The 57,671-nt window shown below is 35.1% G+C and carries 51 protein-coding genes (1 of these 51 running past the window's edge); 27 read left to right on the top strand and 24 right to left on the bottom strand.

From position 1 onward, the window contains the following. The 6 genes from REB14_RS12015 to REB14_RS11990 form a co-directional block, all read left to right on the top strand. A protein-coding gene (locus tag REB14_RS12015) for a hypothetical protein (protein ID WP_079240340.1) crosses the window boundary here: on the top strand, positions 1-375 show its 3' portion. The gene continues 270 nt to the left of window position 1, outside the view; only the last 375 of its 645 coding nucleotides appear in the window; its start codon lies beyond the left edge, outside the window; its stop codon occupies positions 373-375. Continuing rightward, the gene (locus tag REB14_RS12010) at positions 354-1,139 is read left to right on the top strand and encodes a sensor histidine kinase (RefSeq protein WP_079240339.1); all 786 of its coding nucleotides are present in this window, start codon (positions 354-356) and stop codon (positions 1,137-1,139) included. Before REB14_RS12015 ends, REB14_RS12010 begins: the two co-directional genes overlap by 22 nt. Beyond that, a complete protein-coding gene (locus REB14_RS12005) occupies positions 1,136-1,777 on the top strand; it encodes a response regulator transcription factor (protein WP_079240338.1) in 642 nt (213 codons plus the stop codon). Before REB14_RS12010 ends, REB14_RS12005 begins: the two co-directional genes overlap by 4 nt. Before the next feature lie 248 nt (positions 1,778-2,025). Next, positions 2,026-3,030 (top strand): zinc metalloprotease, encoded by a 1,005-nt coding sequence (locus tag REB14_RS12000; protein WP_079240337.1) that lies wholly within the window; start codon positions 2,026-2,028, stop codon positions 3,028-3,030. Positions 3,031-3,470: 440 nt separating this feature from the next. Further along, positions 3,471-4,484 (top strand): zinc metalloprotease, encoded by a 1,014-nt coding sequence (locus REB14_RS11995; RefSeq protein ID WP_309522298.1) that lies wholly within the window; start codon positions 3,471-3,473, stop codon positions 4,482-4,484. A gap of 108 nt (positions 4,485-4,592) precedes the next feature. Continuing rightward, positions 4,593-6,002 (top strand): phosphatase PAP2 family protein, encoded by a 1,410-nt coding sequence (locus REB14_RS11990; protein ID WP_309522297.1) that lies wholly within the window; start codon positions 4,593-4,595, stop codon positions 6,000-6,002. 34 nt (positions 6,003-6,036) lie between these two features. On the opposite strand, the gene REB14_RS11985 is transcribed toward REB14_RS11990, so the two are convergent. After that, positions 6,037-7,902, bottom strand: coding sequence for a M1 family metallopeptidase (locus REB14_RS11985; protein WP_309522296.1), 1,866 nt, complete (start codon positions 7,900-7,902; stop codon positions 6,037-6,039). A gap of 106 nt (positions 7,903-8,008) precedes the next feature. Next, on the bottom strand, positions 8,009-10,378 hold the full coding sequence (locus REB14_RS11980) for an outer membrane beta-barrel protein (protein ID WP_309522295.1): 2,370 nt from the start codon (positions 10,376-10,378) through the stop codon (positions 8,009-8,011). Positions 10,379-10,628: 250 nt separating this feature from the next. On the opposite strand from REB14_RS11980, the gene REB14_RS11975 reads away from it, so the two are divergent. Both REB14_RS11975 and REB14_RS11970 read left to right on the top strand, forming a co-directional pair. Next, a complete protein-coding gene (locus REB14_RS11975) occupies positions 10,629-11,951 on the top strand; it encodes a sensor histidine kinase (protein WP_309522294.1) in 1,323 nt (440 codons plus the stop codon). Next, positions 11,941-12,627 (top strand): response regulator transcription factor, encoded by a 687-nt coding sequence (locus REB14_RS11970; RefSeq protein WP_309522293.1) that lies wholly within the window; start codon positions 11,941-11,943, stop codon positions 12,625-12,627. Before REB14_RS11975 ends, REB14_RS11970 begins: the two co-directional genes overlap by 11 nt. A 5-nt stretch (positions 12,628-12,632) precedes the next feature. Here the strand turns inward: REB14_RS11970 and REB14_RS11965 are convergent, their stop codons facing one another. From REB14_RS11965 to REB14_RS11925, 9 genes are all read right to left on the bottom strand, one after another. Then, positions 12,633-13,460 carry an endonuclease/exonuclease/phosphatase family protein gene (locus tag REB14_RS11965; protein WP_309522292.1) on the bottom strand — a complete coding sequence of 276 codons (828 nt, stop codon included), beginning with the start codon at positions 13,458-13,460 and terminating at the stop codon, positions 12,633-12,635. A 66-nt stretch (positions 13,461-13,526) separates the two neighbouring features. Next, positions 13,527-13,730: a hypothetical protein gene (locus REB14_RS11960; protein WP_079240330.1), complete on the bottom strand. Its 204-nt coding sequence runs from the start codon at positions 13,728-13,730 to the stop codon at positions 13,527-13,529. Then, positions 13,727-14,989, bottom strand: coding sequence for a S8 family peptidase (locus REB14_RS11955; RefSeq protein WP_309522291.1), 1,263 nt, complete (start codon positions 14,987-14,989; stop codon positions 13,727-13,729). Before REB14_RS11955 ends, REB14_RS11960 begins: the two co-directional genes overlap by 4 nt. An 11-nt stretch (positions 14,990-15,000) precedes the next feature. Beyond that, positions 15,001-15,579 carry a hypothetical protein gene (locus REB14_RS11950; RefSeq protein ID WP_079240328.1) on the bottom strand — a complete coding sequence of 193 codons (579 nt, stop codon included), beginning with the start codon at positions 15,577-15,579 and terminating at the stop codon, positions 15,001-15,003. Then, positions 15,579-16,274, bottom strand: a complete 696-nt coding sequence (locus tag REB14_RS11945) for a hypothetical protein (protein WP_079240327.1) — start codon at positions 16,272-16,274, stop codon at positions 15,579-15,581. Before REB14_RS11945 ends, REB14_RS11950 begins: the two co-directional genes overlap by 1 nt. A 15-nt stretch (positions 16,275-16,289) precedes the next feature. Further along, positions 16,290-17,177, bottom strand: a complete 888-nt coding sequence (locus REB14_RS11940) for a DUF2589 domain-containing protein (RefSeq protein ID WP_202971506.1) — start codon at positions 17,175-17,177, stop codon at positions 16,290-16,292. A gap of 164 nt (positions 17,178-17,341) precedes the next feature. Continuing rightward, on the bottom strand, positions 17,342-19,282 hold the full coding sequence (locus REB14_RS11935; RefSeq protein WP_079240326.1) for a M1 family metallopeptidase: 1,941 nt from the start codon (positions 19,280-19,282) through the stop codon (positions 17,342-17,344). A gap of 84 nt (positions 19,283-19,366) precedes the next feature. Then, positions 19,367-20,248, bottom strand: coding sequence for an SDR family oxidoreductase (locus tag REB14_RS11930; protein ID WP_034695744.1), 882 nt, complete (start codon positions 20,246-20,248; stop codon positions 19,367-19,369). A 175-nt stretch (positions 20,249-20,423) separates the two neighbouring features. Further along, positions 20,424-20,834, bottom strand: a complete 411-nt coding sequence (locus tag REB14_RS11925; protein ID WP_079240325.1) for a DUF1573 domain-containing protein — start codon at positions 20,832-20,834, stop codon at positions 20,424-20,426. A 159-nt stretch (positions 20,835-20,993) separates the two neighbouring features. On the opposite strand from REB14_RS11925, the gene REB14_RS11920 reads away from it, so the two are divergent. From REB14_RS11920 to REB14_RS11910, 3 genes are all read left to right on the top strand, one after another. After that, a complete protein-coding gene (locus tag REB14_RS11920) occupies positions 20,994-22,247 on the top strand; it encodes a sensor histidine kinase (RefSeq protein ID WP_079240324.1) in 1,254 nt (417 codons plus the stop codon). 12 nt (positions 22,248-22,259) lie between these two features. After that, positions 22,260-22,943: a response regulator transcription factor gene (locus REB14_RS11915; protein ID WP_079240323.1), complete on the top strand. Its 684-nt coding sequence runs from the start codon at positions 22,260-22,262 to the stop codon at positions 22,941-22,943. A 77-nt stretch (positions 22,944-23,020) separates the two neighbouring features. Continuing rightward, entirely contained in the window at positions 23,021-25,318 is a 2,298-nt protein-coding gene (locus REB14_RS11910) for a GH92 family glycosyl hydrolase (RefSeq protein ID WP_309522290.1), read from the top strand. Between the two features lie 204 nt (positions 25,319-25,522). On the opposite strand, the gene REB14_RS11905 is transcribed toward REB14_RS11910, so the two are convergent. Then, entirely contained in the window at positions 25,523-26,860 is a 1,338-nt protein-coding gene (locus REB14_RS11905; RefSeq protein ID WP_309522289.1) for a dihydroorotase, read from the bottom strand. Between the two features lie 101 nt (positions 26,861-26,961). Between REB14_RS11905 and REB14_RS11900 the strand changes: the two genes are divergently transcribed. From REB14_RS11900 to REB14_RS11860, 9 genes are all read left to right on the top strand, one after another. Continuing rightward, a complete protein-coding gene (locus tag REB14_RS11900) occupies positions 26,962-28,389 on the top strand; it encodes an oligosaccharide flippase family protein (RefSeq protein ID WP_079240319.1) in 1,428 nt (475 codons plus the stop codon). 153 nt (positions 28,390-28,542) lie between these two features. Continuing rightward, on the top strand, positions 28,543-29,559 hold the full coding sequence (locus REB14_RS11895; protein WP_079240318.1) for a sugar phosphate nucleotidyltransferase: 1,017 nt from the start codon (positions 28,543-28,545) through the stop codon (positions 29,557-29,559). 106 nt (positions 29,560-29,665) lie between these two features. Continuing rightward, positions 29,666-30,511 carry a lipoprotein insertase outer membrane protein LolB1 gene (lolB1, locus tag REB14_RS11890; protein WP_079240317.1) on the top strand — a complete coding sequence of 282 codons (846 nt, stop codon included), beginning with the start codon at positions 29,666-29,668 and terminating at the stop codon, positions 30,509-30,511. Beyond that, on the top strand, positions 30,508-32,070 hold the full coding sequence (locus REB14_RS11885) for a peptidoglycan DD-metalloendopeptidase family protein (RefSeq protein WP_309522288.1): 1,563 nt from the start codon (positions 30,508-30,510) through the stop codon (positions 32,068-32,070). Before lolB1 ends, REB14_RS11885 begins: the two co-directional genes overlap by 4 nt. A 31-nt stretch (positions 32,071-32,101) precedes the next feature. Next, a complete protein-coding gene (locus REB14_RS11880; protein ID WP_034695724.1) occupies positions 32,102-32,317 on the top strand; it encodes a twin-arginine translocase TatA/TatE family subunit in 216 nt (71 codons plus the stop codon). 15 nt (positions 32,318-32,332) lie between these two features. Further along, positions 32,333-32,947, top strand: a complete 615-nt coding sequence (locus tag REB14_RS11875; protein WP_034695722.1) for a DUF4254 domain-containing protein — start codon at positions 32,333-32,335, stop codon at positions 32,945-32,947. Beyond that, a complete protein-coding gene (locus tag REB14_RS11870) occupies positions 32,944-33,402 on the top strand; it encodes a hypothetical protein (protein WP_079240316.1) in 459 nt (152 codons plus the stop codon). Before REB14_RS11875 ends, REB14_RS11870 begins: the two co-directional genes overlap by 4 nt. Positions 33,403-33,420: 18 nt before the next feature. Continuing rightward, positions 33,421-34,017 (top strand): GTP cyclohydrolase II, encoded by a 597-nt coding sequence (gene ribA, locus REB14_RS11865; RefSeq protein ID WP_079240315.1) that lies wholly within the window; start codon positions 33,421-33,423, stop codon positions 34,015-34,017. Positions 34,018-34,167: 150 nt separating this feature from the next. Next, positions 34,168-35,121: a hypothetical protein gene (locus REB14_RS11860; protein ID WP_079240314.1), complete on the top strand. Its 954-nt coding sequence runs from the start codon at positions 34,168-34,170 to the stop codon at positions 35,119-35,121. A gap of 87 nt (positions 35,122-35,208) precedes the next feature. On the opposite strand, the gene REB14_RS11855 is transcribed toward REB14_RS11860, so the two are convergent. Next, entirely contained in the window at positions 35,209-35,751 is a 543-nt protein-coding gene (locus REB14_RS11855) for a hypothetical protein (protein WP_309522287.1), read from the bottom strand. Between the two features lie 116 nt (positions 35,752-35,867). Here REB14_RS11855 and REB14_RS11850 point away from each other — a divergent pair, with 116 nt between their 5' ends. Both REB14_RS11850 and bshA read left to right on the top strand, forming a co-directional pair. After that, on the top strand, positions 35,868-37,571 hold the full coding sequence (locus REB14_RS11850) for a glycoside hydrolase family 3 protein (protein WP_309522286.1): 1,704 nt from the start codon (positions 35,868-35,870) through the stop codon (positions 37,569-37,571). Between the two features lie 26 nt (positions 37,572-37,597). After that, a complete protein-coding gene (gene bshA, locus REB14_RS11845) occupies positions 37,598-38,746 on the top strand; it encodes an N-acetyl-alpha-D-glucosaminyl L-malate synthase BshA (RefSeq protein WP_034695707.1) in 1,149 nt (382 codons plus the stop codon). Between the two features lie 158 nt (positions 38,747-38,904). Here bshA and REB14_RS11840 read toward each other — a convergent pair whose 3' ends face one another. After that, the gene (locus REB14_RS11840; RefSeq protein ID WP_079240310.1) at positions 38,905-39,369 is read right to left on the bottom strand and encodes a hypothetical protein; all 465 of its coding nucleotides are present in this window, start codon (positions 39,367-39,369) and stop codon (positions 38,905-38,907) included. 8 nt (positions 39,370-39,377) lie between these two features. Further along, positions 39,378-40,928 carry a hypothetical protein gene (locus tag REB14_RS11835; RefSeq protein ID WP_309522285.1) on the bottom strand — a complete coding sequence of 517 codons (1,551 nt, stop codon included), beginning with the start codon at positions 40,926-40,928 and terminating at the stop codon, positions 39,378-39,380. A 566-nt stretch (positions 40,929-41,494) separates the two neighbouring features. On the opposite strand from REB14_RS11835, the gene REB14_RS11830 reads away from it, so the two are divergent. From REB14_RS11830 to REB14_RS11820, 3 genes are all read left to right on the top strand, one after another. Then, positions 41,495-42,751: a DUF2851 family protein gene (locus REB14_RS11830; protein WP_309522284.1), complete on the top strand. Its 1,257-nt coding sequence runs from the start codon at positions 41,495-41,497 to the stop codon at positions 42,749-42,751. A gap of 94 nt (positions 42,752-42,845) precedes the next feature. Beyond that, positions 42,846-43,067, top strand: a complete 222-nt coding sequence (locus REB14_RS11825; RefSeq protein ID WP_034695702.1) for a PspC family transcriptional regulator — start codon at positions 42,846-42,848, stop codon at positions 43,065-43,067. Between the two features lie 3 nt (positions 43,068-43,070). Continuing rightward, positions 43,071-43,583 carry a GNAT family N-acetyltransferase gene (locus tag REB14_RS11820; RefSeq protein WP_079240307.1) on the top strand — a complete coding sequence of 171 codons (513 nt, stop codon included), beginning with the start codon at positions 43,071-43,073 and terminating at the stop codon, positions 43,581-43,583. Between the two features lie 157 nt (positions 43,584-43,740). On the opposite strand, the gene REB14_RS11815 is transcribed toward REB14_RS11820, so the two are convergent. From REB14_RS11815 to REB14_RS11800, 4 genes are all read right to left on the bottom strand, one after another. Next, positions 43,741-44,475, bottom strand: a complete 735-nt coding sequence (locus REB14_RS11815) for an SIMPL domain-containing protein (protein WP_079240306.1) — start codon at positions 44,473-44,475, stop codon at positions 43,741-43,743. A 79-nt stretch (positions 44,476-44,554) separates the two neighbouring features. After that, on the bottom strand, positions 44,555-45,367 hold the full coding sequence (locus tag REB14_RS11810; protein ID WP_238594348.1) for a carboxypeptidase-like regulatory domain-containing protein: 813 nt from the start codon (positions 45,365-45,367) through the stop codon (positions 44,555-44,557). 15 nt (positions 45,368-45,382) lie between these two features. After that, positions 45,383-46,201, bottom strand: coding sequence for a hypothetical protein (locus REB14_RS11805; protein ID WP_309522283.1), 819 nt, complete (start codon positions 46,199-46,201; stop codon positions 45,383-45,385). Between the two features lies 1 nt (position 46,202). Beyond that, a complete protein-coding gene (locus REB14_RS11800; protein WP_034695688.1) occupies positions 46,203-46,949 on the bottom strand; it encodes a hypothetical protein in 747 nt (248 codons plus the stop codon). A gap of 182 nt (positions 46,950-47,131) precedes the next feature. Between REB14_RS11800 and REB14_RS11795 the strand changes: the two genes are divergently transcribed. Together REB14_RS11795 and REB14_RS11790 are read left to right on the top strand one after the other, a co-directional pair. Beyond that, positions 47,132-50,272 (top strand): UvrD-helicase domain-containing protein, encoded by a 3,141-nt coding sequence (locus REB14_RS11795; protein WP_309522282.1) that lies wholly within the window; start codon positions 47,132-47,134, stop codon positions 50,270-50,272. Positions 50,273-50,414: 142 nt separating this feature from the next. Next, on the top strand, positions 50,415-50,636 hold the full coding sequence (locus REB14_RS11790; RefSeq protein ID WP_145953195.1) for a hypothetical protein: 222 nt from the start codon (positions 50,415-50,417) through the stop codon (positions 50,634-50,636). Between the two features lie 75 nt (positions 50,637-50,711). On the opposite strand, the gene REB14_RS11785 is transcribed toward REB14_RS11790, so the two are convergent. From REB14_RS11785 to REB14_RS11765, 5 genes are all read right to left on the bottom strand, one after another. Continuing rightward, on the bottom strand, positions 50,712-51,221 hold the full coding sequence (locus REB14_RS11785) for a ferritin (protein WP_002981834.1): 510 nt from the start codon (positions 51,219-51,221) through the stop codon (positions 50,712-50,714). A 127-nt stretch (positions 51,222-51,348) separates the two neighbouring features. Beyond that, positions 51,349-51,798, bottom strand: coding sequence for a hypothetical protein (locus REB14_RS11780; RefSeq protein WP_079240303.1), 450 nt, complete (start codon positions 51,796-51,798; stop codon positions 51,349-51,351). Positions 51,799-51,984: 186 nt separating this feature from the next. Continuing rightward, positions 51,985-52,977: a hypothetical protein gene (locus tag REB14_RS11775; RefSeq protein ID WP_079240302.1), complete on the bottom strand. Its 993-nt coding sequence runs from the start codon at positions 52,975-52,977 to the stop codon at positions 51,985-51,987. Positions 52,978-53,116: 139 nt separating this feature from the next. Then, on the bottom strand, positions 53,117-55,768 hold the full coding sequence (locus tag REB14_RS11770; RefSeq protein ID WP_309522281.1) for a 4-alpha-glucanotransferase: 2,652 nt from the start codon (positions 55,766-55,768) through the stop codon (positions 53,117-53,119). Between the two features lie 126 nt (positions 55,769-55,894). After that, positions 55,895-57,061, bottom strand: a complete 1,167-nt coding sequence (locus REB14_RS11765; RefSeq protein WP_309522280.1) for a T9SS type A sorting domain-containing protein — start codon at positions 57,059-57,061, stop codon at positions 55,895-55,897. Positions 57,062-57,671: the final 610 nt, after the last annotated feature.

Genomic DNA, 57,671 nt, shown 5'->3' with positions numbered 1-57,671 from the left:
AAGCTTTTTTACGGATTATCCCTCCTTTATCTTCTTTCATTTATTCCCAATGAATTGTATTTTTCGGGCAATAAAATTGTATTTGCTTTTAACTATACTTTTGGATGCCTTATCTTAATGCTTTTGGTAGTGATGGAATATTACAAACAAATTAACTCCCAGGATATTCTTCACTTTAATAAAAACAGAATGTTTTATATTAATTTAGGTATAACACTTTCTTATATAGGAACACTACCTTTTATGGCATTTTATTCAATTCTGTTGAATTATATGGAGATCTGGGATATTTATTTTAGTTATTTTCTAATGTCAGGCGTGGTCATGTATATTTTATTTGCAAGTTCATTCATATGGGGAAAACAGAGCTCTTAATTGTTATCATTCTATTCAATATACTTTTTGTAATGTTTGTAACGGCAGTATTAATCTATATCAGAAGTTACAAACAACGCAAGAAGGAACATGTGAATGAAATTGAAAGAAAAAATGAACTTCATCAGAGAGAACTCCTGTCTACCCAACTGGAAATACAACAAGCCACCATGCAGCAGATTGGCCGGGAATTGCACGACAATATCGGCCAGAAACTTACCCTCGTAAGTCTTTATGTACAGCAGATGCTTTATGAAAACAAAGTTTCTGAAGCAAGTGAAAGAATTGATCAGGTTTCACAGATTATTAATCAATCTCTGCAGGATCTTAGAAGCTTGTCAAAAACGTTGACAGATGACAATATCAACCAGAAGGAAATTGTAACTTTGATACAGGAAGAAGTGGATAACACCAATTCCTTCAAAAAATGTCATGTAAGTTTTGAACACAATTTCAAACAACTGGATCTGGGCTTTGTTCATAAAAATGTTTTACTCAGAATTACTCAGGAATTTATTCAAAACAGTATAAAACATTCCCATTGTAAAAATATTTTTATAAACCTGAACACTTCAGAAGACACTCTTTGGGAGCTTGATATTCGTGATGATGGAATCGGGTTTGATACTTCACAGATCAAGTCCAACGGAATAGGGCTAACGAATATGAAAAACAGAGCTGAAATTATAGGAGCAAGTTTTTGTATGGAAAGCCAGGAAAATGCGGGAACACAAATCAATATTATCTTAAAAAAACAGTCATGAAAAAATCTATTGTCATTGTTGACGACCATATACTTATTGCAAAAGCTCTGGAAGGAATTATTGGTAATTTCAGTGAATTTGAAGTAATCTATGTAAGTGAAAACGGGAAAGATCTCATCCAGAAATTCGAAGAAGGCAATACCATTCCTGATATTATTCTTTTGGATATCAGCATGCCTATTATGGACGGTTTTGAAACCGCAGTCTGGCTTACAAAAAATCATCCCGATATTAAAATTATGGCGCTCAGTATGCAGGGAGATGACAACAGCGTAATTAAGATGATTAAGAGCGGTGCAAAAGGCTATCTGCTAAAAAACACCCATCCAAGAGATTTGGAAACTGCACTTACCCGCCTCAATAGTGATGGCTTTTTTTATCCGGACTGGGCTTCCAAGATCATATTTTCCAATCTTAATAAAGAAACAGAATCTGAGATCGCAATAAGAATTTCAGACAGAGAAAAAGAGTTCCTGAAATATACAGTAACCGAACTCAGTTATAAGGAAATTGCGGATAGGATGTGCTGTAGCCCAAGAACAGTGGAAAGCTACCGTGATCAACTATGTGAAAAACTGGATTTGAAAACCCGTGTAGGGCTTGCGGTTTTTGCCATTAAAAATGGTTTTGCAAATTAGATTTTACCATGAAAAAATTCTATCAAAAGTAAATTTAAACGAAAAGAATTCATTTAAAATAATTAAAAATTAAGATCACATTAGCATATTTTTTAAAATTGATTAAAATTCAATACATTTTAAAAAACATTAAACTAAAACCAATAATTACCGACAATAATTAACAATTTTACAAAGAAATCAAAAATTTATTTGCATATTAATTTCAAATAATATAATTTCACATCCTCAACCTAAATGATTTTGATATGAAAAAACTATTATTCGGAGCTTGTATGCTCACTGTAATGGCTGCATGTAACAATGACAGCATTACTAATCAAAATGAAAACACAACTGACGAAAATGCAACTACTGCAGGTTTAGCCCAACGAGGCTGTGCTTCTGAGGAAATCAGACAGGAAGCATTGAAAAAAAGTCCTGAACTTCAACAAAGATTCGCGGCATTAGAAAGCAATACAGAAAAATTCGCCAATGATGTGAAATTTGGAAAAGTTCTTGCTGATGGTACTGTAGAAATCCCTGTTATCGTAAATGTTATCTACAAAACGACTGCTGAAAACGTTTCTGATGCAAGAATTGCAGAACAAATTGCAGTATTGAATGCAGACTATACAGCCACGAACAGTGATGTTAATAAAATTCCAACCGAATTCCAGCCCGTAAGTTCTGGTGATACAAAAGTAAAATTCAGACTGGTAAACACCGTTAGAAAATCCACTTCAAAAACAAGCTGGGCAACTAATGATGATATGAAAAAAGCCTCTAAAGGAGGAATTGACGCCACTAACCCTACCAATTATTTAAACTTATGGGTTGTAGGCAAAATGACCAGCCAGGGACGCACCATTCTTGGATATGCCACTTTCCCTGAATCTGCAGGCTTATGGAATGATGGTGTTGTAATTGCCGCTCCATATTTTGGAAAAACCGGAGCTTCTTCTCCTTTCAACCTGGGAAGAACTGCAACGCATGAGGTAGGTCACTATCTGAACTTAAGACATATCTGGGGAGATGCCAATTGTGGAAACGACCAGGTAAGTGATACTCCTACACAGACTACTGCTAATTATGGAAAACCTTCTTACCCGCTATATAATACATGCAGTGGAGTACAAAGATCTGTAATGTTTATGAATTACATGGATTATGTAGATGATGCAGCTATGTTTATGTTCTCTGCAGGACAAAAAACGAGAATGCAGTCTGTAGTAGCTTCTTCTGGAGCAAGATCCGGATTGAGAGTGTATTAAAATTAAAATCTTTTTACCTATTTAAAATCTGTCTCAAGTTTGAGACAGATTTTTTTATTCCATTCTGCTTGCCTTTCAGGAATATAAAGGAAAAACATTGAAATCAAAGCCAGCACTGGAAATGTTAGAACATAATCTGATAAGAAATCAATAGTTTCTGACTTGTTTTTAAAAACCTTCTTAGTTCGATTTATTATAAAAAATATTCTATAAAAAATAGAAAAATGATAAAATTATTTACATTCAAAATACACTTAAATGTGAAATATAAAACAAATAATTGATTTTAACTAAAACTCAACAGAATTCATATTCAATTGATTTTAATTCAAACAAATTAATTAAAATTTAGGTATTTATTAAATATTTACAGAAATAATTTGCATATTAATTTCAAATACTATAATTTCACGCCCTCAACCAAATTATATTATAACGATATGAAAAAATTCCTATTTGGAGCCCTGATTCTGGGCCTTATGTCGGCGTGCAACAACGACAGCTTAACCAACCAAAACGAGACTTCTCCGGATCAGGATAACACTGTTCCGAGTGCTCTTAAAAGAGGTTGCCCATCAGAAGAAATCAGACAAGCAATGCTTCTGAAAAACCCTGCATTAAAACAAAAAATGGCTGATATTGAATTCAGTACTGAAAAATTTGCAGAAAATCTTAAAGTGGGAAAAGTTCTTGCCGATGGAACTGTTGAAATCCCAGTTGTTTTTAACGTAATTTACAACACTTCTGCTCAAAATGTTTCCGACGCAAGAATTGCAGAACAGATTGCAGTCCTTAATGCCGATTATGGGGCAACCAATTCTGATATTAATAAAATTCCTTCTGCATTTCAACCAGCTGCAGCAGGTGATGTAAAAATCCGTTTCAAACTAGTAGCAACCAACCGTAAGCAAAGTACCAAGACAGGCTGGAGATCTGATCTGGAGCAAATGAAAAAAGCCAGTACCGGAGGTATTGATGCTACTGATGTAAATAAAAATATGAACATTTGGGTTGTTAATTCAATTCTTGACGAAAACAACCAACCAGGAACTCTAGGTTATGCTTATTATCCTGAAAATGCAGGGCAATGGTATGATGGTCTTGTAATTGGATATCAATATATCGGAAAAACAGGTGCATCTGCTCCATTTAATTTAGGAAGAACAGTAACGCATGAAGTAGGACACTACCTAAATCTGCCTCACCTTTGGGGATCATCCAATACAGGTTGTCAGACAGATTACTCTAATGACACTCCTACCTCTCCTGGTCCTAACTATGGAAATCCTACTTATCCTTTAAACAGAGTTTGTGGTGGTGTAAGCCGTTCTCAGATGTTCATGAATTACATGGATTATGTAGATGATAAATCTATGGTGATGTTTTCTGCCAATCAAAAAACAAGAATGCAGGCTGTAGTGGCAGCATCCGGACCAAGAGCTGGATTAAGATAACCAACAACCTCAATTAGAATATTATAAAAATATTAAAATAGTCTATCTCAATTTTTGGGATAGATTTTTTTAATATTTTTACGCGATTTAAATTTCAACACCACTAAGATGAAAAAAATAGCATTAGCATCAGGAATACTATTGCATTTATACTGTATTAAAGCTCAGGATACTATCAAAATTAAAACACTGGATACTATCCCATCCAGAAATCTCAAGGAAGATTTAGCCCTCATCAGTTCAGGATATGCTATTCAGGAGAAAACTCCTTTTTTTCAAAAAGAATGGGTGAAAAAATCAGTAGCTCCTGCTCTTCTGTTTACCGCTGCCGCTGCAACATGGGGAGAAAAAGAGAATATTCGTGAGGTAAGAAACCGATACCTTCCCAACTTCAAAGTAAAATATGATGATTATCTACAATACGCTCCAGCTGTAGCTGTTTACGGTTTAAAGCTGGCAGGTGTAAAAGGTAGAAACAATCTCGGGAGAGCTACTTTATCTTATGGTACGAGTTTAGCCATCATGGCCATTTTAGTCAATTCTATTAAATATACAACAAAAGTAGAACGCCCGGATGGATCCAAAAACAACTCTTTTCCATCAGGACATGCGGCAATGGCTTTTACCAACGCCAGTTTTCTGCACAAAGAATATGGTTTGGTAAACCCAGCCTACAGTATTGCAGGATATGGTTCTGCAACTCTTACAGGGCTTGGGCGAAATTTAAACAACAGACATTGGGTTCCGGATATTCTGGCCGGTGCAGGTATCGGAATTATATCTACAGAACTGGGGTATTTTTTTATTGACAAAATTTATAAAAACAAGGGAGATAATTTAAGTCTCTTATCCAGAATACAGGGCAATGATTATCCTTCTTTTCTTGCTCTAAAAATGGGAACCGCATTAGGTACCACCAACTTCCTGAAAGAATCTGAGCTGGATGACAAAAAGCAAATCGGTTTTGAAGGAGGATTGGAAGGTGCTTACTTCTTTTCAAAAAAATGGGGTGTAGGTGCAGATGTATCCTTCAGCAGCTTCCCTATTAAATCCCAAAGAATAACTTTTGATGACGGACAGGATTTTGGTGATCATGAAATTAAAACACAATCTATGGGCTTTCTTTCTGCAGGCATCGGACCTTATTTTTCTCATGAATTATCAGAAAAATGGCAGCTTACTTTAAAGGTAACCGGAGGATATGCTGCAACAGCAAGTGGAAAAGTATTTGTAAAAGGAAACGATATTGATGCTCCCAACCACGAACTTCAGATCGCCAGATACAAGCCCAAACCGGCTTTCCGCTGGAACACCGGTGCTTCCATGACCTACAAGTTCAATCCTGGATTAGGCCTTACATTCTATACAGATTACAATCAGATCAATTCTACAATCCGCTATTACTTCAGCGATGAGATTAAGGATGGTGACGAACTGAATCAGGAACTTAATAACCTGATTACTAAAGAAAAAATCAATTATATTACGCTAGGCTTACGATTAACAGCCTATTTTTAAAACAAAAAGCCTTCAGAATCTGAAGGCTTTTACTTTATAAATTTTTATGGTTGTCATCCGGAGTATAATCCATAAAGATATCTCCGTCCAATTGTACAGATTTTACTTTTTTCTTAATAGGAATTACAAGATCGGTCAGTTTCTGATCTTTTTCCCAAACTGAAGGTGAAAAATGAATTTTCTCCGTAGCTCCGTCATCATAAGACAATATTGCATCAAAAGGAATGGCAAACCCACCTACATTCGTTAGATTTATGGTAAGCATATCATTCATCTGGGATGCTCCTGTTACTTTTAAGTCGATATAATTATTGGTATAAAACCAATTCTGGAAGAACCAGTTCAGATTTTTTCCTGATCCTGTATTCATAGAATTGAAATAATCCCACGGAACCGGATGTTTTCCATTCCAGTTATCCATGTAATGATGTAATGCTTTTTTGAAAAGTTCATCTCCTAAATAATCTTTCAGAGCCAGATAAGACAATGAAGATTTTACATAGGAGTTGTTTCCATATCCGGCACCGCTCACCTGTGTACTCATCGTAATCACCGGTTGATCCTGCTCTGCAGAAGGATCATTGATCCATTTTTTAACACGGAAGTTTTTATAAAATTCCTTAGCAGCAGCCTCTCCGTTTTCGTCAATTCCTATAAGATATTCCAGCGTGGTCGCCCAGCCTTCATCCATAAATGCATATCTTGTTTCATTGATTCCCATATAGAAAGGGAAATAAGTATGGGCAATTTCATGATCTGCTGTCAACCTGGCATCATTAAGATCATCAGGAATACTGGTATCATTGATCATCATAGGATATTCCATATCTGCATACCCTTGGATAGCTGTCATTACGTTGTAAGGATATTCTACTCCCGGCCAGTTTTTTGAAAACCAATCCAGGTTATAGCGCATCCAGTCTACATAATGTTCAAAATCTTTCGCTCCGTTTTTATATCCGGCCTGAACGCTGGCTCTTTTTGTTTTTAACTGAACACTGGCAGCATCCCACACATAGTGGTTGCTCATTGCAAAACAGAAATCTGTAATATGGCTTGCTTTAAACTTCCAGACATTCCATTTATTCTGTCTTGTTACTTTTCCGGACTTCATTTCCTGCTCTGTAGCAATATGCATCAGCTTATCACTTTTCAGAGAAGCTTTATATCTTTTTAAATATTCCGGCTGAAGGACAGCTTCCGGATTCAGAAAATCTCCGGTTGCCCAAACTACATAATTTTTCGGTGCAGTGATAGCAAAACTGTAATCATTGAAATCATTATAAAATTCCTGTCTATCTGAGTGCTGCAGCATATCCCATCCGTTGTAATCATCATACACGGAAATTCTTGGAAAAGAATATGCCACATAGAATGTTTCAGGGTCAATCTGCCCTTCTCTTCCACTCTGCACTGACAATGGATATTCCCACTCTATTTTAATTTCAGCTTTTGATTTAGATTTTAAAGCTGATTTTAATTTTACTTTTTCAACTGTACTCCAATCATCACTGTTGATCTCATATTTTACGTTGTTTACAGTAAAGGATTTAATTTTCAGTCCGGATGAAAGGAAATCTTTGGATACAAATCCTGATCTTGGCGACTGTGGTTTGTGAAGGTTATTCACAAATCGTATAGCCAGTTCGTTCAGATTATCGGGACTGTTGTTGGTATAGACAATGGTTTCTTTTCCGGAAACTATTTTTGTAGCAGCATCTACTTTCACCTCTACATTATACACTCCTTTATTCTGCCAGTAGTTTTTTCCTGGCGCTCCGGAGATATCACGTGTTCCTCTCTCATACGCTTTTTTGATATTCCTCGGCATATACAATTCCTGAGCTGACAATTGCAGTAAAGAAACTGCGATCAGCATTCCGGAAAAAATTTTCTTCATAGCAATCTTTTTAAAGATAGGCATCAAAAATAGCGAAAATACACCATCAGACGACCATTATTTTACGATAATATTTCACTGTAATTAACTTTTGAATTAAAATATTCTACAATCTATCCTGTTCGGCTGTTTTCTTAATGGTTTTTGCATTTTTAACCGATTGATTTCCAAAGTTGAATTTCAATGAAAATGTCACTCCCTGAGTATCGGAATAATCAAGAAAATAGTTATCCTGATTCGCATATTTTGTACTGACCTTCTGCCCTGTAGATCTGAAAATATCGCTAAAAACAAGACTGGCTTCCAGCTTTTTACTAAAGAATTTTCTATTCATTACAAAATAGGCTGACCACAAAGAAGATATTCTGAAAGTTCCTTGTATGCCGGGAGAATAGTAGCGGTGTCCCATTTCCATTTTCCAGTCGCTATTTTTATCCAGCGTAAAACTTGTTGAGATGTTCGAAACCCAGTTCCAGACTTTATTTTTATACAACATTCCATCAATTCCTTTGAAATAATTCTCGTTGTGCTCAAGATTTTCAGAAAGGATAATATTCCACCAGGATTTCACCTGGAAATTTTTATACAAGCTTAACCCGAAAGCTTCACCTTTCTCGATATTGGTAAAATAATAAATCAAACTGTTCGTACTTGGCTCCTGATAGGAAATTTCCATAGAAGGATAAATTTCTTTTCGATAATACAAATCAAGATTCCAGTCTTTCCAGGAATAGGTAAGATTGAGGTTATGGGTAATTGTCGCTTTTAATTTCGGATCACCCTGGTAATAAGAAAACAGATTGTAGTAAGATTTTGCAGGATTCAACCATGAATAGGAAGGTCTGCTGATTCTTTTCCCATAGGAGAACCCAAACTCCTGTTTATTTTCTGTGGTGTACTGTGCATAAAAAGTGGGAAAGAATTTCCAATAGTTACTTTTATTCAATTCATAAGGTTCTGAAACCACACCTTCAAGATTTGTCATTTCCGCACGAAGTCCACCTTTGAAGCTCCATTTCCCTATATTGTAGGCTAATGAAGAATATAGGGCAAAATTGTGTTCTTTATAATCAAAAATACTGCTTTTTTCCGGCCGGTATTGTAATACTCCGTTCTCATTATCGGAGAAATCAAGTTGACTGCTTGTCTTTACAAAACTATATTTCGTACCAGATTCAAGTTCCAGCTTATCCGCTTTCCACAGATAATCGAACTGAGTGGAATACAGCTGAACATCTGCTTTATTCTGAGTAATAAAGTTATCTTCTTTAGGTGGTTGGCTTGCAAAGTTCAGATAGGTGATTACATTCTGGTATTTATCCACATTATTTCCGGTAAAATAATTGATCCATGAAAGACTGCTTTTCTTATTCAGTTTTCTGTCTATCTGAAAACTTACCGAGTTATTGATGGAACGGGAACGGTGATCATTGATCGTGGTATAATCAGATTCCACTATATCCTGCTGGTTATAGATCAACGTAGGGACATTATAAGTCCCGAAGGACTTTGGAGAAAAATACCCTGAGTAGTTAAAGCTTAAATTGGTCAGGCTGTCCAGTTCATATTCCGCATTAAAATTCAGGGTATTCTGGTTATTGTTTTTATCCTTCCTGTTCATCGTACTTACCCATCGGGTTTGGCTTTCCGGATAGTTTACATAATCTGTTCCTTCCCGGTAGTACGTTCCCAGCCCTTTATAATAGCTTCCCATTAAGGAAAGTTTATCTTTTTTATAATATTGAGAAACACCAAAAACGCCTTTTGCATATTGTGTCTGCACATATTTGGATGAAAGAATACCGCGATAACCTTCAATTTTATTCTTTTTCAGAACGATATTCAGTACTGCGCTTCCCGAAGCTTCATATTTTGCAGGCGGATTGGTAATCACCTCCACAGATTTCACTTCATCTCCCTGTGTATTTTCCAGAAGGTTTTTAAGTTCATCCCCTGTCAGCATTACTTTTTTATCATTAATCGTCACCAGAATTCCGGTACTTCCCTTTACACTCAATACACTGTTGTTGATGGTAACACTGGGTGTATTTTTTAAAATTTCCCAGGCATTGAGTGAAGAAATATTACTGTTTTCCACATTAAATTCCAGACGGTCTACCTTTCTTTTCACTAAAGGTTTACGTTTCGTCATTATCACACCTTCTATTTCATGAGCTTCCTTTTTAAGAATGATATTCAGTGGTTCAGGCTCTTTTAAATCCAATTTTTTCTCAAATAAAGAGTATCCCTGATTTTTAATGACCAGCTTTATATTTTCCTCTGAAATATCTTCCAGTACAAATTTCCCATTGTCATCTGTTTTTAATTTTTTGATTAATTTATCCTGAGCATTATACACTTCCACCTTTACAGATGAAAGCTTTTCATTTTCGGTATTTACCACTGTTCCTCCAGCTTTTTGTTGCTGGGCAAGAATCAAAGCTGGAAAACACAGAAAAAAAAGAATCTTATACATGGTTATTTTTTTTTATCCTCTCAAACAAAATCTATTGTTCTGTTCTATGGATACAAAATTCTATATTGGCTGGAACAAATACAGTTAATGGAAGGTTAATGATGGATTAATGTATTTTCTGATATCAACACATCCAGATTCAGGAAGATGGATAAAGCTTTATTTGTGGAGATTCAACACTATGGTTAACGGAAGGTTAATAATAAAATAATCATTTCCGGAAAATGACTAAAGTTTTATCTTTGTTTTAATGATAACCAAGAGTAAAATTCTCATCTCAGTTTTTGCCGCTCTATTCCTGCTTTTATTGGGAATCCAGGTTTATTTTATGTATAAAACCTATCAGGTAAAAGAGAGGGATATCTACAGATCTGTGAATGATGGGCTTACCAATTACACAGACAATCTTGAAGACATCCAGGAGGCTAAAGAAAGAAATGATGATTCTCTTCAGGAAATCATTATACAGTATCATAATAAAGAGATCAACAAAAAAGATTTTCTCCGTTATTTCATAGAAAACAGGAAATCTGCCAGAGAAAGACTGATTCATTATATTGACAGTCGTTATAAAAAAGACGGTTACGAAATCTCCGCAAGAATACGATATCTTTCCATTGTTCATCTTCCGGACAGCTCAAAAGTAATTACCGAACCTATTGTTATTTTTGAAACGCAGGATAAGCTAAAAAATCCACGCATTGCCAGTAACGGAAGTTGGGAAACCTCAACCACCAAAAGAAATGATACAGATAAAGGACATATTGAAAAAAAGAATACTTTTCTTGTTAAAACCCAGACAGATTTTGAGATCAGAAATATAAAAAGTATTGTTTTCAAAGAGCTTACCTTATTGATTATATGCTGCGTTATTCTTCTTTCAGGAGTTCTTCTGCTTTATATTTTCACGATCAGAAATCTTATTCAGCAGCAGAAGCAGGTGGAAGTCCTCCACAACATTGTGGATAACATTTCTCATGAATTTAAAACTCCTATCGCTACTTTAAAAATAGCTTCGAAAGCATTAAAAAAAGAATGGAATCCTGAAACACTTCCTCTTATTGACAGACAAATTTCACGTCTTGAAAGCCTGATGTTTCAGCTTCATAAAGATGAAATTCCTGATGAAATGACCGCTATACAACCTGAGCACTGGAACTTTTTTATTCAGGATCTTTCAGTTACTTATCCCAATACAGATTTTAAGCTTGAAAATACAGTTTCACAAGAGCTGCCTTTTGATAAAAACCTGATGGAAACGGTCATTAAAAACCTTTGTGAAAACAGTGTAAAATATGGAGCATCAGTTATTACAATAGGTGTCAGAAACAGTTCTCAACAATTAGAATTTGAAGTTTCCGATAACGGTAAAGGTATGGAAACAAAAGAGCTGAACAATATTTTCGAAAAATTCTACAGAATACAGAATAATAACATCCACAATAGCAAAGGTCTTGGGCTGGGACTTTATTTCGTAAAAAAAATCATTGCCAGTTATGGTGGTAAAATAGAGGTTTCCAGCCAGCTTCATACCGGCAGTACTTTTAAAATATCAATTCCTTATGAAAACTAAAATCCTTCTGGCAGAAGATGATCCGGATTTCGGAATGATTCTTAAGCAGTATCTTGAATTGGAAGATTTTGAAGTCAGCTGGTTTCAGAATCCGGAAGATATTGTGCCATTGGTTCAGACTGATTTCCCCTTTCAGATAGGAATTCTGGATGTGATGATGCCCAATATAGATGGTTTCTCGCTGGCGAAAATGATTATTAAGGAAAGGAGTAATTTCCCTTTGTTATTTTTAACGGCTAAAAATCAAAAAATTGACCGATTGACAGGATTGAAAATAGGTGCTGACGATTATATTGCGAAACCCTGCGATCCTGAAGAACTTGTTTTACGAATTAAAAATATTCTGAAAAGAACACTTCCTGCTGTTACGGAAAGTCAGATAAAGATCGGAGAATTCTCACTGGATACCACCAAACTTCTGTTGTCACATCCTAACGGGAACAATCGGCTGACCATACGGGAACAGGAACTTCTTCTGTACCTTCTGAAGCACAACCGATCCATCATTACAAGGGACAATATTCTGGATAATATCTGGGAAACCAATGATTATTTTACGGGAAGAAGTCTTGATGTGTTTATCAGCAGACTTCGCAAATATTTCATCAATGATCCTCAAATAAAAATCCAATCCCTGAGAGGAATTGGATTTGAAATTGATTTTCCAACCAATTGATTTTTTTATAGGGAAAGATTCACAATCACTGGAAAATGGTCTGAAGGATACAGCAGATTTTCTCTTCTGTCATTGATATGTCGGTGAGATCTTATTTTAAAACCTTGGGTAAAAATGTAATCGATTCTGTCTTTTGGAACTTCATTCACATTGAAGCCTGTGAAAGTTCCTACCGGACCATAATGTTTCGTTTCAGAGTGATAGAAAGTGTCTTTCATATTTTTGGAAAGAATTTTAATCGGTTGAGAATCATCTGTCAGATTAAAATCTCCACTCAGCGTTACCGGAAGATTCTTTGGATTCAGTTCTTTGATTTTTTTCAGGATCAATTCGGAAGATTTTACTCTTGCTACATTTCCAATATGATCAAAATGAAGATTCATTGCCAGAAATTCTTTCTTCGATTTTTTATCTTTAAATACGGCATAGGTACAGATTCTGTTCAGCGCAGCATCCCAGCCTTTTGAAGGCTTTTCCGGAGTTTCAGATAACCAGAACGTCCCGGATTTTACAATGTCCAGTTTGGTTGTATCATAAAAGATGGCAGAAAATTCTCCTTTTTCTTTACCGTCATCTCTTCCTACTCCGATATAGTCATAATTTTTTAAACCTGCTTTAATATCTTTCATCTGCTCCGGAAGTGCTTCCTGTACTCCGAAATAATCAGGATGATAATAGGTCAATAAATCAGCAACGTCCTGTTTTCTTTTTGGCCAGGCATTGTCTTTATCCGACTCTACATTCAGCCTGATATTAAAACTCATTACGGTAAGGTCTTGTGAGAATCCTAATGCAAAAAACATCAGAAACACCATTGAAAATCTGAAATTCATATGTTATTTTATCATTAAGAGACAAAAATAAAACTTCTCTGTGACAGAAAAGCTTTATTGATGTGATTATATTGTTAAATTATCTTTTTCTTCTTCTATAGATATAAAATAGTCCTGAAAATCGGACTCAGAAATCAGCAATTGGCTTTCAAACCTTATAACTCCTATGGTTTTGTAGTGAGCAGCCAGTTTTATGCCTTTGCTTTTGAGGAGAACTTCAAGCTTTTTTAAATTTATATCTTTCTTTAAAACTGCAAGGTAAGTGATCATAAGTATATCTGTATTAAACCGTTTCCAATATCTCTGTATTTTATACCTTCAACAGGTCTTGCTTTGCTTTCAATCAGTTCCCAGATCTCCTTTGCTGATTTGTTGGGAAACTGTTCCATATACAAAGCGGCAAGTCCGGAAACATGTGGTGCTGCCATACTTGTACCGCTCATACTGTAGTACAAATTACTTTTATTTTTTGCATTTTTAGGATAGGAACTGATAATATCTACTCCGGGAGCACAGACATTGATACTTCCTCCTGTGGATGGGTTGAGACCTGCATTTGAAAATCTGGCGATCTTCATTTGAGCGTCAATAGCTCCTATTGCCATGATCGATTTTGAATTAGCCGGCATTGAAACAGGCTGTGGAATCTGCGGTCTGTTGCTGTCATTTCCAGCCGCTGCTATAATAAGACAGTTATTTTCCAATGCTCTTTCCCCAATGGTTTCAAAAAGAACAGAAGGCTGATCATCTAGCCTCACCGGAGATGCCAGTGAAAGGGATAGTATTCTGAATTTTTTCGTAATCGCCCAGTCTATCGCATCAATGACACTACTGGTTGTTCCTCTTCCATTGTCTGCAAGTACTTTTGCTATTTTCAGATTGCAGTCTCTGGCAATCCCGTAACGCTTTCCGGTATCACTTCTTGTATTTCCTGTAGCTACTCCAGCGCAGTGTGTACCATGTCCGTTGGGGTCTCTGTTCCAGTCTTCAGCGTCTATGAAAGACTTTCCTTCAATTTCTTCATTGGAAAAATCCGGGTGGGAAGTTTCAAGCCCGGTATCGAGAATACAAACATCAATTCCTTTTCCTGTATAGTTGGCATTTTCCAGTCCAATAGCTTTTAATCCCCATTCCATTTCAATGAATGATTTTTGAGGCAAAGGCTTACTGGTGATATATTTTTCAAGTTCTGAAATTTTTTCTGCAAGACCGGCCGACTGTTTTTTAAGTTCACTAATCAGCTGCAACTCATCTGCAGGAAAAAATTCTCTTTCTTTTTCATAGTATACAATAGAATTTGATTCATCTTTTACGGCACTTTTCAATTGATCTTCATCCATATTATCCACCACAAGAACTCCCAGGTTTTTGTAAAGTACACCGTTATCCTGATCAATGATTTCATAAGAACGGTTTTCTTTGGATAACAATTCTGAAGAAGTAATACTCACTTCCAGTTCTCTCTCTATTTTTTTGAGTGCATTTTTCTGCTGATTCTGCAACAGAACAATATATCTTCCCGTTTCCATAATGATCTTTTTTAAATTAATTTCAGAAATACTTTTTCCAGAATAAGAAAAATATCCTCCGGAATAATGGTCAGTCTGAGTTTCTTATTAATTCCGGATATGGCTGTATTCTGCTCAACCAGTGAATTCCAGAAACGTTCAATCTTGGAAACAGAATTCATGTCTTTCAGCTTTGCATCATCCAGGATACCATTCTGATATAATGATACAATGATTCCTGAAATAAGTTCTTCCGCATCCTCAAGTTTTTTGTTTTCCTTAGCGTATATTTCCATAAGAATATCATAAATACTTTCCATTCCATTGAATGAGAATCCTCCGAGAATTTCCCTTCTCCCATTCACTATTTTCTCCATTTTAATGGGATTAAAACCTCTTTTAACGGTGGAAATCATATTCATAATTTTCAAGACTTCAGATTCATGGCTGGTGTTTCCTTTGGTACGGAAATACTCCAGAACTTCGTTGAGAAATGCATCAAACCTGGCATCAAAATCAAATGATTTTGACAGGTATAAAGCCTGAACTTCATTGAACTGTTCCAGCAGTTCTTTGATTTTCTGTACCGTAAAGTGAATAAGTTCCTGCATTACTCAAAAGTTATCTGTTCTATTTCGTTGCCGTCTTTATCTTTGTATGATACAATCCTGATTCCTTCCTCTTCCATTTCCACATGAAGGTTGATGAATAGCTTATCTTTATCTTCTGCTGCACTTGTATTGGGATCTATGTAAATGCTGTTCAGCTTTGCATTCACCAGCGTATATTTATTCAACAGAACTTTTGAAAAAATTTCTTTCAGTTCATCGGTTTCTTCTTCTGTTCCTTCCTGAGGTCTAAATATTCCTGAATTCAAAATCTGCATTTTCTTTCTGAGATCCAGTTTAAGAACTTCATTGGCAGGGAGTTTCCCGAATTTCTGATCATTTTTTTCCAGGTTACTGAACAGGGTTTTAAACTCTTCAGTTTGAATCTGTCTTTTATTTATTTCTGGAATATTCAGTTTTTTCTCTTTGTTTGCCAGACGGATTCTTTCATTTATTTCTGTCACAAACTGATCCTGATTCAGTTTAAAATTATATTTGGAATCTGAATCTATATCTGTGATTTTGATCGGAATATCCATCTTTACACTGGGCAGAGCATATCGTGGAACCTTGAAGTATTTCAGGTATTCATGACGGGCGTATTCTTTGGCAATAAGAACCGCATTTTCGTCTGCTTTTTTACGAGCCTGAATTATCTCGTTGTTGAGATAATCCAGGTAATCTGATAGTTTTATCATCTTTCGTAAAATCTGTTATTGTGAAAGAAGTCCAAGCACTTTTTCAAGCCCTGCAGGCATTTCATCATTGGTAGCACGTACTTTTACCCCAAGAGAATATTCTTTTTCCACTTTGATTCCTGTACTGGAAGTTCTCTTATAGGATACATCTACTTTGAATTTCACTGGTCCCCATCCACCAGATACTCCGGCATTGATCCCGAACTCGTCACTTACATCTTTTGTGTACGTTGAATTAAGTTTTACATTAAAGTCAACTTCACAGGTTTCAATTCTGAAACTCGGAACATTCAGCAACGCAATAAAAGGCACTGAAATTTCTACATCATTCGGAATTGTTTTAGGATTGGTAGCACTTACCGGCTCATCTTCTTTAAAATCCGGATTCGGAATATTTTTTTTGTATTTGAATTCTGCCATTCTCAGTTTTTTAGGACTGGCCGCATTGGCTGGATCTGTAAGTTCGAACCCAACTTCATTAATGAAATTAACAGTGGCAATAGAGGCATTAGACTGTGCTTTTACACAAGCATCCAACGGTCCGCCAATAATAGTTGCGAAGTCAATGCTTCCCAATTCTGCGGCAAAATCTGCGCTGGCAGCATCAGAAGTTCTGAAAATTTCTTCATCAGCAGCTATTTTACCTGCAATCATTTTCATGATTTCTGAAGACGCACCTGAGAAAGATTTTTCCCACTTTTCATCATAGCTTTTTTTGAATTCGTCTACGATGGCTAATAATTCTTTATTCGTCAATGAACTCAGTTCTGAAGTTTCAACTCCCGACACTTTTTCATAGACTGCCGGGGTAAGAACTTTTTCTACTCCTGATAAAAGATCAATTAACTCATTTTTTGTTTTTTTGGCGTGGCTTGCTTCAAGCACCGATTTTAATGTTTCCATGTTTTTGTTTTGATTAATATTGTGGGACAAAATTATATCACTGACTCCCAAAACATTGTAGGGAAACCCCTCAACTTACCCCGGAAAAACACCCTAAAATAAAAAGCCTGAACTTACGGTGGTAAGCTCAGGCTTTTATACTGCACAATTTTATCTTATATAAACTATGCAGGTTTTTTACTGTTATTTTCCAGATTTACATCCGGAACAACAGAATTCGGATCCAGTTTTACCTCATCAATTTCCTTGCTGGAATCTACCTTGAATGTCCATTCTGTATTTCTTTTCCAAACCTCAACAGGAATTTTCACCGTCTGTGCAGTTCCATCTTTGAATTTGATTTGTACTGTTGTAGGCATTGGCAGCTGGCCAATATTTTCAACCGTAATCTGAACTCCGTTTTTAAAGTCTCCGTTTACATATTGTACGTTCTTAACTGACTGATCAATTTTCCATTTATTAAAGAACCATCCTCTCCAGAACCAGTTCAGCTCTTCTCCGGAAACATTTTCAATCGTATGGAAAAAATCCCATGGCGTCGGATGTTTGAATGCCCAACGATCAATATATGTTCTGAATGCTTTATCAAATTTTTCAGGCCCAAGAATAGTTTCTCTTAAAACATCTAATCCTGTTCCCGGCTTATAGTAAGCCAAAGCTCCGATACTTCTTTCTTTCATATTATCCGGTCCTACCATTACAGGTTCCAGATTATCAGTCAACAAATACTTTCCTGATCTTGCCAGGTTCGGTTTACGGTAATATTCTCCTTTATTGAAAGCTTCGGTTGAAAGTCCGTTAATGAATGTATTGAATCCTTCGTCCATCCAGGCAAATAATCTCTCATTAGATCCTACGATCATAGGAAACCAGTTGTGTCCGAACTCATGATCTGTAACGCCCCAAAGATCTTCTCCTTTAGAATCCATATGACAGAAAACGATTCCCGGATATTCCATTCCACCTTCATTTCCTGCTACATTGGTGGCCGCCGGATACGTATATTCATACCATTTTTTGGAATAATGTTCTATAGCAGCTTTCGTATATTCGGTAGACCTTCCCCATGCTTTTTCACCGGCACTTTCTGCAGGATAGGCCGAAATAGCCAGAGATTTTTTTCCGCTAGGTAAATTGATTTTTGCAGCATCTAAAATAAATCCTGCAGAAGATGCCCACGCAAAATCTCTCGTCTGTGTAATTTTGAATTTCCAGGTTTTTGTCCCGGATGCCTTATTTTTCCCAATTTCAGATTCTGGACGGATCATTACTGTTTTATCACTGTTTCTCGCCTCGTTCCATCTGCTGATTTCTTCTTTGCTGTACACTTCTTTCTCATTCAGAAGTTCTCCGGATGCTACTACATACTGATTGGCAGGTACAGTAATATTAGCTGTAATATTTCCATATTCTAAATAAAACTCCGAAGCTCCAAGGTAGGGCAACGTATTCCACCCCAGGACATCATCATACACACACATTCTTGGATACCATTGTGCCATGGTAAATATTTTACCGTTTTTAGTATCCTGGATACCCATTCTGTCTGATCCATAATCAGGAGAAATAAATGAATACTCAATTTCTATTTTAGCAACTCCTCCATTGGCTTTTAATTCTTTTGGAAGATCAATCTGCATTCTCGTATCGGTAATGGTATATTTTACTTCTTTTTTACCATCTAGCTTAACTGATTTAATGGTATATCCGCCATTAAACTCTTCACCATGAGCTCCATTTCTGCTTCCTGAAAGCGGAACTACGCCATTTCCTCTGGAATCTTTTGCAAACAGGTTCTGATCCAGCTGCAGCCAAAGAAAACCTAATTTATCGGGACTGTTGTTGGTGTAGGTAATTTCTGCTGTACCTGTAATCTCTTTTTTAGCTTCATTCAGGCTGACATTCAAATGATAATCGGCTGAATTCTGCCAATAAGCGTGTCCCGGCTGTCCGCTTGCAGAGCGGGTTGCCGTACCTGTCTGAGGGTAGAAGAAGGGTTTAAATGCTTCTACATAATCATATTTCGGGGTTTGCTGTGCATAGGCAGTTCCTGAGAACAGAACCACTGCAAGCGTCGAAACAAGGGTTGGAAGTTTAAAATTCATTTGAAAAAGTATTATTTAGTGTATAGGTAAAAAAAACTCCCGGATTTGTTACACATCCGGGAGTTTTTTTAATATAAGTTTAATTTAATTTGATTTTTTTGCTTTAATCATCGCTTCTAAAGCATCCCACATTTCTTTAGGAATTGCTTCAAGCATATTGAACTCTCCGGCTCCCTGAAGCCATTCTCCTCCATCAATAGTTACCACTTCCCCATTCATATACGCTGAATAATCGGAAACCAGATAAGCTGCAAGATTGGCAAGCTCCTGATGTTCTCCTACTCTTCTCAACGGAACTTTTTTCTTCATATCAAATTTCTCCTGAAGGTCTCCGGGAAGAAGTCTGTCCCAAGCTCCTTTGGTTGGGAAAGGTCCCGGAGCAATAGCATTGAAACGGATTCCGTATTTTGCCCATTCTACAGCCAATGATCTGGTCATCGCCAGAACTCCTGCTTTTGCACAGGCAGATGGTACTACATAGGCAGAACCTGTCCATGCATAAGTTGTTACGATATTCAATACAGTTCCCGGAGTTTTAGAATCAATCCAGTGTTTTCCTACTGAAAGGGTACAGTTTTTTGTTCCTTTTAAAACGATATCAAGGATAGAGTCAAAAGCGGAGTGAGTCAGTTTTTCTGTTGGAGAAATAAAGTTTCCGGCAGCATTATTCAATAAAATATCAATCTTTCCGAATTCTTTCAGAGTTGCTTCCTTCATGGCTTCCACCTCATCCCAGTTTCTTACATCACAAGCTACACAAAGCACTTTCCCTCCTGTTTCCTCTTCCAGTTCCTTAGCTGTTCCCTGTAATTTTTCCAGGTTTCTGGAAGTAATCACCACTTTGGCACCCAGTTCAAGAAAGTATTTGGTCATTGCTTTTCCAAGGCCGCTTCCGCCTCCCGTTACAATCGCTACTTTATCTTTTAGTGCACCTTCGCGCAGCATAGGTTGTGTATATAGACTCATAAAATATTTTTTCTTAAAAATACTAAATATTGAAATGCAATTACTTAAAATAGATTGATAAATAATGCTACAAATAATTATTTCTTATATGATTCTTAAAATAGATTTACTATTCAAAAAGAAAATAGCCTGATAACAATTACCAGGCTATTTTTTCATTTGTTAAAACAATGTATTAAGAAGCTACCACTCCTTTGAATGAAAGCGTCTTAGGAGTTTTGCTGTCACTAGTAGTAACGTTTACAGTCTTCATAAACGGTCCTGCTGCTGCTGCGTTATAGCTGGCTTCTACAAACCCTTTTTTCCCTGGCTGGATAGGTGTTTTTGTATAATCTGCAGTGGTACATCCGCAAGAAGGAGCTACATTCTGAATAATGATTGGTTTTGAGCTTGTATTAGTAAATTCAAATCTGATCAATTTCGGTTTACCCTGAGGAATATTTCCTACATCAATAGATTCTGATTTCCATTTGATAGCATCTGCAACCATTTTTACAATAGATGGTGCATCAGTAGTAAGTACATTAGCATAAAAAGGAGAGAATGCCAACACTGCCAAAAGAGCTGTAATTTTTAGTTTTTTCATGAGTATACATTTTAATATTTGAAACTGATTATTTTCTTTCGATACAGCAAATGTAAAGCAGAGTGTGATTACAACTTGTTAACCGCTGTCTAACATTTGTTAACGAGTTGTTAATAATAAAAGATAAATAGATATTTTTGGATAATATTGTTTCAGGAAATGAAAATAAAAAGACTCAATATTATTATAACGCTGGGATTCGTTGCTATTATCGGAATTTTAATAGCACAGCTGATGTGGACCCGACAGGCGTATAATCTTGAAGATAAAAAGTTTAACCAGAAGGTCAATATTGCCTTAATGGAAGTTGCGGAAAAGCTCTCCGGAGGAAAGACATCCTATACCGAAAATCCAGTTCAAAATATTGCCAATGACTATTATGTGGTTAATATCAACAATGAATTTCATCCCGTAGTTCTTGAATATTACCTGAAAACAGAATTTACACGCTTCCAGATCAATACCGATTATGTGTATGCATTATACAATTGCCACAGCGATAAAATGATCTATGGAAAATACATGACCTCTCATCAGGAAAGTCCCAGCAACAAGGTGATCAATTTTCCAAAGCATAAAAATCTGATCTATTACTTTTCCATACGCTTCCCGGATAAAACCACTTATCTGATCAGTTCATTACGATTCTGGTATCTCCTTACATTTGCCCTTATCATCATCCTTTTAGTGTATGTATATTCTATTTATACGATCATTCAGCAGAAGAAGTTTTCGGAACTCCAACGTGATTTTATCAATAATATGACTCACGAATTTAAGACTCCTTTATCCTCAATACTTTTAGCTTCGGAAGCACTTAACAAGCAGGAAATGGTACAGGAAAATTCCAAACTGCAAACATATACTTCCATTATTATCAATCAAAGTCACAAGCTAAATGGTCATATTGAAAAAATATTGAATATTGCAAAGAACGATGCGGCAGGTCTTTCATTAAAACCTCAAAAAATTCTGCTTCTCCCCTTTATTCAGGAAATTGCAGACAATATACAGCACAAAAATAAAGATCTCAGCATCGAAATCAATATTGAAAACAGTACTTCGGTAATGGCAGATGAGTTTCACTTTACCAACATTATTTATAACCTTCTGGATAACTCCATCAAGTATTGCGAAACAAACCCCGTGATTAAAATTTCAGCTCACAAAGATTCAAAAGGATTATATTTAAAGTTTAAAGACAACGGAATGGGAATTCCCGCTAAAAATATTCCTCATATTTTTGAAAAATTTTATCGGGTACATACCAAAAGAAGTGAAGAAGTGAATGGTTTCGGACTGGGATTATTTTATGTAAAAAAAGTAGTTCAACAACATCACTGGAAAATTTCTGTAGAAAATAATGAAGATAAAGGAATTACCACAACGCTCTTCTTCCCGTTTTCAAATTAATCATGTGTAAGTATGGAGAAATCTAAAATTTTATATGCCGAAGATGACAGAACAATAGCCTTTCTGGTGGAAGACAGCCTGGAAAGCTATTATGATATCAGCTGTTATTCTGATGGTGAATCTGCATGGGAAGCATTTAACAGTCAGGATTTCGATATTTGTCTGCTGGATATTATGATGCCCGGCATGAACGGATTTGAGGTGGCACAGCGAATCCGTAGTAAAAATGCTGAGGTTCCGATTATTTTTATCTCTGCAAAAGCTTTAAAAGAAGACAGAATCAAAGGGCTTAAAATAGGCGCTGATGATTATCTGGTAAAGCCTTTCAGTATTGAAGAGCTTATGCTGAAAATTGAGGTTTTCCTTAAACGGACTAAGAAAACGGATACTACTCTTTTAAAATATAAGGTGGGCAAATATAATTTTGATCCTAAAAACTATACCCTTCAAGGGATAGAAAACAGTATTACTCTTACCCAAAGAGAATCTGATCTCCTTTTATATTTTATCCGTCACAAAAATCTGGTGGTCAAAAGACAGGAAATTCTGAAGGCCATCTGGGGAGATGATGATTATTTTATGGGACGAAGTCTTGATGTATTTATTTCCCGATTACGAAAAGTACTGGCTGAAGAGCAAAACGTTTTAATAGAAAACCTCCACGGGATAGGGTTCCGATTTTCTGAAAAAGAATAAATAATCCTCATATTACTCTAAAACATAACAGCAAATGATGATTTTAATTAATTTTAAACTTTGAAAATTGATCATTAATGAAAAATCACAGATCTACTGTTTTTCTATTTCTTTTATGTGTAAGTACACAGTTTAAGGCTCAAAAATTTGAAAAATTAATACAATATGTCAACCCTCTGATCGGAACCGAAAAGATGGGACATACGTATCCGGGAGCAACTGTTCCTTTTGGTGCTGTACAGCTAAGCCCTGAAACAGACTCCATCTCATATGAACTTAACGGAAAGTATAATGGCGAGGTGTATAAATACTGCGCCGGCTACCGTTATGAAGATAAAACCATTGTTGGTTTCAGTTCTACCCATTTCAGTGGAACAGGACATTCTGATCTCGGAGATTTTCTCGTAATGCCTACCGTAGGAAAACTTCAGCTGAATCCCGGAACTGCATCCAATCCTGGAAGTGGGTACAGAAGTAAATTTTCACACCAGAACGAAACAGCAGAAGCCGGATATTATAAAGTAAAACTGGATGATCACAATATCCTTGCGGAACTGACTGCAACACCAAGAGTAGGAATTCACCGCTATACTTTCCCTAAATCTGACCAGTCTCATATTATTTTAGATCTGATGGCCGGTATTTACAATTATGATGGAAAAAATGTCTGGACCTATGTTCGTGTAGAAAACGGAAATACCATCACAGGTTACCGACAGACCAACGGCTGGGCAAGAACCAGAACAGTTTATTTCGCCATGAAGTTTTCAAAACCATTTAAATCTTATGGCCAGAAAAATTATGATGAAAAGCAGGTTTACAAAGGATTTTGGAGAAAATTCGACCAAAATCAGAATTTCCCTGAAATCGCAGGTAAGAACCTTAAAATGTTTTTTGATTTTGATACCAATGAAAATGAAGCGATTGAAGTCAAACTTGCTATTTCTCCGGTAAGCCAGATCAATGCTTTAGAAAACCTGGAAAAAGAAGCCGGAAATATAACTTTTGATCAAGCTAAAACTCAAGCCCAGAACAACTGGAATAAGGAATTAAATAAAATTGTCATCAAAGCTTCTGATACGGAAAAAACCAACTTCTATACAGCCATGTATCATACCTTCATTAACCCTACCACTTATATGGATGTTAATGGAGAATATAAAGGTCTGGATCAGAATGTTCATCAAGCAGATGGCTTTACCAATTATACCACCTTTTCTTTGTGGGATACCTACCGTACGCTACATCCTTTCTTTAATATTATTCAGCCTAAAAGAAATGGTGATATGGTAAAATCCATGATGGCTCATTATCATCAGTTTTCGATGAAAATGTTGCCGATCTGGTCACATTATGCCAATGACAACTGGTGTATGAGCGGCTACCACAGTGTAAGCGTAGTGGCTGATGCTATTATTAAAGGAAATTATAGCGGTGATACTGAAGAAGCCTTAAGAGCATGTATAGAAACAGCAAACAAAAGAAATTACGAAGGTATAGGACAATATATTGACCTTGGATATATTCCGGCCGAGAAAAACGGAACTTCAGTTTCCAATACCTTGGAATATGCCTATGATGACTGGGCTATTGCTCAATTGGCAAAACATTTAAACAAAACAGAAATCTACAATCAGTTTATCAAACGGTCTGAAAACTGGAAAAATAATTTTGACAAAACCATCGGGTTTATGCGTCCACGTCTGGCAGATGGAAGCTTTAAAAAGGATTTTGATGTATTAAGCACTCACGGACAAGGTTTTATTGAAGGAAACTCATGGAACTACAGTTTCTTTGTTCCACAAAATCCGGATGAACTGATCACCATGATGGGTGGAAAGAAAAAATTTGCATCAAAACTGGACGAACTGTTTACCATGCATTTACCTGATGAATTCTTTGCAGACACTGAAGATATTACGCGGGAAGGAATTATCGGTGGATATGTTCACGGGAATGAACCTGCTCACCATGTTGCGTATTTCTATAACTGGGCAGGCCAGCCATGGAAAGCACAGGCGCAAATCCGCCGTATTCTTGAAATGCAGTATAAAGCAACACCAGACGGACTGGGTGGAAATGATGATGCCGGACAAATGAGTGCCTGGTATATTTTAAGCTCGTTAGGATTTTATCCTGTAGCACCAGGTTCGGAAGATTATTCAATTGGAAGCCCTGCAATTGATAATGCTGTACTCAATCTGGAAAATGGAAAAACCTTTGAAATTGAAGCCATCAACCAAAGTCCGAAAAATGTATATGTTCAGAAAGTTCTTTTGAATGGAAAGGAGATCAGAAATTTTACCTTGAAACATTCTGAGATTATGAATGGAGGAAAACTTACGTTCTATATGGGAAATAAAGCGAAAAGGTAAGATATTCTCATAGATTGGGCGGATTGAGCAGATGATTGGTTTAAAAAAATCTGCGTAATATCCTACATCTGCGAGAGCCAAGAATAGGTTTGGGCTAAAGCCAATGGAAGATTAAAATAGAAAGAGCGGGCTAAAGCCCGCTCCTATTGAATTATCGTAATAATCTCAAGTTAACTCGAAACTATATTCTTTGAGTATGTCCAATTAATCCCTTGGTTCAAAAAGCAATCTCTCCCCAAATTTTTCCTCTGCAATTGTACCATTATCATACACCAAATGTCCGTTGACAAAGGTGTGCGTAACTTTTGAATGGAAATTCATCCCTTCTAATGGGCTCCAACCGCATTTATAGAGTAAATTATCTTTGGAAACTGTCCAGTTTTCATTTAAATCTACTAAAACAAGATCCGCTTTATATCCTTCTCTTACAAAACCTCTTTTTTCAACTTTGAAAAGGATTGCCGGATTATGAGCCATCTTTTCAACGATCTTCTCAAGGGATATTTTTCCGTTTTTATAATTTTCAAGCATCACCACCAGTGAATGTTGTACCAAAGGTGCTCCTGAAGGGCATTTTGTATATACATTATTTTTCTCTTCTGCAGTATGTGGCGCATGGTCTGTAGCAATCACGTCTATTCTGTCATCCAGCAATGCTTCCCAAAGGGCATCTTTATCCTTTTGGGTTTTTACAGCCGGATTCCATTTGATAAGATTTCCTCTTGTTTCGTAATCATCGTTGGTAAATGTAAGGTGATGAACACATACCTCGGCAGTGATCTTTTTATCTTTTAAAGGAATATCATTTCGGAAAAGCTCCATTTCCTTAGCTGTTGAAAGGTGGAAAACGTGAAGTCTAGCTCCTGTTTTTTTTGCAAGCTCAATCGCTTTGGATGAAGATTTATAACATGCCTCTTCACTTCTGATCAGATGATGGAATTTGACAGGAATATCGTCCCCATATTCATCCATATATTTCTGAGTATTGGCTCTGATGGTAGCTTCATCTTCACAGTGAACAGCAATCAGCATTTTAGTATTCCTGAAAATATTCTCCAGAGTTTCAGGGTTGTCTACCAGCATATTTCCTGTGGATGATCCTAAGAATAATTTGATACCCGGAACATTTCTGGGATTTGTTTTTAAAACTTCTTCCAGATTGTCGTTTGTTCCTCCCATCATAAACCCGTAATTGGCATATGCTTTTTGAGAAGCAATCTCATACTTGTCTGCTAATAATTCCTGGGTAACTGCATTGGGAACAGTATTTGGCTGATCGATAAAACTGGTTATTCCACCAGCTATTGCAGATCTTGATTCACTTTCAATATCTCCTTTATGAGTAAGTCCCGGATCACGGAAATGCACCTGATCATCAATAACTCCGGGAAGAAGATACTTTCCTGAACCATCAATAATCTGATCTGCATCTTCAGAAATACCGGCAGCTATTTTAGATATTAAATCATTTTCTATTAAGATATCGCTTTCAAAGACTTTTCCTTCGTTAACAATATTTACATTTTTTATAAGAACTTTCATTTCAATTTATTTCTACACAAAATTAAGATTTTCAGTTTTAATTAACTTCAAAATAACCAAACGAATGCTTAAAGTTTTACATTTGCAAAAAAAATTCGGCTTTGTACAAGAAACTATTAGGACAGACCATCATCTACGGAGTAGGAGCAATAGCACCAAGAATCATTCTATTTATCCTTAATCCACTTTTGATCTATAAGATTCCCAATGAAGGTTTTGCTATTTTCACTCAACTTTATGCGTGGATTTCATTTGTTAACATTATCCTTTCTTTTGGTTTTGAAACAGCGTATTTTAGATTTTCTGCCGAAGAGGATAACGAGAAAAAAACCTTCAATACCTCATTTTGGTTTTTATTTTCTACATCCACTCTTTTTCTTGCATTGTGCTATTTGTTTAATCAGCCCATTGCAGATTATGCGGGATACCACGATAACCCTGAATACATCAGATGGTTTGCCATGATTGCTTTTTTTGACAATTTATTGGTGATTCCTTTTGCATGGCTTCGTTTCCACAATAAACCCATCAAATATTCTGCAGTAAGAGTTGTTCAGGCTATATTTCAGGCTGTTTTCACTGCCGCTTTATTCTTCTGGATTCCGGAAAACATATCAAGAAGTATGGGGCTGGATCAAAATGTAGATTATCCGTTCTTCAGTAATCTGGCAGGAAGTGCCTTAGGTTTTTTATTATTACTTCCAATTATATTAAAGGTAAGATTTCAGTTTGTCACTTCATTGTTCGGACGTATGATCAAATACTCCTTCCCATTGATGCTGGCAGGCCTGGCTTTTATGGTGAATGAAAATTTCGATAAATCCATACAGAGAAATCATATTTCAGACGACGAAGCCGGTGCTTATGGAGGATGTTATAAACTTGCTGTACTAATGACATTATTTGTTACCGCTTACAGAATGGGGATTGAGCCTTTCTTCTTTAAACAGATGGATAAAGGAGATGCGAAAAAAACTTACGCCAAAGTAGCAGAATATTTTGCGTTTTTCGCCTGTGCTGTAGCGCTGGGAATCATTGCCAATATATCATGGCTGAAAGCCGTTTTTATTCCTAATAAATCCTATTGGATCGCGATAGATATCATCCCGATCATTGTTATTGCTAATCTTTGTTTTGGAATATATTATAACTTTTCAACATGGTATAAAGTAACAGACAGAACCAGTATGGGAACAGTTATTTCATGGCTCGGAGCAGGGATCAATATAGGACTTAATCTTCTTGCTTTAAACTACTATCACAGCATGATAGGTTCCGCATGGGCTACTTTCGGAGCGTATGTTATTATGATGATTGTTTCTTACCTGTTAGGTCAAAAATATTATCCTATTCCTTACAGAATGAAGAAAATGTCTTTCTTTCTGATCCTGCTTGGAATTTTTAGTTTCATCATTGTAAAATATCTTAACTATAATATTCTAGCAAGCAATCTACTCTTTTTAATCTTTACCGGAATTTTGATTTATTCTGAGAAAAACCTGATTTTATCGAGAATCAGAAAGAATTAAACTTTGGTCTTTATTTTGCTTGTACACCAACCTATTGTTAATTTAAACAATTATTTAAAAAGATATAAATCATACTTTGCTAAAGATTTTAATTATTATCTTTAACCTAAATATTAAAAACAACTAATAAAACATCTTTTATACATATAATTTATGAAAATTATTGTCCCTATGGCTGGACGTGGTTCCAGATTACGTCCACATACACTGACAGTTCCAAAGCCTCTTATTCCTATTGCTGGAAAACCTATCGTACAGAGATTGGTGGAAGATATTGCTAAAGTTGCAGGAGAAAATATTGAAGAGGTAGCTTTTATCATCGGAGATTTTGGCCCTGAGATCGAAAGATCCCTTATTCAGATTGCTGAAAAGCTGGGAGCAAAAGGAAGTATATATTATCAGAACGATCCTCTTGGTACAGCTCATGCGATCAAGTGTGCTGAGCAGTCTATGCAGGGAGATATCGTTATTGCTTTTGCGGATACTCTTTTCCGTGCAGACTTCCAACTGGATAAAAATTCTGATGGTGTAATCTGGGTGAAAAGTGTTGAAGACCCATCTGCTTTCGGAGTAGTAAAATTGGATAACTACGGCTTTATTACCGACTTTGTAGAAAAACCTAAGACTTACGTTTCTGATCTTGCGATCATTGGTATTTATTATTTCAACAGCGCTGAAAAGCTAATGGAAGAAATCAATTATATCATGGATAATGATATTAAAAATGGAGGCGAATATCAATTAACAACAGCCCTTGAAAACCTTAGAGCGAAAGGAGCGAAGTTTACCCTTGGAAAAGTAAATGATTGGATGGATTGTGGTAACAAAAATGCTACAGTAGAAACCAACAGCAAAATCCTTGAATATGAAAGGGAAGAAATGAAAAATTATCCGGCTTCTGCTGTGATTGAAAACTCTTTGATTATTCAGCCTTGCTTTATTGGAGAAAATGTAAAAATATCCAATTCAAAAGTAGGACCTGGTGTTTCTTTAGGAAACAACACAACGGTTGTCAATTCTAATATTGAAAACTCTCTGATCCAGGAAAACACAAGAATCAATCATGGTAACCTTTCCAATTCTATGATCGGAAATTCTGCACAGTATTTCGGTGTTGCCAGAGAAATTTCTTTAGGTGATTATTCCGTTTTAGATTTTTTGTCTAAGTAAGAATAGCAAATATTTTATATAAATAACACATCATCAAGCCACACAAAATGTTTTTGTGTGGTTTGGCGTTAATATTGCAACGTATTTTTAATTTAAAGATAAATACATGAAAAATTGGATTCCTTTTCTTTTATTGCTTCTTGCCCTATCATCCTGTAAGACCCGTAACACTGTCCAAAACGACACAGATCATACACGGGACAGCATTAATGCTACAAAAGACAATGGAAATCCAAAAGACGTAAATGAACCGGTAAGTGACAAACTTACTTTCTATGAACATGTATTAATTCCACCAAAATTCGAGCAGATCAAAATAGACAGTAAAATAAAAGTAGAAACAGGAAGCTATGTTCCTACACTGGATGCAACAATCTATATTGAAAATGATAAAAAGGTATGGATGAATCTCAGAGCCTTGTTCATTAATGCAGCCAGAGGTATTGCAACTCCAGAAGGGATAAAAGGACAGGACAAGATTAATAAAACCTTTATAGATTCTGATTTTGATTATCTTAATAATCTGCTGAATGTTAATTTCATTGATTATAAATCTTTGGAAAAAATCTTAATGGGAAGAACTTTTGTAAAAATAAATGACAAACAGTTTACGCTGACCCAAAATGCACAAGGGTTCAAAATGGTTTCTAACATCAATCAGAAAATTGTGACGGATGAAAAAAACAGAGAATATAAAATAACCCTTCAGTATGATACTAATTACGATTTATTAAATGTCAATTTGAAAGATATTTTGTCTTCGGACGAGCTTGATGTTTCTTACAGCGACTGGAATGAATACGAAGGAGTCCGTCTTCCTAAAAATGTTAAAATAATTATAAAAGGCTCAAAATCTAGTCAGATTTTAATGGAAAATACGAAATTTGACTTTTCGAGGATGGAAACACCTTATTCTGTACCATCCAGTTATAAGAAAATTGAGATTAAATGATTAGAAAATTTAGCTTTTTAATAGGTGTTTTGATGTTCGGACTGCACCAAGGACAGCAGACCAAAGAACAGCTGCAAAAGCAGAATGCCGAACTTAAAAAACAAATTGCACAAATAAATACCGATTTAGCCAAAACCAGAAGTGAATCCAAACTTTCCGTAGCCTACCTTTCCAATGTCAACCAAAAATTGGTTTTAAGAGAAAAGGTTTATAATAATACGCAGAAAGAAAAAAGGTTCATTGAAGATGATATCTATTTACGTCAGCTGGAAATTAACCGTCAGAATAAAGAACTGGCTGTTTTAAGAAAAAACTATGCTGAAGTTTTGGTGAATGCTTATAAAAACAAAGGAGTACAGAACAAAGTAACTTTTATACTTTCTGCTAAAAATTTAGGAGAAGCCATACGTAGAGTTCAATATCTGAAACAATACTCAGACTACCAGGATAAAAAAGCAGCTGAAATCACAGATGCCGCTAATCTCATCAAAAAAACCATCGCTCAAAAACAAAACTCTGTAAAAGCGAAGGAAAATCTATTGGTTAACCAGCAAAAAGATCTGGCAACCATTAATGCTGAAAGAGCTCAAAAAGAGCAATTAGTAGCAGATTTCAAGAAAAACGAATCCAAATTGACCGCTGAACTTAAGCAAAAACAAGTTCAGTCTAAAGCATTGGAAGGACAGATCAGAGCTATTATTGCAGAAGAAATCAGAATCGCCAAAGCTGAAGAAGAAGCCAGAAGAAAAGCTGAAGCAGAAAAAATACGTTTGGCAAAACTAGCTGCTGAGAGAGAGAAAGCAAGAATCGAAGCGGAAGCTAAAGCAAGAGCTGAGGCCCTTGAGAGAGAAAGAAGACTTGCAGAAGCAGAAGCTAAGAGAGCAGCAGACCTTGCCGCAAAAAGAGCTGAAGAAGAAAGAAAACGTAATGAAGACGCAGCAAAGGCAGAAGCTAATGCGAGAGATGAAGCCAGAAGAGTAGCCGCTAAAAAGGCTTCTGATGAGGCGAATGCAAGAGCTAAAGAAGCTGCTGATAAATTGGCCGCAGCAAGAGCAGCAGAAGCAGCTCTTACGAAAAGAAAAGAAGAAGAGAAAAAAGCAGCTGAGACCAAAGCTATGACAAGTTACGGAGTTTCCACCGCTACTGGGAACAGCTTTGCAGATAGCAGAGGAAGACTTGGCTATCCTGCAGACAGAGCCGGACAAATCACTCACCGTTTCGGAAGACAACCACACCCGGTTTTCAAAAATATTACTGAAGAAAATAACGGGATTAAAATTTCCGTCCCTTCAGGTACACGCGCAAAATCAGTGTTCCCAGGATCAGTATCTTCAGTTCTCGCCAACAATGACGGAACAAAGACTGTAATCATCAAACACGGAAGCTATTTTACCATTTATTCCAACTTAGGAAATGTAAGTGTTTCCAAAGGACAGCAGGTTTCATCAGGAACTCCGGTAGGTGCAATAGCTCAGGATTTTGATGGTGCTTATACGCTTGATTTCCAAGTATGGAACGGAAGTACACCAGTTGATCCATTAGGTTGGATTTCATATTAAAAAAAGTGTAACTTTGCAAAAATTTTAAGAGATGAATACACTAACAATACTTGCCTTATCTTGGCAGCACATCCTTATCGTAGCAATACTTTTGGTATTACTTTTTGGAGGAAAGAAAATTCCGGAATTAATGAGAGGAGTAGGTTCAGGAATCAAAGAATTTAAAGATGCAGTAAAAGAAGAAGACAAACCAGGTTCTGAAAATAAATCTTCTTCAAACAACAATAATAATTCTTCTAGCAACTAAAATTCCTTAGAATTAATGAAATTTACTGAGACTGCATGGAAAGTCTTCAATCAAGCTATTGAAGACTATCACGTGTCTGATGACGTTAACACTCTAATTAATAACCCGTTCGAAAAAGATAGTTTGGAACGGATTTTGTATGCAAAGAACTGGATTGATACCGTTCAATGGCATTTGGAAGATATAATTAGAGATGAAAATATTGATCCGGCAGAAGCTCTTCAACTGAAGAGAACAATAGACGCCTCCAATCAGAAAAGAACTGATCTGGTAGAGTATATTGACGGCTGGTTTCTTAATAAGTTTGAAAATATAACTCCTAAACCTGAAGCAAAAATAAATACGGAAACTCCCGCTTGGGCAGTAGACAGGCTATCAATTCTTGCATTAAAGGTTTATCATATGTCGTTAGAAGCTAATAGAGAATCCGCTTCTGAAGAACACAGAAACAACTGCCAGGCTAAACTGGATGTTCTGCTTACTCAGAAAGAAGACCTATCAACTTCTATAGATCAGTTGCTTACTGATATTGAGAACGGTAACGTTAAGATGAAAGTGTACAAACAAATGAAAATGTACAACGATGAAAGTCTTAACCCAATCCTTTATCAAAAAGGGCAACAGAAATGAAACGACTATTTTTCTTTGGAGTACTTATCATATTAACATCTTCCTGCGCAACGGAAAAGCTTAATCTTTCTCCGTTGTCAAATAATTTTTATAGTGATGCTAAAGGGTCTGATTCAGACAGAAGCTCAAAGAAGAATTTCAATATCAATATCAAACAGAATGTAAATGCTTCTGAAATTTCAAATATGATCTCTACTTTTCCCAAGTTTAAAAACAACGGATTAAATGATGAGATTACCAGCTTGAAATACAGCCTTCAGAATTATTTATATGCTATTGATGCCAGCAATTCTGCGGGAAAGAGCAGAGCCCTTAAAAGCTTCGAAAAATCATACAAAAAAATTCAAAAGCTAAGGCAAAATCTTGACAGAGACGACGATGAAGTTCTTAACAGATATCTGGTGCGCTTAAAAACTAATATTTCTGTTATTGAAGATACTTTGCCAGGAAGTTAAAAACTAATTGAACTATCAATGATTAAAATTCAGGCGGAAGCCAATGTTCCCACAGAACACGGCACTTTCCGAATGATAGCTTTCTCCGAAAACGAAAACGACTGGATGCCTCATATGGCTATTGTTGCAGAAAATACAGATTTCTCAAAACCGGTCAATGTTCGTTTCCATTCAGAATGTATTACCGGAGAAGTTTTCCATTCAAAAAAATGTGAATGCGGCCAACAATTGGATGCTGCAATGAAATATATCCATGAAAACGGTGGAATTATCATCTACCTTCGTCAGGAAGGAAGAAATATCGGGATCATCAATAAACTGAAGGCATACTCACTACAGGAAAAAGGTCTGGACACTGTACAGGCTAATCTTGAACTGGGGCTTCCCGCAGATGACAGAAATTTTGGCGTTGCCATTGAAATTCTGAATCTATTGGATATAAAAGATATCAACCTTCTCACCAATAACCCTGAAAAGGTAAAATATGTTGTAGACAGCAATATTCACCTTAATTCAAGAGTACCCTTACAGATTCCTGCGAATGAAATAAGCAAAGGATACCTGCAGACAAAAAAAGATTTCTTTGGACATCTTCTTGATGACAATGATAACTAATTTTATAAAGTAAATATTAAAAAGCTCCAAAAAATATATTTTTTGGAGCTTTTTAATTACTGAAATTAACAAAACATTCCATTTCTATAACAATTCACCAATTAGTGTGTTTTTTATAAAATTTTATCTTTGCGATGAAATTATAATTTTATGAAAAAAACACTATTCGTCATTTCTTCTCTATTTTTAATTGGCTGTGCAACTAGCAATGACATGCTTTATACCCAAGATGAAGAACAAAATTTAAACTTAAAAGAAGCTTTACCATCTGTATCAAATAAAATGTTAGCCTTAAATGGAGGCGAAATTACTTTAATGGATTTGGATTTAAATAAACCTCTTGGTCAACCAGACGGAGGAGGATGTACATTTGAAACTGGATATAGTATCGACAATATTTATAAGTCAACGGCTGCATTTGGGCCAAATCCGCTTACATTTTTTGGGTACAGAATTCGCGGATATGGAATGCCAAGAACAGATGGATTTCTTTGGAAAGGAATTAGATTTAACTCTGAAAATAGACCAAAAACAGTCTTAAATATGTATGGACAAAGTAGGATAACTAATGACCCAATCTCTTCTGCAATTGCAATAGAGTTTCCGTTTGAAGCTAATGCAACTTATGAAATTACTTTAAAAACATACATTAGTGATTATATATTTGAACTTAAACATGCTTCTTATCACAGTGACGAGAAGGATTCCTATAAAATTGACAAGAGCCAGGCATTTCCAACAGTGGCATTAGAGCTAAAATCATCTTCAGAAATACCTGGAGCTGATCCTTGTGCTAAGAGACCTGTAATAGCAAATGCGTTAAATTCTCCCAATTATTATAAAAGGCAAAAGGCTGAAATACCATATCAACCTTATCATAAGCCAAAAACATTTATTTTCAATTTTTCTACCCTTGAAAATAAAAATTCTTTATTAGTATATTTCTTACCTGAAATTTCTGACCAAGTACTCCAAAGTAAATTCGAAATGTTTCTGGCAGGAATAAAAATAATAAAAAAACCATTTGATCCATCTCATGTAGTACCACCTAGAGTTACTACGCCAGACCCAGATCTACCATGTGGTTTTAGAGGAGGTTGCTAACCAATTACTACAAAAAAATCAAAAGCCCCGGAAGATATTTCTCCCGGGACTTTTTTAATTATAAAAAACTGAAAAGATATTTCTAAATTATTTAGTCTTGATTTTAGACTCGTCAATATTGTAATACTTAATTACGCTATTGTAGTCTGAATAATCAACTGTAGGTGCTGCTGCGCTCTTATTAGATGTACCTGTTTTTGCAGGAACAATTACTACTCTGAATTTTTTGTTAGTGTAATATACTGGATTATTATCAAGGTTAACTCCAGTAGTTGATCTCACATCAATTCCTATATCAAACTTACTGAAGTCGTATGAGTATTCAACTTTATCAGCGCCGTTATTAGGATATTCTGTATAAGTAAGTAATTTCCAGATTGGAGAATTATTATTGGTAAGACCTGTCTGTAAATAAATCAGAACTACATCAGATTCAAGTAAAGGACTTTTAAATGCGTCATCAAAATGATAAGTATAGCTATCCTGTTTATTAAATTTCGGGATAATATCATAAGCTGTTGAATATGTATCATTATCCTGACCTTGTACTACCACATCATCACTATTATCACAGCTATAAGCAGTAAAACCTACAGCACCCAGGAATAAGAAGAGAAGTATTTTTTTCATTTTTAGTAAAGTTTAGTTATTATTTATATTGCGTATTCAAATCATATACCAAAAATCTCAAAAACTTTGTTTTCCTCACTTTTTTAATTGTATTTTTGTTCTTATTCAAAAAAGTCATGAAGAAATTATTATATACTTCACTCTTTATTGTCGCATTGATAAGCCCTAAGGTGAAAGCCCAGTATCAGCCAAAAAATGCTTCTAAGGAAGATGTAAAAAAAGCTCAGGAATGGGTTGATAAAACATATAAAAATCTTTCTCAGGATGAAAAACTAGGACAGCTTTTTATTGTGGCATTATATACCAATAGAGGAGAAGAGTATATCAGCCAGGTAAGAAATATTGTTACGAATGATAAAATAGGCGGTCTGATTTTAATGCAGGATGATGCAGCAAAAGAAATCAATCTTGTCAATGAATTTCAGCAAAAATCAAAAGTTCCTTTGATGATCGGGATGGATGCAGAATGGGGAATTTACCAGAGAATTGCCACCGCTCACAAATTTCCATGGGCCATGACATTAGGCGCTATTCAGAATAAAAATCTGGTGTATCAGATGGCTGCGAAAATTGCAGAGGACTGCAAAAGAATGGGCATCAACTGGGATTTTGCACCTGTAGTGGATGTCAATACCAATCCTGATAATCCGATTATTGGCAACAGAAGTTTCGGATCTGAAGTGAGTAATGTAATCTCCTCTGCCCTATCCTACTCTAACGGTCTTCAGGATAATAATATCTTAGCAGCCATAAAACACTTCCCGGGTCACGGAGATACCAGCACAGATTCTCACCTTGATCTTCCTGTAGTTTCTCACAATATTGACAGACTTAACACCGTAGAATTGGCACCATTCAAGGCATTAATGAATAAAGGAATCGGAGGGGTAATGGTTGCCCACCTATATGTTCCAAGCTTAGAATCTGAAAAAGGAATTCCGGCTTCTGTTTCAAAAAATATCATTACAGGATTACTGAAAGATAAGCTGGGTTATAAAGGTTTAATCATCACTGATGCATTAAATATGGGCGCTGTAGCCAATAAATATCAACCAGGTGAACTGGATGCCATGGCCTTTAAAGCAGGAAATGATATTATGCTTTTCTCACAAGGCGTTTATGAAGGTAAAAAACTGATCCAGAAAGCTATTGATAAGGGAGAAATTTCACAATCCAGAGTAGAGGAAAGTGTGAAAAAAATCTTATTAACAAAATATTTTCTTGGCTTAACCCAATATACTCCCAAAAATCCGGAAAACATCAATGCTGACCTGAATAATAGTTCTCATACCCAATTGGTACAGAGCCTTTACTCCAACGCCTTGACTTTATTAAAGGATGAAAAGAAATTATTACCTCTTACGGGAAAACAGGTTTATTATATTCCTCTTGAAGAAGCTCCTTACCAGACTTTCGCTAACAGATTAGGAAATAATACAATTATTAAAAAAGCGGGAGAAATTAATACGATCCCTGCCGGTTCTACAGTTATCGTAGGTTTCCATAAGGATAATTCAACAGCTTATAAGCCATATAAAATCTCTGCAGAATCTAAAAAAGTACTTTCTGGTCTTACCAAAAATCAAAATGTCATTCTGAATGTCTTCGGAAGTGCTTATGCATTAAAGGATATTGATATTTCAAAAGTTTCAACAGTTCTTGTTTCTTATGAAAACAATGATGATTCGATGAATGCAACAGCAGATGCTTTCAACGGAAAAACAAAGATATGGGGAAGACTTCCTGTATTGGTTAATGATCAGCTGAAGCCTGGAATGGGTCTAGATCTAAATGTGACAACCTCAACAAACACCAAATAATACAAAATTAAAACAACAATAATCTAATGAAAATAGGCATACTTTGCTATCCCACCTATGGAGGAAGCGGAATTGTAGCGACAGAATTAGGAATGTCTCTTGCTAATAAAGGATATGAAGTACATTTCATCAGTTCTGCACTTCCTGCAAGATTAGATATCACCAACCCGAATATTTTCTTTCACAGGGTAAATGTTCAGACTTATCCGCTTTTCCAGTATCAGCCTTATGATATTGCATTAAGCTCGATGATCTACAGGGTTGTTAATCTTTATAAGCTGGATCTTCTACACGCACATTATGCCATTCCTTATGCATACGCTGCTTTTACAGCAAAACAAATGCTGAAGGAAGACAATAATGACATTCCGTTGGTCACTACATTGCATGGTACAGATATTACCCTTGTAGGCCAGCACCCAAGCTATAAGCATGCAGTAGAATTTTCGATCAATCAGTCTGATGCTATTACTTCAGTTTCTGAAAGTCTGAAAAAAGATACCCTTCAGTTTTTCAATATCAAAAAAGAAATTCAGGTGATTACCAATTTTATTGATAATTCTGAATTTGACGACTGCTCTGAGTGCCAGAGAACCCAGTTTGCCAATCCAGATGAAAAGATTCTGATCCACGTATCCAACCTTCGTCCTGTAAAACGTGTAGATGAAGTGCTACAGATTTTTAAGAATGTGGAAAGAAAAGTTAAATCTAAGCTGATCATCATTGGTGAAGGGCCTGACATGGAAAAAGTGAATCAGTTTCTGGAAGAAAACCCTGATCTTATTTCCAAAATCCGTCTTTTAGGAAAGGTAAATGATCTTTATAAAATCTTGCAGCTTTCGGATGTATTTCTTCTGCCTTCTGAACAGGAAAGTTTTGGTCTTGCAGCTTTGGAAGCTATGGCAGCTTATACGCCGGTTATCAGTTCCAATGCAGGAGGAATTCCTGAGGTAAATATTCAGGGAGAAACAGGATATCTTGCTGAAATCGGAAATGTAGAGGCTATGAGCAACTATACGATCAAGCTGTTGAGCAATGATGAACTTTTAGCCAAAATGAAGCAAAATGCGAAAGATCAGGCAATAAAATTCGATTTGAAAAACATTCTTCCTATCTATGAGAAAATGTATAGAACAACCATAGAAAATTTTAATAAGGAGCTGACGAAAGTATAATATTTCTGTTATATTCGAATGATATGAAATCAAGAATAAAAGTTATATAGCAATAGCAAAAATTATAAATATTAATCCCTCGCGAATAGCTTCACGAGGGATTATCTTTTAAGGTATGGTCTAAATATTTTAAATGTATCAGAAACCTTTCTATTCTATTATTTTAAACTATCCAGAGGGATTGGAAATAATTTCCAGTTCATATAATCCGGATATTTTCTTTTCATAATTTCATAGTAAATATAATAGGGTTTAGATGGTTCCAACTTTGTTTCAACAATGCTTTTTGAGATAAGTTTTCCCTTTTTATCATATTTACAAGACAAATTCCTCCCTGATTTATAGCTAAGGATATTTATGCTTATATAGTTTTTTTGTTCCAGTATATTTAAACTATAAAATGTTTCGTCTTTCTTATGTAATAATTCCTGTGCTTCTGAAAAAGCATACTTTGGGGTATTTTTACTATCTAAGTTATTTTTATCTCTATAAAAAACTATTTTTTTAGGGAGTTCATTTCTAAAGGTTTCAATAGTATTATTTAAAAGTGTAGCTCTATCCGTTTTTTCTTTTTGACATCCTGTCAATAAACTTAATAATAAAAAAATGATTGTAATTTTCATATATGTGCTTATTTTAATTGGATAATATAATTACCAGCATTAAGGTGGGTAACAATAATACCGTAAATTGATATTTCAAATAAATTGCCCATTTCATTGCCATTCGGATCATAGCCAGAAATATAATTGCCAAAATGGACGAATTCATGCAAGACCGTTACTGCTAATAAAAATGCTGTTGCATGTCTTGTTGTACTTAATGATGCTTGTTCTAGACCCAAAACAAAATTAAGATTTATATTTATATTTGTTGGATTAGTATGATCGAAATTTCCATAATTTGGTCCTGAAGGTCCCATTAAATTAGGTATAAGTTTTATTGTAGGACCCTGTCCAAATGTTAAACTTTCTAATACTTGTTGTTCTGTTAATCCAGTCAATTGTACAAGTCTATTTAAAGTAGTTGGATTGTTTTGTATTTCTGTTTTTAAATTTTTAATAATAGTAGTAAACTTAGGATATTTTAACTGATCAATTTTTCTCATTTTGAAAGAAGGGGATTGTAAAGATTCATAATTGAGAATAGTTGTAGGGTTTTCCAAAACAACTTGTTGTAAAAAATCATTTGGAATGTCTGTTAAAAACCAATCTTGAAATTGGCGCCATACTACTGATGGTGAGCCAGATAGTGGATTGTTCTTAAAATAGCTAATGACCCAATGTGAAAATTGTATATTATTGGGGCCCAGATTATTATAAAAATAAGAAAGCAGCTGTCCTCCAATATATTGGTTATTCTGAATATATGTGTATTCATCTGCTGTAAGTTCAGGAAATCCTGCTTCACCTAACATATAATTAAAACTGTCCTGAATTGTCATTTCATTGGTAGTACCACCTCCTGTGCTACTACCTCCACCGTCATATGTTCCCATATTGGGAAATCCTTTAGGAGGCTGCCCTCCTCCTGAACATACTTCTGTAATTTCTACAATATAATAAGGTTTCTGACTTGCTGTACATTGGGCTATTTGGCTGGGACTGTGATGTTCACCATTACATTCTACCTCAATAAGTCTGATGCTAAAAGAGCAACCTGCTTTATTCATAGAATTCTTTGATGCTGCTACCTTATCAGGAAGCGGTGCTCCATTAGAGAGTTCTTTCACTCCCATTGGCCTCCCATCCAGCGCTGTAAATTCTACTGTTCCTGTAAAATTATCAATCTGATAGTTTTTAGTTCTGTCTTCGGGAGTATATTTTGCAGTAAATCCTATACTTTTATTTTCATTATCAATACTATACACTAAAACATCTGAGGATCGGTCTAAATGCCTCACTACTGTACTGTAGGAGGTGACATTATTCTGTACTATAACGGTTACTATACTTTCATCAGATAAGGCAGACAAGAAATCTGCATTTTTATTGTAAACCTGTGAGGAATTACTTTTAGCTTCTGTAAGGTAGTTTTTGAAAGCTAAAGCTTCTTTAAGCTTGACTGTTTTTCTGTAATCAGATTGGGAAATATGGGAGTCAAAATTATCAGAAAGTTCTGTTCTACATCCAAACAGAAAGAATGCTAATGCCATGAGCATTAATAATTTAGTTTTTTTCATTATAATGTGTTTTTGAGATTGTGTGTTTTTTATTCTTTTGGGGGAATAGGAAATACCCTATTTCATTTCCATTTTTTTATTTTATTAAAGTAAGCTATAATGACTTTTGCAATTAACCCTATCCTATTTATCATAAAAATCCTTTTTAAGAATTATTAGGGCAAAGATCAATCTGTATTAGAAAATAGCTTTCACTTAATTCATTAAAATTAAGAGTGTTAATATATAAATATTTTTAAAATCCATTTTTTGAAAAAAATAACCATAGAGCAAAAAACACATTATTTTCTCATCTTATTACCTTGCAAATGAACAGATTATAAATACCTAATTAGTAAATACTTATATTTTTATAAGAATTCATATAAACACTCGGCATTTTTTTATTGGAATATTTGATTGAATACATCAAAATAGTTCTTTATCATAAGAAGAAAAAAAACAACTATAAAATTCAATTCCGTTATATATAATCTTCATTTTTGTATATGTATAGAACAACCATAGAAAATTTTAATAAGGAGCTGACGAAAGTATAATATTTCTATTATATTTACGTCACACTTATGACGGAAAAACTACTTCAATATCTTTGGAACTATAAGATTTTCAAACATTTTAACTTCAAGGATATTGAAGGAAATTCCGTTGAGATCATCCATTTCGGAAAATGGAATAAAAACGCAGGACCCGATTTTCTTGATGCCAAAATCAAAATCAACGGCTTACTTCTCGCAGGAAATATAGAACTGCATGTACGCTCTTCAGACTGGATTTTCCATAATCATTCCCAAGATCCCAATTATCAGAATATCATTCTTCATGTGGTATTTCAACACGACATAGAAATTCGTGAACTTACAGAAAAGCAGGTTCCAACATTGGAACTGCACAATTATATTGATAAAAATATTGTCTGGAAGTATGAAAAGCTCATTAATGGAGACCAATTTATTGCCTGCGAAAAGATTTTTGATCCGAAAAAAGTACCTGTCAATTTTCATGAAGAAAGTATCCTGAAAAAACTGGATGAAAAATCTTCAGAGCTTGAACAGAATTTAGATCTTTACAAAAATAATTTTGAGGCTGTTTTATTTCACAGTTTTGCTTACTCATTCGGTTTAAAAGTAAATGCTTCAATTTTCCGGCAGATTGCAGAAAGTATAGATTACAGTATTATCAATAAAATCCGTCAGAATCCTCTTCAGCTTGAAGCTTTGTTATTTGGAATTTCAGGATGGCTTGAGAAACCACAAGACGGGCAGATGAAAATATGGAAAAGAGAATTCGATTTCATTAAAGCCAAATTTTCCATTCCTGATTTAAAACTCCATCCTAAGTTTTTAAGATTAAGACCTCCCAATTTTCCTACCATTCGTTTATCTCAATTAGCAGCCCTTTACCAACATCAGAATTTGTTCTCAAAAATTATGGAAGCGAGAAGCGCAGAACAACTCTACTCCATTTTTAAATCTATAAAAGCCTCTGAGTACTGGGATTTTCATTTTAATTTCGGGAGTATTTCTAAAGTACAGCCTAAAACATTGAGCAAAGATTTTATAGATCTACTCATTGTAAACACGGTAATCCCTTTACAGTATGCCTATCACAGATATCATCAGGAAGATATTGCAGACCACATTATTGAGCTTTACAAAACTGTTTCCGGAGAGAAAAACACCATTATTACAAGCTGGAAAACACTTGGAGTAAAGGTTACCAATGCGCTGGAAAGTCAAAGTCTTATTTATCATCATAAAACCTGCTGTGAGCCGAAAAACTGTTTATCCTGTGCTATCGGATTTAAACTTTTAAAAGAATAACCTGATCTGAAGAGGCTATATCATTCAAAAAGCTTTGTCAAAAAAAATTCTTAACTTTGAGTATTAGATTTAACTTTAAAATAACAATCCGGAAATGCTTAGTAATATCCGTCATAAAATGGAAAGAGAGTGGTTTGGTGTACTGACAAGAACAGGTGCCAAGTTGGGAATTCCAGTTTCTAAATTGAGAATTTTCTTCATTTATTCTACTTTTGCAACGGCTGGTTTTTTCTTTCTGATCTACTTAGGACTGGCATTCACCCTTTGGATTAAAGATATTTTCATCACCAGAAGACCTAGTGTCTTTGATTTATAAATTATGGAATTTTTACCGATTACTTCTGCAGAAGATCATAGAGTTCAGGAAATCTATACTTCTTACACTACGACTTTTCCTGTAGACGAACAAAGAGATAAAGATCAGTTTGAAAGTTTATTTTCAAATCCTTATGTAGAATTCATGTCTGTCATCCACGAATCGGAAGCTATAGGCTACCTCATCCTTTGGAAGCTGAGTTCTTTTGTTTTTGTAGAGCATTTTGAAGTGTTTGAAGCATTCAGAAGTAAAAAGCTGGGTTCTCATATTATGAATCATTTATCTGAAAATTATCCGAATATTATCCTGGAAATTGAGCCGGCAGAATTGAGTGAAGATGCTTCAAGACGTTATTCTTTTTATCAGAGAAATAATTTCAGCTTGATTGATACCACTCATGTACAGCCTAGCTATGGTGAAGGAAAAAAATCCTTGAACTTATGGCTGCTTGCTAACTACACCCCTGAAAATGTAGAGGAAGCTAAAAAGGAAATTCATAAGGTTATTTATGCTTAAAATATAAAACGCCGGAAAGCTATTCCGGCGTTTTTCTTTTCTATTTTTTTACCACAAAAGTTTTAAATACTCAAGTTTTTTTCTGGACAAAAGTGTTTTAAAATGAATCCTTTTGTGACTTTTGTAGTTTAATAAAGTTCATTAGATAACTTTTCTGTTAATTTACTTCATACTCCAGTTTGATGGTAATACTGGCTTCTTTTTCTTTGGATGAAGTATTGAAAGTTCCACCATAAGAATAATCTTCATTGGAATTGGGTGCCGTAATCTGAATCACACCCATGGTTGCTTTTTTCAGATTTCCCAGACTGCTTCCCGAGTTTTCCGCAATTTTTTCAGCTCGTTCTTTTGCATCTTTTGTAGCACCGGCAATCATTTCCTGTTTTACTGTAGCTAGTTTGGTATAGAAATAAGCTGGTGAAGAAGAAGTGAATTCAATTCCTCGGTTGATAATTTCAGTAATATTTCTGGATAGGTTTTCTATTTTTCCCACTTCTTTACTTTCAATAGAAACCTTTTGTGTAAGATTATATCCTGAGAATTCTCCCTGAACATAGTTTCCGTTTGAATCATTATAACTTCTGAACTGTTTCTGAATGTCTACCGAAGAAAATACGATCTCCTTCTGTTGTATTCCTTTTGAAAGCAGATAGTCATTGATTACTTTTCTATCCATTGCCAGTTCATCATAGGCAGATTTGAGGTCTACATTATTTTTGGAAAAACTTCCGGACCAGGTGATCAGATCTGATGTAAACTGCTTGGTTCCTAACCCAGTTACAGAAATGGTATTTTCAGATTTATTTCTGTTTTTAATAGCATTTCCTAAAAACCCGAGGCCAATGACAAAACCTAATGCTGCAATAGCTACTGCAAAAATGTTTTTATTCATAAAATTTGTGAATTTGGATTGTTACATCATACTGTATCAATTTCTGTTCCAATATTTTAAGAATTTATTAACATTCAAATTACTTTTGATTTTGCTGCATTCTCTCTATAAAAAGAGGAGCTGTTTCTTCCAGCCTCAGCATAACACCGGAAAGATTTCTTGCTTTTACATAAGTTCGGACCTGAGGTTTTGCCAGAAATGAAAACTGAATAAATTCTGAAATTCTGTCACCAGGAATTCCGGCTTTGATAAAATATTCATCATCTATTCTGTCCCGAACCCATGCGATATGTTCCTGAAGATCATCATATCTGTATTGCCTTTTCTGCCTTCTGGCCTTCCCGCTGATCAGATCATATACTCCCTGAACATTGAGGTTTCCTAAAAGTATGGGTAGAAGAACACTTTTCACTTCTGCCGGCTTTTCTCTCATTTTGCCTACCGGCTGCGGAAGACCAACGGCATCTCTTACCTGCTCTCCTTTATCTACTTTGGCTACTATCCGGGAATCTGTTTCCAGATCTCCGGTGAGTTTTTTTACAATTTTTACTTCACCAACATCTCTCGGAATCTGGCGAAGTGTAATAAACAGAGGTAAATTATTACCATTGATAAGAACTCTTCTGGAGACTCTGTTGAACTCTTCTTTTACAAATCTCAATTCATCGTTAGGATTGGCTTCAATAGAAAATATACCTTCAGAATCAGAATATACTTTCTTATCAGTAGACATGTTAATTACTATCACTTTACTCAGATTTTCGCCATTGTCATCCACTATTCGTCCCGTTACTTTCTGTTGGGAAAAAACAAAAGTACTGCAAAGAAGCAGCAGGAAAAGAAAGATTTTTCTTTGTTTTAATATTTCAATATTTTCAGTAGTATAAGCCAACTTTTAATTTATATATTATTCTTGAGTTCCTTCTAATTTATGGGTTTTACTATATTCCCCGAAGGCAATTTTAAGTTCATATTCAACAACACTGACACTAAAATCTTTTCGATATCTTTTCGCTAATGAACGCGTTTTATCAGCATACAAAAGAAATGCATCAATCTGTTCTTCATCCATTCCGTACTTTTTCAGGAAATTCAGGTTCACTTCATTCCTTACTCTCTTCAGAAAATCCTGAGTTTCATTGTAATTCGCTTTGGTAATTTTAGGTTGTGTTGCCTTCTTTACCAAACCTGATACAGCATTAAATACGCCAAACAGATTTACCTGGCCTACATTAAAATCATGTCCTGTAAAAGTTTTTGATATGGCATTATTGGGTAAGGGCTGATTCAGTGGACTTCTCATATAATCCTCCATATCTGATTTTAAAGCCTGAAGTTTTCTGGATTCATTATAGTGCTGATTATCTTTTGCCAGATTTCCGGTAGGTTTATACTTAATTTTAACCTCAGGAATTTGAATTTCTATTTTCTTCAGAATAATATTGAACGGAGCATTGATCTCTTCTTTGGTCATTTTTTTATCAACACGATAATATCCTTCTTTTACAAATCTGATCTCGTCATTTTCTTTGGCTTCGATTTCAAATCGCCCGGACATATCACTTAGTACACTTCTATTTCCGGAGATATTAACAACGAGTACAGGTGCTAAATCCAGTTCATCTCCTGTTATTACCTTCCCTGATATTTTTTGTTGTCCCCAAAATTCCGAAGCGATACAAAAAAGCACAAATAATAAAACTCTTTTGATATATATTATTCCCATATTATCTTTGAGTTTGTGGAGCACGATAAGATGAAATTCTTGTCAGGACAAAACGTTGAAACCTGTTCAGATCCGCATCACTGCAAAATCCATACTTCAGAATCTTTTTCCTTTCAAAGCCGCCAGCAAAAACGTAATAAATAAAATGGTCTATCAGAGGTTTCTCTATTTTAAGATTGGTAAAATAATCATCACCAAGGCTTGCTCTGATGTACTTCATTAAATCTACATCATCCCATTTATTTTTAACTTTTCCTATAAAAAACCCCTCTCCTTTCGGCTGTACAAATTCCCCGGGTCTTGCTGCCAATATTCTCGGATCTGATTTCTGAGCAATGTACTGATCCATTTCTTTGATCAGTTTTTCAACCTTCTTCGGTTTATTGTAAAGTTTTGAATCAATTTTAAGGTTTCCGGTAAGCCCTTGTTTTACTTCCACTTCAGGAATCTGAATAGTTTGGCGAACCATACTTATATTCATAGGAGACTGGGTATTTTCCTGAGAAACTCTTTTTGTGAGACGCTCATAACCCGCTTTTATAAACCGTAGTTCATCTCCCTGTCTTCCGGAAATCATAAAATGGCCATCCCGGTTTGAAACCACTATTTCGTCAGTTCTGATATTTACGACATTCACATCCTGCATTTCAGCACCATTTTCAGAAATGATCTTACCAAATATATAGCTTTGGGCATGGGTTTGGATAAAAAGAATAAAGGATAAGAAAAAGAATAGTTTAAGTTTCACGGGCTATTTTTTATAAAGCAAAGCTAAAATTATTTTTAATTTATCCCATAAGTTTAACCACAGTTAACGCGTTTTAATATTTCTTTTTAATTTTTACCTTCTAAACTGTTAAATCGGCTAATTAAATTGTTAAAATTTCTTTTAAATTTTAGCTAACTTGCAGTCTCAATTCTCTTTCAACAATGCAAAATTCTTACACAGTCATCAATGCTTCTGCCGGATCTGGGAAAACATATGCCCTGGTACAAAGACTTCTGATGATCTGTCTCCGCTATCCTAATCAACAGCAGTCGATCAGGAATATTCTCGCACTGACTTTCACCAATAAGGCAGCGAATGAGATGAAGGAAAGAATTTTATCCTGGCTGGGAAATTTCTCAGCTAAAGAATATACTGAAAATACAGATCTTAAAAATATCCAGAAAGCATTTGAAGAACAAGGTTTGAAAATTACCATTGATGAGCTTCATCACCGTTCTAAAAAACTACTGGATTACGTTCTCCACAATTATTCCACACTGAATATCGGAACGATTGACCGTTTTAACTCAAGATTGGTAAGAAGTTTTTCTTATGAATTGGGACTGGCGAAAAATTTTAATCTTGAAATTGAAGCTGAGCCGTTTCTGATAGAAGCTGTTGATAAAATGCTGGATCAGATTGGTGAGAATGAAAACATCTCCAATTCTTTCATGGATTATGTAGATTATAGTCTTGAAAATAACGAAAGGATTAATCTTAATAAAAATCTTTATGATTCTGCGAAGGAATTTGTAAAGGATATTCACTACGAACATCTGAAAAGCAATAAAAGTTTTGACGATGCCAATTATGAGAATATAAAGAATACACTTCGTAAAGAGATTGTTCTCAATAAAAAACAGTCTGCAGAACTGGCTGCCGGTTCTATTGAATTATTCAAATCAAGAAATATTGATATTGAAGATTTTGCTCAGGGTAAAAACGGAATCGGAGGCTTCTTTACTAAGGTTATAGATTTTTATCAACAGAAAAGAGCTGGTTTTCCTTTTCCTACAACTCAGGAAGAATCTGTTATCAACAATTATAGAAAAGGAGCATCTTCAAAATCGAAACATAAAGAAGCTGAAATTTTCGAAATCCTTGATCAGCTTCTCGACAACAGAATGAAACTTATTCTTCTGTACATCGAGACCCAAAAGAAAGAGAAAGTTTTATCTGCTCTTCTTCCTTTAAAGGTAAATAAAGATATTCAGGATGAGCTCCAAAAGATTGAGGAAGAAAATGATCTTGTTCTTCTTTCTAAATTCAATATTCTGATCAATGAAAATCTTAAAAATGAACCTTCGGCTTTTATTTATGAAAAAGTAGGTTCACAGTTTCAGCATTATTTCTTTGATGAGTTTCAGGATACGTCAGAACTGCAGTGGCAGAATTTTGTACCGCTGAGAGATCACAGTGTTTCTACGGAATACACTTCATTTACATTGGTAGGTGATCCCAAGCAGAGTATTTACAGATTCCGTGGTGGAGAAAGTAAATTGATGCTGGACATTATCAACAAAAAGGAGTTTTCACCTAAGGAAGCAGATCTTCTGGTATTAAAAGATAACTGGAGAAGTGCCAGAAACATTGTACAATTCAACAATGAGTTGTACCGTTTTCATTCGGAAGGGCTACTGGAAGAGCATAAAAATATTTTCGGAGCAGATGCAGAGCAAAATCCAAAGTCTAAAATGGATGGACGTGTAAAGGTAAATCTGATTGAAAATCTTACGAATGAAGAATTTTACACTGATACTTCAGAAAGAATGCAGAAGGATATCCAGGAATGTCTGGATAATGGTTTCAAGTTTTCTGACATTACGATTCTTTGTCGTGGAAATTTTGATATTTTCAGTTATTCTCAAAAGCTGGGAAGCTTAAAGGTTAAGTATAAAGGAGAAGAAACGAATATTAAAACGATTTCAGATAAAGGGCTTACGCTGGAACTTTCCAATACCTTAAAAGCGGTTATTGAATTTCTTCGCTGGGAACTCAATTCTAAGAATAAACATTGTCTGATCATGATGATGTATCATCTGAATACATTGGGAAAAATTGATATGCCGGATTTCACTTTAGGAATGAAAGAAATTCTGGATATTGAAGGACATGAAGAAATTCTGCAGTTTATTAAGCAAAAATATTCACTACAGCTTAAACAGGACAACTTCCCGAGATTCAATCTTTATAATTTCATTGAATATTATATCAACGAATTTTCTGTTGAAAACAAAGAAACAGACTTTTTACTGAACTTTCTGGAAATGCTTTTCAACTTCACGCAGAATGCAGGAGCCAGTACCAAAGAGTTTTTGAAATATTGGGATGAAGAAGCTTCGTCATACACTATACAGGCTTCAGAAAACATTGATGCCATCCAAATCATGACCATTCACAAGTCTAAAGGTCTGGAATTTCCCATTGTTTTTATTCCTATGATGAATAAAAACCGTGACAGTGAATTTACCAACTGGTTTGATACGAATGAAAGTGAAGCATTAAAATCAGTGAATATCAATCAGTTCAGCAAAAATCTGGAAGCTTATGATGATGAAATTCTGTTTTTCAATACTAAAAACTCTTATAAAAACCTGATTGACAGATTATGTCTTCAATATGTTGCGACAACAAGACCTGTTGAACAATTGTTTTTTTATCTTCAAAAGGCCAATAAGACTTCTAATAATCTGGAGCTTTTGGAATTCCTTCAAACAAAAAATACAGAACAGGCTGATGAGTTTGACGTGTATGCCGTAAATTCTGAGATGCTGAGGAAATACTCAAAAGAGAAGAGTTCCTCCTTCAAAACCCAGAATATTGAGAATCTGAAGAACGTTAATGAAAAAAGTACTTCTATCAAGATTGCAACACCTTCAAAAAACTATCAGGTACGAAATGAAAAGGTAAGAATCGGACTTTTTGTGCATGAACTTTTATCGAAAATCAATACCGAAAAAGATATAGTGAAAGTATTGGACGGATATGCGTTGGAAGGGCAGATTACACTGGAGGAAAAAAATGAGATACAGCTTACGCTACAGGAAATTGTCAGAACCTATGCAGAATTCTTTGATGAAAAATGGGAAGTAATCAATGAAAAAGATATCATGATTTCTGAAAGAGGAGAAAGCCATATATTCAGGCCAGACCGTATTCTAAAGGATGAAGAAGGCTATATCATTGTTGATTTCAAAACCGGTGAACAAAAAGCAAAGGATGAAGCACAGGTAGAAGGATATAAAAATATTCTTGAGCGTCTGGGTAAAAAAGTTCTCAAGACCCAGATTATTTATCTATAAAAGCCTATAATTTAAACATCCCCAAAAGGTTAATATCATAATTCTTGTAAAAAACACTTCAAAATATAAAAGGTTTTATTATTTTTATTCAGTACGAATAAAATATAGTCTTTGATTATATTTTGATTACAACTAACTAACCATGAGAATATATTTAACTTCCTTTTTAATAAGTCTGATCATGATGTTGTTTTCTACAGTGGTCACTTACAATATTATTGATTGTTTAGATCCGCCTGTTGAAGATGGTCATTACTATTTGCCTACTGAAAATATTGTAAACTCATTGTTTCTAAGCTTTGTATTGGGAGCCGTAATTTTTATTTCTGCGGTGAGAATGCAAAGGCAAAAGTACAAGCCATAACTATTTTGTTATCCTACCATAAAAAAACCGCTATCCTTGAAGATAACGGTTTTATATTTTAAAGAATTTTCAATCTTAAGCGGTTGTATCGGGAGTAAATACTCTCTGAGACAATTCCTGATCAAAAAGGTATAATGCAGATGGATTATCGCATACCATTTTGATTTTTGTTACGTATTGAGAAGCACTTGCTTCTTCTTCTACCTGTTCGTTGATAAACCATTGTAGAAATGATGTTGTTGCAAAATCTCCCTCTTCGTTTGCATTTTTTACAATATTGAAAATACTTTTAGTTACGATTTTCTCATGTGCTAATGCTTTTTCAAAAATATCTGTTGCATTTTCGAACTCATGGGGTGGTTTTGGAATTTCTCCGATGATAATTTCACCTCCTACATCATTCAAATAATCAAACATTTTATCTGCATGCATCAATTCTTCTTTGCTCTGTACTCTGAAATAGTTGGCAATTCCATCCAGATCTTTTCCAGAAAACCATGCAGACATTGAAAGATAATATTGAGCGGCGTATTGTTCGTGGGCAATTTGTTCGTTAATTAATTTTGCAATTTTTTCGCTAACCATAAGTATTAAATTTATAGTCAAAAATAGGGAATAAAAGCCCGAAATCAAAAGTTTTAAAGAAAATTAATACAAAAAGGATGGAAAACGATCCATCCTTAACACATTAAAAAACTAAAATTACAAACTGTTATTTTACTTCAGCAGTTCCCGTATTCATTGGCTTTTTCATCATTCTTCTTTCTTTCATTGCCATTTTCATTTTTTCTGCTTTAGCTTTTCTGTCAGCCTGCCATTTATCATATTGATCAGGAGTAAGGATTTTTTTCATATCAGTATCCATTTGTGCTCTTTTGGCCTGCATTTCCTGCATCTTAGCTTGTCTGTCTACTTTATTTTTGTCGAACTCCGCCTTCATTTCAGCTTTTCTTCTATCCTGAAGTGCCTTTATCTGAGCTACCTGAGATGGGTTAAGATTAAGGTCTTTTTGCATTTGGTCTAAACGTTCCTGCTGTTTCTGTTCCATTTTCTGCTTCATTTCAACCGCTCTGGCCTGTCTGTCTTGTGGAGTTGTAGTCTGTTGTGCCATTGCAAAACCTCCCATTCCGATAAATGCTATTGCTAAAACTAATTTTTTCATCTTTTTAAAATTTAATTAATTGTTATTTTGTTATTATATCTTTTTGATTATTAATTAAAATACAAGTTAAATTGATAAATTCATAAATAATGTTAAATTTTAATAAAAATAAACTAACAAAACAATAAAAAAAGGACAGATTATAAAAACCTGCCCTTCACACCACTTAAATATAATATATGAAAATTAATTCCTTACTAAACTGCCTCTAAAACCGCCACCGCTATTACCACGATTTTCTTGTCTTGGTGCAGAATTTTCAGATTTTTGTCTGAAACCTCCATTATTTCCTCTGAATCCGCCATTATCTTCTCTTTTAGGAGCTTCTCTTCTTACTTCACTGTTTCCTCTGAAACCGCCTCCATTATTATTTCTGAAGCCTCCGTTATCGGAATTTCCTCTGTTTCCTCCATTATCAGAATTCCCTCTAAAGCCGCCTTCATTGCTATTTCTGAAACCACCATTACTATCATTTCTGAAACCGGAATTATTATTTCCGTTATTTCCACGGAAACCTCCTGAGTTTCCATTGTTTCGTGTGTTTCTGAAACCGTTATCTGGTCTGCTGTCTCTTCTGATGATATCAAAAGTAGGATTATCCATTCTGCGGAATCTTGATCGGTCTACCCTGTAAATATTGATATTAATATTTCTATATCTTGGCATTACAGTATATCTCGGTACATAATAAGTTCTTCTGTAATTCTGAAAATACACTATCGGACTGGATCCTCTGTAATAGTTATTCTGGAAAACTACAAATACTCTTGGTCCTAAGATTCTTTCTAAAGCATAAAACCTGTCATAATACCATCTGTCCGGATTATATCTGTAAAAATTATTCCATGCTGTAAAACTTGCATACAGATTATTTAATCTCATAATCTGATCTACCTGCCATCTGTTTAATCTGTTCTGTACGAAAAATCCGTTCCAGTCTATATTAATAATACTTCCTCTGTAGTCGTTATAATAGCTTTGGTAATAATTACTTGGATAATAGTCCTGAGGATAATTGTAATAATAATCGTCAGGGAAATAATTCCTATCATCTTGATCACTGTAATAACCTCCATCATTCTGATAATAACCATCATCATCCCAACCATTATTCGGATACTGCTGCGCTGACGTTAAAACGCCTAACCCAAAAGCTAATCCCAAAAATATTTTTTTCATCTCTATAGTCGTTAATTGGTTAATATATAGCAGAATATCTTAATTCTATCTTTTTGATACAAATAAAAAAAAGAAGTTAAATCATAAGATCAAACTTCTTTTAAATTATTCATAACAAACTGATAATCAATTGTTAAATTTACACCCTTCCACTATCTTTTACCCAGTGAGCAATTTTATTGTTGAAAGATTTCTGCTCTTTAAGGTCTTCAAGTTTTATATGCATTCTGTAGCGCCAATAATGTGGAAAAACTGCAGGATTGTTGATTCTTTCGTTATCCATTTTCTTATTGGTAAGCTCTGCATCTGTGGCCAGAAACTCCTGAATCGGGAAAATAGCCAGCATAGCCTCATTATATAAATGCTGCTTCATAATGATTTCTGCAAGATGAGGATTGAGATCTTCAGGAGCTTTTCCGTACTGTATCAGCTGTTGGTTGTAATATTTCTGTGTCAATACAGGATCTTCTTTCCACCACTGTCTCAATGTTGAACTGTCGTGAGAAGAAGCTGTCACCACATTCATATAATTGGCATTCTTAGGATTATAGAATGGAATATTTTCAGAAGGCATTCTTTGTACTTTAAGGGCTATAATAGCCAATTCATCCATCACAATGGGTACGCAGGCAGGAACCATTCCCAGGTCTTCACCGCAGATCAGCATTTTAGTAGCATTCAGGATAACCGGAAGTTTCTCCATAGCCTTTTCAAACCATAAGTGATCCTGTCTTCTGAAGAAATAATCATGGTACAGATCATAAATACTTTTCTGCTCTGATTCAGGAAGGTATTGATAAGATTCCGTATTGTAAACATTGAATCTCGGGTGATAAACTGTTTTTCCATTTCTTTCCTCCGTTAAAAACAAAACATTGGCGCACAAGGAAACTAATTTTTCTTCAATAGAACCATGTGGCTTTTTCCTAAAGAAGTTAACGAGTTTTCTTTGAGTATCAAATTCTTCTTTGAAAGTATAAGTACCATTTTCATTACGGTTCATAAACTCAAGAGCTTTTCCGCTTTCTTCCCCAAAATAATCCCATAAGATCTTATTGTTGATAAAAGGTTTACAGTACCTGTCAAAATTGAACGGAATCTGCCAGGCTTTAAATTCATCCGCTACAATAGGAACAGCCGGATAAAAGTACCCTAAAATTCCCTGTATAGCAGAAATTGGCATTCTCCATATTCTGAAGAACCCTAAAATATGGTCAATTCTCATGGCATCAAAATACTGTTCAAGTGCTTTGAATCTGTTTTTCCACCATTTGTAATCGTCTGCTTTCATCGCTTCCCAATTGTATGTTGGGAACTCCCAGTTTTGGCCCAGTTCCGTAAACTGGTCAGGAGGTGCACCAGCCTGGAAATCCATACCGAATAATTCCGGTTCTGTCCAGGCTTCTACAGAATATCTGTAAATACCAATGGGAAGATCTCCCTTCAACGAAACTCCCAGGTTATGGGCATAATCAACAGCATCTTTCAGCTGTACATGCAATTGATATTGTACCCAGGCATGAAGCATTGAGGTATCGTAATCTTTATTTTTCGTTGTAAAAAACTGTAAGATCTTTCCTGCAATATACTTTTTATGAGTCTTCCAATCATTGAAATTAGGTGTTTTATATTTGTCTCTCAAAACACAGAACGCAGAATAAGGAACAAGCCAATATTCATTATCCTTGATGAATTTCTTGAAATTTCTGTCTTTATAAATTTTATCTTTTTCCTTGTTGAAAACAGCGGTAAGATATTTCCACTTGCCCTCTATCACCTTTTCATAATCAATCAGATCCAAAGAGTTTAACTTCTCTTTTTCAGATAGATACTCTTTAACTAATTCTTTCGGTAAAGAATAATCAAGGCTTTCTAAAGAGATATACTGTGGATGCAAAGCATATACTGATACAGCTGCATAAGGATAAGAATCTGTCCAGGAATAGTTAGCCGTTGTATCATTGATCGGAAGAATCTGAATAATTCCAAGATTAGTTTCCTTGGTCCAATCTGCCAGTTTTTTAATATCTGTAAATTCTCCCACTCCAAATCCGTCTTCGCTTCTCAAAGAGAATACGGGAATTGCTACACCGGCATCATGATACATCTGATATCCTTTAAACCTGAAATAATGATTGGAAACAACCTGCAAAACATCAGATAATTGGTTAGCTACCGTGAATCTGTTTTCTCCGGTTTCTACGTCTATAACGCTATTTTCTTTAGTATCGTAAATACAATATTTAAATTGGATAAATTCATTCTCCGGAATTTCAACGGAAACTTCCCACATTCCAAAATCTGTTTGATTCAAATGAACCACTTTTTCGTAGCTCCAGTTTCCTAAAGATGCTGTACTCCCGAAAAGAACAATCCTCCAATCCGGATTATAAATAGGAGCTTCTATTCTAAAGAGATGGGTATGTTTTTTTAAAACGGTTACTTTATCGGGAACAAAATCATGCAGTTTATTGTAAAGGATTTTATTGTTTAAATAATTCTCAGGAAAGTTTTTGTTATTCCATTCATCAAAAATGATAAATTCCTTATAATTATGTGGAAAACTCAAATGATGTCCCACGAATTCTTCCCTTAATACATTTCCTTTTTCGTTCACTACCCGATAATGATAGGAAATGAATTTTGAAAAGTAGTCTACTTCACATTTCCATAAGCCATTCTCCGCATAAAACATAGTATGGATATGTAAGGTATTTTCCTCTTCACCAAATACCAGCTGCAGGTTTTCTCCAGCATTTACAATATATCCTACATTAAAGTATAGTTTCATCTATATTTTTTTATAAAAGTACATTTTAATATCGAAAAATAAAACTTATTGGATATCAAATAATCATTAAAAAACCCTCTCAAAATAATTTGAAAAGGTCTTTATATGCTGATTTATAGCACTCTATTATCTTGTTACTAAAATCTTTTTATTGAATATAATCTTTCCAGATTCGTCAGCAATATTTACAATATAAGCTCCTGTTACCAATCCTTTAAGATATACCTTTTCATCTAATGAACCCTCTTTCACAGATAAGTTCTGAGTCATGACACTTTTGCCTGCCATATCAAAAATGTTCAGTTTAATGGAACCTTTTACATTGTTATTAACATGAACGTTGATATAGTGTTCATCAACTCTTGTCGGATAAATATCAAGATTAGCAGCCAGAGTATTTACTGTTGAAGATTTATCATTAGCAAAATATTTACTTGCTAAATCATAAATATGAAGTCCTTGTTCTCCCGGAAGTTGTTTAGCCTGTAAAGTTGTCAGATCAACCTCGTATAAAGCACCTCCTTTTGCACTAGCTACAACAACTTTTCCTTGAGCGTTTACAGCAGAACCATTGACTGAATAGTTATCAGGAATACCTGCAATTTTACCGATAAATTTAGCTTTCAGATCTTTAGTCACAACTTTGAAAACATTTCCTGAAGCTGCAAAAACATAGAAGTTATTATCTGCATCAGCAATCATATCACCTCCAAAACCGGTTTCCATTGCAGTAAATGAATTTCTGCCATTTGAAGGATCGTCTTTAATGATTCCTAGATCATTTACATTGTATTGTCCGGCTTCTTTTCTGATTTCTAAAAACTGTGTTCCTGCATTATTTACAGCATAAATATTTCCGTTATATCCAGTTGCCATTCTTGTAATATGAGAATTAATATCACATGATGATACTCTTGCCACATTATTTTCCACTAAGGTAATTTCTTTTGTCTTTGGATTCAAAACATAAATATTCGAAGAAAACATAGGCATGTATACCAGATTATTATTCGAAGAATCATAGGCAAGAGCAGCTAATGTTACGGCTTGAGAATGATTGTAAGAATTTTTATCTTCTGCTACAACACCTTTTCTTGTTTGGGAAAATACTTTGGCTGCAGAATCTGCTGTAAAATACTTCTCTCCTGAAGTACCGTTAATCCCATCAATTGCACGGAAATCATTGAAAGTAATACTCTGACTCTCTTTTCCTGTAATCGCAAAGAAATCCTGTTGAGCTTGTGCATTCACACCTAATAGCAGTAAAAATAAAGGGAATAAATGTTTTTTCATAGTATATATCTTTAGATTCGTAATCATTTGATATTACTAAGTTACACAATTTTCGAATTAAAAAATAAAAAATCCCCGCTATTTGAATAAAAGTTAACTAATGATTTCAGAGTAATATAGATAAATGGATGGGTAATGAGTAATGGGTAATAAGAGGAGCTGTATCCCGCTATCCATTTATACTCCTCGCGCCTGCACGCTCCCACGCTCAGACCCACCCACTCGCCAATCCAAGCTGCGGGGTAACCATTACTATCGGGGCTAGGAGAAAGTCAATTATGAATTATAAGTTGGGGGGATCCGATTTAAGAATGATAAGTTTTATATCGTGAGATTTAATAGTTCCGATTATGTCATTCCGTAGGAATCTAGCCACATTTATTAGAGTCTAAAGAACTCAAAGGATAAACTACAGAATTTCAAATGGATTGTTTAGACTCCTACGGAGTGGCAGACTGGATTACATTAAAGATAGTATTGAAGGTAAAGACCAATTGTTAGTTAAAGAATAGAAAAAAGAGGGCTGGAAGCAGGAAGCAGGAAGCTGGAGGCATAAAGACAACGGAGATTAGTCATAGTGACTTATTATCTATTACTCATTACTCATTAC

The sequence above is a fragment of the Chryseobacterium metallicongregator genome (assembly GCF_031324065.1).
Taxonomy (GTDB): Bacteria; Bacteroidota; Bacteroidia; order Flavobacteriales; family Weeksellaceae; genus Chryseobacterium; species Chryseobacterium metallicongregator.
The sequence above is the reverse complement of the archived record's forward strand: the minus strand, read 5'-3'. Positions and strand labels throughout refer to the sequence as shown.

Bases quoted from the DNA above. Each gene is read 5' to 3' on its own strand.
- REB14_RS11875 (WP_034695722.1), top strand. From the start codon at position 32,333: ATGAAATTTACTGAGACTGCATGGAAAGTCTTCAATCAAGCTATTGAA.
- REB14_RS11940 (WP_202971506.1), bottom strand. From the start codon at position 17,177: ATGGAAACATTAAAATCGGTGCTTGAAGCAAGCCACGCCAAAAAAACA.
- REB14_RS11915 (WP_079240323.1), top strand. From the start codon at position 22,260: ATGGAGAAATCTAAAATTTTATATGCCGAAGATGACAGAACAATAGCC.
- REB14_RS11965 (WP_309522292.1), bottom strand. From the start codon at position 13,460: ATGAATTTCAGATTTTCAATGGTGTTTCTGATGTTTTTTGCATTAGGA.
- REB14_RS11995 (WP_309522298.1), top strand. From the start codon at position 3,471: ATGAAAAAATTCCTATTTGGAGCCCTGATTCTGGGCCTTATGTCGGCG.
- REB14_RS11850 (WP_309522286.1), top strand. From the start codon at position 35,868: ATGAAGAAATTATTATATACTTCACTCTTTATTGTCGCATTGATAAGC.
- REB14_RS11895 (WP_079240318.1), top strand. From the start codon at position 28,543: ATGAAAATTATTGTCCCTATGGCTGGACGTGGTTCCAGATTACGTCCA.
- REB14_RS11835 (WP_309522285.1), bottom strand. From the start codon at position 40,928: ATGAAAAAAACTAAATTATTAATGCTCATGGCATTAGCATTCTTTCTG.
- REB14_RS11960 (WP_079240330.1), bottom strand. From the start codon at position 13,730: ATGATCACTTACCTTGCAGTTTTAAAGAAAGATATAAATTTAAAAAAG.
- ribA (WP_079240315.1), top strand. From the start codon at position 33,421: ATGATTAAAATTCAGGCGGAAGCCAATGTTCCCACAGAACACGGCACT.
- REB14_RS11780 (WP_079240303.1), bottom strand. From the start codon at position 51,798: ATGAAAAAATTAGTTTTAGCAATAGCATTTATCGGAATGGGAGGTTTT.
- REB14_RS11930 (WP_034695744.1), bottom strand. From the start codon at position 20,248: ATGAGTCTATATACACAACCTATGCTGCGCGAAGGTGCACTAAAAGAT.
- REB14_RS11945 (WP_079240327.1), bottom strand. From the start codon at position 16,274: ATGATAAAACTATCAGATTACCTGGATTATCTCAACAACGAGATAATT.
- REB14_RS11830 (WP_309522284.1), top strand. From the start codon at position 41,495: ATGACGGAAAAACTACTTCAATATCTTTGGAACTATAAGATTTTCAAA.
- REB14_RS12010 (WP_079240339.1), top strand. From the start codon at position 354: ATGGGGAAAACAGAGCTCTTAATTGTTATCATTCTATTCAATATACTT.
- REB14_RS11955 (WP_309522291.1), bottom strand. From the start codon at position 14,989: ATGGAAACGGGAAGATATATTGTTCTGTTGCAGAATCAGCAGAAAAAT.
- REB14_RS11870 (WP_079240316.1), top strand. From the start codon at position 32,944: ATGAAACGACTATTTTTCTTTGGAGTACTTATCATATTAACATCTTCC.
- REB14_RS11920 (WP_079240324.1), top strand. From the start codon at position 20,994: ATGAAAATAAAAAGACTCAATATTATTATAACGCTGGGATTCGTTGCT.
- REB14_RS11985 (WP_309522296.1), bottom strand. From the start codon at position 7,902: ATGAAGAAAATTTTTTCCGGAATGCTGATCGCAGTTTCTTTACTGCAA.
- REB14_RS11950 (WP_079240328.1), bottom strand. From the start codon at position 15,579: ATGCAGGAACTTATTCACTTTACGGTACAGAAAATCAAAGAACTGCTG.
- REB14_RS11925 (WP_079240325.1), bottom strand. From the start codon at position 20,834: ATGAAAAAACTAAAAATTACAGCTCTTTTGGCAGTGTTGGCATTCTCT.
- REB14_RS11910 (WP_309522290.1), top strand. From the start codon at position 23,021: ATGAAAAATCACAGATCTACTGTTTTTCTATTTCTTTTATGTGTAAGT.
- bshA (WP_034695707.1), top strand. From the start codon at position 37,598: ATGAAAATAGGCATACTTTGCTATCCCACCTATGGAGGAAGCGGAATT.
- REB14_RS11765 (WP_309522280.1), bottom strand. From the start codon at position 57,061: ATGAAAAAACATTTATTCCCTTTATTTTTACTGCTATTAGGTGTGAAT.
- REB14_RS11790 (WP_145953195.1), top strand. From the start codon at position 50,415: ATGAGAATATATTTAACTTCCTTTTTAATAAGTCTGATCATGATGTTG.
- REB14_RS12000 (WP_079240337.1), top strand. From the start codon at position 2,026: ATGAAAAAACTATTATTCGGAGCTTGTATGCTCACTGTAATGGCTGCA.
- REB14_RS11970 (WP_309522293.1), top strand. From the start codon at position 11,941: ATGAAAACTAAAATCCTTCTGGCAGAAGATGATCCGGATTTCGGAATG.
- REB14_RS11905 (WP_309522289.1), bottom strand. From the start codon at position 26,860: ATGAAAGTTCTTATAAAAAATGTAAATATTGTTAACGAAGGAAAAGTC.
- REB14_RS11975 (WP_309522294.1), top strand. From the start codon at position 10,629: ATGATAACCAAGAGTAAAATTCTCATCTCAGTTTTTGCCGCTCTATTC.
- REB14_RS11990 (WP_309522297.1), top strand. From the start codon at position 4,593: ATGAAAAAAATAGCATTAGCATCAGGAATACTATTGCATTTATACTGT.
- REB14_RS11825 (WP_034695702.1), top strand. From the start codon at position 42,846: ATGCTTAGTAATATCCGTCATAAAATGGAAAGAGAGTGGTTTGGTGTA.
- REB14_RS11770 (WP_309522281.1), bottom strand. From the start codon at position 55,768: ATGAAACTATACTTTAATGTAGGATATATTGTAAATGCTGGAGAAAAC.
- REB14_RS11880 (WP_034695724.1), top strand. From the start codon at position 32,102: ATGAATACACTAACAATACTTGCCTTATCTTGGCAGCACATCCTTATC.
- REB14_RS11795 (WP_309522282.1), top strand. From the start codon at position 47,132: ATGCAAAATTCTTACACAGTCATCAATGCTTCTGCCGGATCTGGGAAA.
- REB14_RS11840 (WP_079240310.1), bottom strand. From the start codon at position 39,369: ATGAAAATTACAATCATTTTTTTATTATTAAGTTTATTGACAGGATGT.
- REB14_RS11775 (WP_079240302.1), bottom strand. From the start codon at position 52,977: ATGAAAAAAATATTTTTGGGATTAGCTTTTGGGTTAGGCGTTTTAACG.
- REB14_RS11785 (WP_002981834.1), bottom strand. From the start codon at position 51,221: ATGGTTAGCGAAAAAATTGCAAAATTAATTAACGAACAAATTGCCCAC.
- REB14_RS11855 (WP_309522287.1), bottom strand. From the start codon at position 35,751: ATGAAAAAAATACTTCTCTTCTTATTCCTGGGTGCTGTAGGTTTTACT.
- lolB1 (WP_079240317.1), top strand. From the start codon at position 29,666: ATGAAAAATTGGATTCCTTTTCTTTTATTGCTTCTTGCCCTATCATCC.
- REB14_RS11885 (WP_309522288.1), top strand. From the start codon at position 30,508: ATGATTAGAAAATTTAGCTTTTTAATAGGTGTTTTGATGTTCGGACTG.
- REB14_RS11935 (WP_079240326.1), bottom strand. From the start codon at position 19,282: ATGAATTTTAAACTTCCAACCCTTGTTTCGACGCTTGCAGTGGTTCTG.
- REB14_RS11820 (WP_079240307.1), top strand. From the start codon at position 43,071: ATGGAATTTTTACCGATTACTTCTGCAGAAGATCATAGAGTTCAGGAA.
- REB14_RS11860 (WP_079240314.1), top strand. From the start codon at position 34,168: ATGAAAAAAACACTATTCGTCATTTCTTCTCTATTTTTAATTGGCTGT.
- REB14_RS11805 (WP_309522283.1), bottom strand. From the start codon at position 46,201: ATGGGAATAATATATATCAAAAGAGTTTTATTATTTGTGCTTTTTTGT.
- REB14_RS11815 (WP_079240306.1), bottom strand. From the start codon at position 44,475: ATGAATAAAAACATTTTTGCAGTAGCTATTGCAGCATTAGGTTTTGTC.
- REB14_RS11980 (WP_309522295.1), bottom strand. From the start codon at position 10,378: ATGTATAAGATTCTTTTTTTTCTGTGTTTTCCAGCTTTGATTCTTGCC.
- REB14_RS12005 (WP_079240338.1), top strand. From the start codon at position 1,136: ATGAAAAAATCTATTGTCATTGTTGACGACCATATACTTATTGCAAAA.